Annotated in this window: 43 protein-coding genes (1 of these 43 only partly in view); 29 read left to right on the forward strand and 14 right to left on the reverse strand. The window is 71.9% G+C overall.

Annotation, left to right across the window (positions count from 1 at the left end; genetic code table 11):
* Positions 1-117 precede the first annotated feature (117 nt).
* A complete protein-coding gene (locus tag ACGF4C_RS03470; RefSeq protein ID WP_393562919.1) occupies positions 118-1,305 on the reverse strand; it encodes a trypsin-like serine peptidase in 1,188 nt (395 codons plus the stop codon).
* 278 nt (positions 1,306-1,583) lie between these two features.
* On the opposite strand from ACGF4C_RS03470, the gene ACGF4C_RS03475 reads away from it, so the two are divergent.
* From ACGF4C_RS03475 to ACGF4C_RS03495, 5 genes are all read left to right on the forward strand, one after another.
* A complete protein-coding gene (locus ACGF4C_RS03475) occupies positions 1,584-2,963 on the forward strand; it encodes a diaminobutyrate--2-oxoglutarate transaminase family protein (RefSeq protein ID WP_393563433.1) in 1,380 nt (459 codons plus the stop codon).
* 11 nt (positions 2,964-2,974) lie between these two features.
* Entirely contained in the window at positions 2,975-4,999 is a 2,025-nt protein-coding gene (locus ACGF4C_RS03480) for an IucA/IucC family protein (protein ID WP_393562921.1), read from the forward strand.
* Positions 5,000-5,104: 105 nt separating this feature from the next.
* Positions 5,105-5,794: a GNAT family N-acetyltransferase gene (locus tag ACGF4C_RS03485; RefSeq protein ID WP_393562922.1), complete on the forward strand. Its 690-nt coding sequence runs from the start codon at positions 5,105-5,107 to the stop codon at positions 5,792-5,794.
* Between the two features lie 105 nt (positions 5,795-5,899).
* Positions 5,900-7,666 (forward strand): IucA/IucC family protein, encoded by a 1,767-nt coding sequence (locus tag ACGF4C_RS03490; protein ID WP_393562923.1) that lies wholly within the window; start codon positions 5,900-5,902, stop codon positions 7,664-7,666.
* A gap of 41 nt (positions 7,667-7,707) precedes the next feature.
* Positions 7,708-9,690, forward strand: a complete 1,983-nt coding sequence (locus tag ACGF4C_RS03495) for an ATP-dependent DNA helicase (protein WP_393562924.1) — start codon at positions 7,708-7,710, stop codon at positions 9,688-9,690.
* A gap of 147 nt (positions 9,691-9,837) precedes the next feature.
* Here ACGF4C_RS03495 and lexA read toward each other — a convergent pair whose 3' ends face one another.
* A complete protein-coding gene (gene lexA / locus ACGF4C_RS03500) occupies positions 9,838-10,641 on the reverse strand; it encodes a transcriptional repressor LexA (RefSeq protein ID WP_265360798.1) in 804 nt (267 codons plus the stop codon).
* A gap of 481 nt (positions 10,642-11,122) precedes the next feature.
* Between lexA and nrdR the strand changes: the two genes are divergently transcribed.
* Positions 11,123-11,650: a transcriptional regulator NrdR gene (nrdR, locus tag ACGF4C_RS03505; RefSeq protein WP_030798830.1), complete on the forward strand. Its 528-nt coding sequence runs from the start codon at positions 11,123-11,125 to the stop codon at positions 11,648-11,650.
* Between the two features lie 123 nt (positions 11,651-11,773).
* The gene (locus tag ACGF4C_RS03510) at positions 11,774-14,653 is read left to right on the forward strand and encodes a vitamin B12-dependent ribonucleotide reductase (RefSeq protein WP_393562925.1); all 2,880 of its coding nucleotides are present in this window, start codon (positions 11,774-11,776) and stop codon (positions 14,651-14,653) included.
* 71 nt (positions 14,654-14,724) lie between these two features.
* Here the strand turns inward: ACGF4C_RS03510 and ACGF4C_RS03515 are convergent, their stop codons facing one another.
* Complete coding sequence (locus ACGF4C_RS03515; RefSeq protein ID WP_393562926.1) at positions 14,725-15,993, reverse strand: MFS transporter; 1,269 nt, start codon at positions 15,991-15,993, stop codon at positions 14,725-14,727.
* A 187-nt stretch (positions 15,994-16,180) separates the two neighbouring features.
* Here ACGF4C_RS03515 and ACGF4C_RS03520 point away from each other — a divergent pair, with 187 nt between their 5' ends.
* Positions 16,181-16,696: a CGNR zinc finger domain-containing protein gene (locus ACGF4C_RS03520; RefSeq protein ID WP_393563435.1), complete on the forward strand. Its 516-nt coding sequence runs from the start codon at positions 16,181-16,183 to the stop codon at positions 16,694-16,696.
* A 67-nt stretch (positions 16,697-16,763) separates the two neighbouring features.
* On the opposite strand, the gene ACGF4C_RS03525 is transcribed toward ACGF4C_RS03520, so the two are convergent.
* Together ACGF4C_RS03525 and ACGF4C_RS03530 are read right to left on the reverse strand one after the other, a co-directional pair.
* Entirely contained in the window at positions 16,764-17,372 is a 609-nt protein-coding gene (locus ACGF4C_RS03525) for a TerD family protein (protein WP_393562927.1), read from the reverse strand.
* A gap of 121 nt (positions 17,373-17,493) precedes the next feature.
* Complete coding sequence (locus ACGF4C_RS03530; RefSeq protein WP_393562929.1) at positions 17,494-18,081, reverse strand: TetR/AcrR family transcriptional regulator; 588 nt, start codon at positions 18,079-18,081, stop codon at positions 17,494-17,496.
* 142 nt (positions 18,082-18,223) lie between these two features.
* Here ACGF4C_RS03530 and ACGF4C_RS03535 point away from each other — a divergent pair, with 142 nt between their 5' ends.
* Together ACGF4C_RS03535 and ACGF4C_RS03540 are read left to right on the forward strand one after the other, a co-directional pair.
* The gene (locus ACGF4C_RS03535; RefSeq protein WP_393562930.1) at positions 18,224-19,636 is read left to right on the forward strand and encodes an amidase; all 1,413 of its coding nucleotides are present in this window, start codon (positions 18,224-18,226) and stop codon (positions 19,634-19,636) included.
* Positions 19,637-19,696: 60 nt separating this feature from the next.
* Positions 19,697-20,302, forward strand: coding sequence for a YdbC family protein (locus ACGF4C_RS03540; protein WP_385857037.1), 606 nt, complete (start codon positions 19,697-19,699; stop codon positions 20,300-20,302).
* Between the two features lie 31 nt (positions 20,303-20,333).
* On the opposite strand, the gene ACGF4C_RS03545 is transcribed toward ACGF4C_RS03540, so the two are convergent.
* Entirely contained in the window at positions 20,334-21,014 is a 681-nt protein-coding gene (locus tag ACGF4C_RS03545) for a TetR-like C-terminal domain-containing protein (RefSeq protein ID WP_393562932.1), read from the reverse strand.
* Positions 21,015-21,097: 83 nt separating this feature from the next.
* Between ACGF4C_RS03545 and ACGF4C_RS03550 the strand changes: the two genes are divergently transcribed.
* The 5 genes from ACGF4C_RS03550 to ACGF4C_RS03570 all read left to right on the forward strand — a co-directional run bounded on the left by ACGF4C_RS03550 (position 21,098) and on the right by ACGF4C_RS03570 (position 26,414).
* The gene (locus tag ACGF4C_RS03550) at positions 21,098-22,717 is read left to right on the forward strand and encodes an ABC-F family ATP-binding cassette domain-containing protein (protein ID WP_393562933.1); all 1,620 of its coding nucleotides are present in this window, start codon (positions 21,098-21,100) and stop codon (positions 22,715-22,717) included.
* Between the two features lie 369 nt (positions 22,718-23,086).
* The gene (locus ACGF4C_RS03555; protein WP_393562935.1) at positions 23,087-23,746 is read left to right on the forward strand and encodes a histidine phosphatase family protein; all 660 of its coding nucleotides are present in this window, start codon (positions 23,087-23,089) and stop codon (positions 23,744-23,746) included.
* A gap of 11 nt (positions 23,747-23,757) precedes the next feature.
* Entirely contained in the window at positions 23,758-24,666 is a 909-nt protein-coding gene (locus ACGF4C_RS03560) for an ADP-ribosylglycohydrolase family protein (RefSeq protein WP_393562937.1), read from the forward strand.
* Between the two features lie 332 nt (positions 24,667-24,998).
* Complete coding sequence (locus ACGF4C_RS03565) at positions 24,999-25,700, forward strand: ribonuclease HII (protein ID WP_393562939.1); 702 nt, start codon at positions 24,999-25,001, stop codon at positions 25,698-25,700.
* Between the two features lie 66 nt (positions 25,701-25,766).
* Entirely contained in the window at positions 25,767-26,414 is a 648-nt protein-coding gene (locus ACGF4C_RS03570; RefSeq protein ID WP_393562941.1) for a hypothetical protein, read from the forward strand.
* Between the two features lie 193 nt (positions 26,415-26,607).
* On the opposite strand, the gene ACGF4C_RS03575 is transcribed toward ACGF4C_RS03570, so the two are convergent.
* Entirely contained in the window at positions 26,608-27,315 is a 708-nt protein-coding gene (locus tag ACGF4C_RS03575) for a hypothetical protein (RefSeq protein ID WP_393562942.1), read from the reverse strand.
* A gap of 289 nt (positions 27,316-27,604) precedes the next feature.
* The gene (locus tag ACGF4C_RS03580; protein WP_393562944.1) at positions 27,605-29,770 is read right to left on the reverse strand and encodes a RecQ family ATP-dependent DNA helicase; all 2,166 of its coding nucleotides are present in this window, start codon (positions 29,768-29,770) and stop codon (positions 27,605-27,607) included.
* Positions 29,771-30,319: 549 nt separating this feature from the next.
* Here ACGF4C_RS03580 and ACGF4C_RS03585 point away from each other — a divergent pair.
* The 6 genes from ACGF4C_RS03585 to ACGF4C_RS03610 all read left to right on the forward strand — a co-directional run bounded on the left by ACGF4C_RS03585 (position 30,320) and on the right by ACGF4C_RS03610 (position 39,223).
* Complete coding sequence (locus ACGF4C_RS03585; protein WP_393562945.1) at positions 30,320-31,543, forward strand: DUF4192 domain-containing protein; 1,224 nt, start codon at positions 30,320-30,322, stop codon at positions 31,541-31,543.
* 215 nt (positions 31,544-31,758) lie between these two features.
* Entirely contained in the window at positions 31,759-33,759 is a 2,001-nt protein-coding gene (locus ACGF4C_RS03590; protein ID WP_393562946.1) for a glycogen debranching N-terminal domain-containing protein, read from the forward strand.
* A 47-nt stretch (positions 33,760-33,806) separates the two neighbouring features.
* Complete coding sequence (locus ACGF4C_RS03595; RefSeq protein WP_030412884.1) at positions 33,807-34,571, forward strand: NUDIX domain-containing protein; 765 nt, start codon at positions 33,807-33,809, stop codon at positions 34,569-34,571.
* Positions 34,572-35,323: 752 nt separating this feature from the next.
* Positions 35,324-36,325 carry a FadR/GntR family transcriptional regulator gene (locus ACGF4C_RS03600; RefSeq protein WP_351530772.1) on the forward strand — a complete coding sequence of 334 codons (1,002 nt, stop codon included), beginning with the start codon at positions 35,324-35,326 and terminating at the stop codon, positions 36,323-36,325.
* 400 nt (positions 36,326-36,725) lie between these two features.
* Positions 36,726-38,273 carry an RNA polymerase sigma factor gene (locus tag ACGF4C_RS03605; protein WP_030412882.1) on the forward strand — a complete coding sequence of 516 codons (1,548 nt, stop codon included), beginning with the start codon at positions 36,726-36,728 and terminating at the stop codon, positions 38,271-38,273.
* A 140-nt stretch (positions 38,274-38,413) separates the two neighbouring features.
* Complete coding sequence (locus ACGF4C_RS03610) at positions 38,414-39,223, forward strand: serine protease (RefSeq protein ID WP_393562947.1); 810 nt, start codon at positions 38,414-38,416, stop codon at positions 39,221-39,223.
* Between the two features lie 126 nt (positions 39,224-39,349).
* Here ACGF4C_RS03610 and ACGF4C_RS03615 read toward each other — a convergent pair whose 3' ends face one another.
* The gene (locus ACGF4C_RS03615; protein ID WP_030412880.1) at positions 39,350-39,580 is read right to left on the reverse strand and encodes a hypothetical protein; all 231 of its coding nucleotides are present in this window, start codon (positions 39,578-39,580) and stop codon (positions 39,350-39,352) included.
* A 444-nt stretch (positions 39,581-40,024) separates the two neighbouring features.
* On the opposite strand from ACGF4C_RS03615, the gene ACGF4C_RS03620 reads away from it, so the two are divergent.
* The 6 genes from ACGF4C_RS03620 (at position 40,025) to ACGF4C_RS03645 (ending at position 46,905) form a co-directional block, all read left to right on the forward strand.
* The gene (locus ACGF4C_RS03620) at positions 40,025-42,145 is read left to right on the forward strand and encodes a type IIA DNA topoisomerase subunit B (protein ID WP_030412879.1); all 2,121 of its coding nucleotides are present in this window, start codon (positions 40,025-40,027) and stop codon (positions 42,143-42,145) included.
* A 156-nt stretch (positions 42,146-42,301) separates the two neighbouring features.
* Positions 42,302-42,790, forward strand: coding sequence for a DUF1453 domain-containing protein (locus tag ACGF4C_RS03625; protein WP_393562949.1), 489 nt, complete (start codon positions 42,302-42,304; stop codon positions 42,788-42,790).
* A 103-nt stretch (positions 42,791-42,893) separates the two neighbouring features.
* On the forward strand, positions 42,894-44,012 hold the full coding sequence (locus ACGF4C_RS03630) for a sensor histidine kinase (RefSeq protein ID WP_393562951.1): 1,119 nt from the start codon (positions 42,894-42,896) through the stop codon (positions 44,010-44,012).
* Positions 44,009-44,683 (forward strand): response regulator, encoded by a 675-nt coding sequence (locus ACGF4C_RS03635; protein WP_393562953.1) that lies wholly within the window; start codon positions 44,009-44,011, stop codon positions 44,681-44,683. The genes ACGF4C_RS03630 and ACGF4C_RS03635 overlap by 4 nt, the downstream gene beginning before the upstream one ends.
* 117 nt (positions 44,684-44,800) lie before the next feature.
* Positions 44,801-45,304 (forward strand): DUF485 domain-containing protein, encoded by a 504-nt coding sequence (locus tag ACGF4C_RS03640; protein WP_393562955.1) that lies wholly within the window; start codon positions 44,801-44,803, stop codon positions 45,302-45,304.
* On the forward strand, positions 45,301-46,905 hold the full coding sequence (locus ACGF4C_RS03645) for a cation acetate symporter (protein WP_393562957.1): 1,605 nt from the start codon (positions 45,301-45,303) through the stop codon (positions 46,903-46,905). The genes ACGF4C_RS03640 and ACGF4C_RS03645 overlap by 4 nt, the downstream gene beginning before the upstream one ends.
* Before the next feature lie 13 nt (positions 46,906-46,918).
* On the opposite strand, the gene ACGF4C_RS03650 is transcribed toward ACGF4C_RS03645, so the two are convergent.
* The 4 genes from ACGF4C_RS03650 to ACGF4C_RS03665 form a co-directional block, all read right to left on the reverse strand.
* Entirely contained in the window at positions 46,919-47,593 is a 675-nt protein-coding gene (locus tag ACGF4C_RS03650) for a response regulator (protein ID WP_393562958.1), read from the reverse strand.
* Positions 47,590-49,197, reverse strand: coding sequence for an ATP-binding protein (locus tag ACGF4C_RS03655; protein WP_393562960.1), 1,608 nt, complete (start codon positions 49,195-49,197; stop codon positions 47,590-47,592). Before ACGF4C_RS03655 ends, ACGF4C_RS03650 begins: the two co-directional genes overlap by 4 nt.
* 482 nt (positions 49,198-49,679) lie before the next feature.
* Positions 49,680-50,624 carry a sucrase ferredoxin gene (locus ACGF4C_RS03660; protein ID WP_393562961.1) on the reverse strand — a complete coding sequence of 315 codons (945 nt, stop codon included), beginning with the start codon at positions 50,622-50,624 and terminating at the stop codon, positions 49,680-49,682.
* A gap of 391 nt (positions 50,625-51,015) precedes the next feature.
* A complete protein-coding gene (locus tag ACGF4C_RS03665) occupies positions 51,016-52,269 on the reverse strand; it encodes a citrate/2-methylcitrate synthase (RefSeq protein ID WP_393562962.1) in 1,254 nt (417 codons plus the stop codon).
* 156 nt (positions 52,270-52,425) lie between these two features.
* Here ACGF4C_RS03665 and ACGF4C_RS03670 point away from each other — a divergent pair, with 156 nt between their 5' ends.
* Both ACGF4C_RS03670 and ACGF4C_RS03675 read left to right on the forward strand, forming a co-directional pair.
* Positions 52,426-53,595: a citrate synthase/methylcitrate synthase gene (locus tag ACGF4C_RS03670; RefSeq protein WP_393562964.1), complete on the forward strand. Its 1,170-nt coding sequence runs from the start codon at positions 52,426-52,428 to the stop codon at positions 53,593-53,595.
* Positions 53,596-54,268: 673 nt separating this feature from the next.
* Entirely contained in the window at positions 54,269-55,489 is a 1,221-nt protein-coding gene (locus ACGF4C_RS03675; RefSeq protein WP_393563437.1) for a CobW family GTP-binding protein, read from the forward strand.
* 174 nt (positions 55,490-55,663) lie between these two features.
* Here ACGF4C_RS03675 and ACGF4C_RS03680 read toward each other — a convergent pair whose 3' ends face one another.
* A protein-coding gene (locus ACGF4C_RS03680; protein ID WP_393562965.1) for a DNA topoisomerase (ATP-hydrolyzing) subunit A crosses the window boundary here: on the reverse strand, positions 55,664-57,671 show its 3' portion. 440 nt of this gene lie beyond the right edge of the window; the window shows 2,008 of its 2,448 coding nt (coding positions 441-2,448); its start codon lies beyond the right edge, outside the window; it ends in the stop codon at positions 55,664-55,666.

Below are 57,671 nucleotides of genomic sequence, written 5' to 3' on the forward strand. Positions count from 1 at the left end.
GGCCCCGCACATACGGCCCGCAGGTACGCAGAAGGCCCGCTCCGGTCTCCCGGAGCGGGCCTTCGCCGTGGTGGCGGTCCGGTGGGACGGTGCCGGGCACCGCCCCACCTCAGCGGACTACTGCTTGCTCGCCCACTTCTTGCTCATGTTGTCGAAGATGGCCTTGGCCTCGGGGCCCAGGTGCGGGCCGGCCGACCAGCGGGCCGGGCGCGGACCCATCGACATGTTGGAGACCAGCACCGGCTTGCCGTCGGCGCCCTTGATGAACCAGGGTCCACCGGAGGAGCCACCGGTCATCGTGCAGCCGATCCGGTACATGGTCGGCTTGTTGGCGTCCATCGACAGCCGGGTCGGCTTGTCGGTGCAGCTCTGCTGCGCGGCACCGTCGAACGGCGCCTCGGCCGGGTAGCCCTGCGCGGTCAGGCTGGGGATCTTGGCCATCGCCGGGGCGTTGAAGTCGACCTGGTAGGCGCCGCCGGCCATCTCCTCCAGCGACTTGCCGCCGGTGCTCTCCTCCGGCTTCACATGCATCAGCGCGAAGTCGTACGGGGCCATCGGCACGCCCGGCACGGCGCCGCCGTCCTTGATCCACTCGCTGGACGTCGCCATGTCGTCCGCCCACCACTTGCCCGAGGGGACGCGCTCCTCGAAGGGCTTGTTCTTCAACTGGCCGGCGCTGCCACCGGTCTTGTTGAAGTTCGGCACGAACATCATGTTGCGGTACCAGCCGCCGTTCTTGCCGGCGTGCACACAGTGCGCCGCGGTCCACACCAGGTTGGACTTACCGGGGTGCGCCGGGTCCTTGACGACGGTGGCGGAGCAGCGCGACTCGCCCTCGGGCGTGCTGAACAGCAGCAGACCCACACCGGGAGCGGTGGTGGTGTACGGGGTCTTGACGGGCTGAGCGGGGACGGCGGCCGGCTCAGGATCCGTCTTGCCCTGGTCCTCCGAGATGTCCTCGGGCTTGCTGGGGTCCTTGGGCGGCTTGACCTTCTCGATCTTGTCAGGGTTCCAGAAGTTCTTGATGATCGGGTTGATGAACTCCCCGGCCTCCCGGAGCCACTTGTCCCGGTCCCAGTTCTTCCACTCGCCGTTCTTCCACTTGTCCAGGTCGATGCCGTGTTCCTTGAGCTTGTCCTGGATGTCCTTGGGGATCTTGATCGCACCCCCACCCGTGGTGTCCGCCGCGGACTGACTGGGCTTGGCGTCCGCGTTGTCGCTGTCCGGCCCGCAGCCGGTGGCGGTGAGCGCCACTACGGCGGTGAGGGCGGCGGCGGCCAGGACGGGCCGTCGTATGGGTCGCATGGGTGTGGATCCCCCTGATGAATCGAACGGTGTGGCTTGAGCGGAGTCGCGCCGGTTTCGGAAGTTGTCATGAACCTCAAGATCCGAGCGCAAGACCCCACTATGCCGGTGACGATGGGGACGGCGGTACTCGGGTCCCCGGTTCCAGCCCGTCAAGGATCTTGTTCCGGGCCGTGATCCGGCGTCGCCGCCGTCGTTGGTACGTACGGGGGACGGCCGGGCTGCCCGCCGGCCCGCTCGGTATGCAGCAGCTCACCAAGCAGGAGGACACAACTGCCGTGGCGTTGACCGAAACCGTGCCGGCGGCCGCGCCGCCGGCCCACGAGGGGATCCTGCGTCGACAGTCCCTGCGTGAGTCCGCAGCCCGTACGTACGCGCGCTCACTGCCCATCGTCCCGGTGCGCGCCCGCGGGCTGACCATCGAGGGCGCCGACGGCCGGCGCTACCTCGACTGCCTCTCCGGCGCCGGCACCCTTGCCCTCGGCCACAACCACCCCGTCGTGCTCGAAGCGATCCGCACGGTCCTCGACTCCGGCGCTCCGCTGCACGTCCTCGACCTGGCCACCCCCGTCAAGGACGCTTTCATCACCGAGCTGTTCGCCACGCTGCCCAGGGAGTTGGCCGAAAAGGGGCGGATCCAGTTCTGCGGCCCGGCCGGTACGGACGCCGTCGAGGCGGCCTTCAAACTCGTCCGCACCGCGACCGGACGGGACGGCCTGATGGCCTTCTCCGGCGCCTACCACGGCATGACCGCCGAGGCGCTCGCTGCCTCCGGGGGCGCCCGGCACACCAGCGTGGCCCGACTGCCCTACCCCTACGACTACCGCTGCCCCTTCGGCACCGGCGGTGAGCGCGGCGCCGAACTCGCCGCCCGCTGGACCCAGAACCTCCTCGACGACCACAAGAGCGGCGTGCCCCGGCCGGCCGGGATGATCCTGGAACCCGTCCAGGGCGAAGGCGGGGTGATCCCCGCCCCGGACGGCTGGCTGCGGCGGATGCGGGAGCTCACCGCGGCCCGGCAGGTCCCGCTGATCGTGGACGAGGTACAGACCGGCGTCGGCCGCACCGGCACCTTCTGGGCGATCGAGCACAGCGGCATCGTCCCCGACGTGCTCGTCCTCTCGAAGGCGATCGGCGGCAGCCTGCCGCTGGCCGTGATCGTCTACCGCGAGGAACTCGACGCCTGGCAACCCGGCGCGCACGCCGGCACCTTCCGCGGCAACCAGCTCGCCATGGCCGCGGGCCGCGCCACCCTCGCACACGTCCGCGCCAACGGCCTCGCCGAACGCGCCGGGGCACTCGGCGCCCGGATGCTCGACCGGCTTCGCGCCCTGGCCGGCGCCCACGACTGCATCGGCGACGTCCGCGGCCGCGGACTGATGCTCGGCCTCGAACTCGTCGACGCGGGCGCCGACCCCGACCCCGGCGGCGCCCGCCCCGCCGCCCCGCACCTCGCCGCCGCCGTCCAGCAGGCCTGCCTGGACCGCGGCCTGATCGTCGAGCTGGGCGGCCGGCACTCCGCCGTCGTCCGGCTGCTGCCACCCCTGACCATCACCGACGAACAGGCGGACGCGATCCTCGACCGCCTCGCCGACGCCATCACGGCGGCGGTCCGCACCGACCCCGGGCCGACGGCCTCGTCCCCCACGACACTGTGAGGCACCACCCCATGAACGAACGCCCCGGCTCCGACGGCACCCCGCCCGGCGAGCGCCTCCCCGACCGGCACCACGGCGCGGGCACGATCGAGTCCGTCCCCCGCCAGCAGCGGCGCGCCCCGGAGGACGCCTGCCACCAGCAGACCCACGAGGGCCCGGACCGGGCCGCCGGCCCGCTCACCGCGCCCGCCGCCTACGACCGCGCGCCCGGCGAGCACGACCCGCTCGACCACCCCGACCCGGCGGTCGCCGCGGACGCCGCGGGCATCGAGCACCTGCTGCGCTGCTGGCTGCGGGAGAACGGCAGCCCCCGGCCGGCCGGCGGCCGGCTCCGCCTCCCGCTGCCGGCCAGCGCCACCGCACTCCACATCCCCGTCCGCTACTGGTCGCCCACCGGCTGGCACCGCCTGGGCGCGCCCGGCCTCGAAGGCGCCCCGGCCGGCGCCGCCCCGCTGGACGCCGTCACCCTCGCCGCGCTGCTGCGCCGCGAGGCCGCGCACGGCGGCGACCGGCGGGCCTCCGACGGCGGCGAGCACCGCGTACCCGACGGCGGGGAACGGACGGTCCCGGAGGGCGAGCCGACACCGGACGGCGACGGCGCCGAACTCCTCGGCAGGGTCGCCGATTCCGTCCGGAACGTGGCCACCTTCCTCGCCGACCGGCGCGCCCGGCCCGCCGACGACCACGGCGCGCTCTTCCTCGAAGCCGAGCAGTCCCTGCTCCTGGGCCATCCGCTGCACCCCACCCCCAAGAGCCGGGAAGGGCTCAGCGACGCCGAGACCCGGGCCTATTCGCCCGAACTGCGCGGCGCCTTCCCGCTGCACTGGATCGCCGTGCACCGCTCCGCCGTCGCCGCCGACTCCGCCTGGACCGAACGCGGCAAGCCCGTCCCGGCGGAACGCCTCACCGCCCGCCTCGCCGGTGATGGCCTCCAACTCCCCGACGACACCGTGCCGTTGCCGCTGCACCCCTGGCAGGCCCGCGAGCTGGCCGGGCGCCCCGACCTCACCGCCCTCCGCGACGCCGGACTGCTGCACGACCTGGGCCCGCACGGCCCGCTCTGGCACCCCACCTCCTCCGTCCGCACCGTCCACCGCCCCGACGCGGAGGCCATGCTCAAGCTCTCCCTCGGGCTGCGCATCACCAACTCCCGCCGGGAGAACCTCCGCAAGGAACTGATCCGTGGTGTCGAGGTGCACCGGCTGCTGCGCACCGGACTCGGCGAGCAGTGGCAGACCGCCCACCCCTGCTTCGACATCGTCCGCGACCCGGCCTACCTCGCCGTCGACGGCCCCGACGGGGAACCCGTCCAGGGCCTGGACGTCGTCATCCGCCACAACCCCTTCACCCGCACCGACGACGCCGTCTGCATCGCCGGTCTCACCTCGCCCCGCCCCTGGCCCGGCCACGCGGGCGTCCGCTCCCGCCTCGAAGACCTCGTCGGCACCCTTGCCGCCCGCACCGGACGCCCCACCGGCGCGGTGGCCACGGAGTGGTTCCTGCGCTACCTCGAAGCGGTCGTCCGGCCCCTGCTGTGGCTGGACGGCACGGCCGGGATCGTCCTGGAGGCCCACCAGCAGAACACCCTCGTGCTGCTGGACCCCGACGGCTGGCCGGCCGGCGGCCGCTACCGCGACAACCAGGGCTACTACTTCCGCACCTCCCGCCGCGCCGGTCTCGAACGGCGGCTGCCTGGCATCGGCGTCGTGAGCGACACCTTCGTCGACGACGACGTGGTCGACGAACGCTTCGCCTACTACCTCGGCATCAACAACGTCCTCGGCCTCATCGGGGCCTTCGGCTCCCAGCGCCTGGTCCGCGAGGAGATCCTGCTCGCCGCCTTCCGCCGGTTCCTCGCCGACGCCGCCGCGGCCCCCGAAGGGCACCGCTCCCCGCTCCCCGAGCAGCTGCTGGCCGCCCGCACCCTGCGCTGCAAGGCCAATCTCGCGACCCGGCTGCACGGCCTGGACGAACTCGTCGGTCCCGTCGAAACCCAGTCCGTCTACGTCACCCTGCCCAACCCCCTCGTTCCCTAGGACGCCGATCCGTCCGACCCCAGACCCCCGCCCCCCGTCCCCGGCGCCGACGCCCCGCGACCCACAAGGCCACGCGGCATCCGGCCACGAGAGGAGAGCGCCGCCGTGCCATCCACCGATTCCGGCATCGACTCCAGCGCCGCCCAGGCCGCCCATCACCCACTCACGGCAGCCCGTACCACCCGGGGCACCGGCGGCCCCGGCCGGCCGCCGTCCCCCGCCGGCCGGCTCCTCGACGACCTGGCGGCCTGGGGAGCGGCCCGCACACCCGCCGGGCCGTTCCAGCTCGTCCCCGTCCAGCCCGCCCGCGACCTGGAGCGGATCACCGCCTGGATGAACGATCCGGCCGTCTCGGCCTTCTGGGAGCTGGCCGGGCCGCCGGAGACCACCGCCGCCCACCTGCGCAGCCAGCTCGACGGGGACGGCCGGAGCGTGCCCTGCCTGGGCGTGCTCGACGGCGTCCCGATGAGCTACTGGGAGATCTACCGCGCCGATCTCGACCCGCTCGCGCGCTCCTACCCGGCGCGCCCCCACGACACCGGGATCCACCTCCTCCTCGGCCGCGCCCACGACCGCGGCCGCGGCCTGGGCAGCGCCCTGCTGCGCGCCACCGCCGACCTCGTGCTCGACCGCCGCCCGGACTGCACCCGGGTCCTCGCCGAGCCCGACCTGCGCAACACCGCGTCCGTCGCGGCCTTCCTGACGGCCGGCTTCCGCTACGCCGACGAGCTCGAACTCCCCGGAAAACGCGCCGCGTTGATGGTCCGCGACCGCGCCCACCGCCACCTGCTCTGACCCCGGGGCCGTCCGTCGACGGCCCCGCTCCGGTCCGTCGTCCACCCCGCCGCTCCGGTTGTCCCCCGTACGAGCCGGGGCGGTCCCGCTTCGAGGAGTCCCGCCTTGCCTCCTGAGCCCCAGCCTTCGCAGCACGCCTGGCAGCACGCCGCCCGCCGGCTCTTCGCCAAGATCCTGGCGGAGTTCGCCTACGAGGAAGTCCTCGCGCCCGAGCCCGACGGCACCGGCCCGGACGGCGTCCCCCGCTACCGCCTGCCGGTCTCCGACGGACCGACCTACCGCTTCCGGGCCCGCCGCGGCGCCTACGGCCACTGGCGCGTCGACCCCGCCTCGATCACCCCCGACGCCGACCCCTTCCACTTCCTCACCCACGCCCACGACACCGTCCTGGGCCTGTCCGGCGACACCACCGGCCACCTCATCCGGGAGCTGACCGCCACCCTGGCCGCCGACACCCGGCTCGACGCCACCGCTCTGAGCGCCGCCGACCTCGCCGACCTGGACTACGCCGCCCTCGAAGGCCACCAGACCGGCCACCCCTGGCTCGTCGCCAACAAGGGCCGGCTCGGCTTCTCGGCCACCGACGCGGCGACCTGGGCCCCCGAAGCACGCACCGCCCGCCGCCTGCCCTGGCTCGCCGCGCACCACGGCATCGCCCACTACCGCGGTATCCCCACCCTGGCCACCCCCGACCGTCTCTACGGCGAGGAACTCACCCCCGCCACCCGTCACACCTTCGCCCGCGCCATCACCGACGAGGGCCGCGACCCCGCCGACTACCTCTTCCTCCCCGTACACCCCTGGCAGTGGGACGAGACCATCGCCCCGCTCTTCGCCCCGCAACTCGCGGACAGATCCATCATCGCGCTGCCCACTGACAACGACCTCCGGCTGCCGCAGCAGTCGATCCGCACCTTCCTCAACATCAGCCGGCCCGAGGCCCGTACGGTCAAACTGCCGCTGTCCATCCTCAACACCCTGGTCTGGCGCGGGCTGCCCACCGAGCGCACCCTCGCCGCGCCCGCGGTCACCCGCTGGGTCCACGGCCTGCGCGACGCCGACCCCTACCTCCGCGACGAGACCCGGGTGATCCTCCTCGGCGAGGTCGCCTCGGTCACCGTCGAGCACCCCCTCTACGACCGGCTGCCCGGCGTCCCTTACCAGTTCAAGGAGCTGCTCGGCTGTATCTGGCGGGAGCCGCTGCACGGCTGCCTCGACCCCGGCGAACGGGGCCGCACGCTGGCCTCGCTGCTGCAGACCGACCCCCAGGGCCGCGCGCTGACCGCCGAGCTGGTGCACCGCTCCGGACTTGCCCCGCGCGTCTGGCTGGCCCGCCTCTTCGCCGCGCTGCTCCCCCCGCTGCTGCACTTCCTCTACCAGTACGGCACGGTCTTCTCCCCGCACGGCGAGAACGCCATCGTGATCTTCGACGAGCACGACGTCCCCACCCGCCTCGCGGTCAAGGACTTCGTCGACGACGTCAACACCAGCGCCCATCCGCTGCCGGAGCACGACTCCATGCCGGAGGACGTGCGCACCGTCCTCCTCACCGAACCGCCCGCGTTCCTCACCCAGTTCATCCACTCCGGCCTGTTCGTCGGCGTCTTCCGCTACCTCGCCCCGTTGTGCGCCGACCAACTCGATGTGCCCGAAGAGGAGTTCTGGTCACTCGTACGGGCGGAGATCCTCCGCCACCACGAGCGCTTCCCCGGCCTGAAGGAGCGGTACGAGACGTTCGACCTGCTCACCCCGCGGATCGAGCGGTTGTGCCTGAACCGCAACCGTCTGCATGTGGACGGCTACCGGGACCGCCGCGATCGCCCGCACGCCGCGGTGCACGGCACCGTCCCCAACCCCCTGCACCATCCGTGACCCGGCACGGTGTCAGTGGTCCCGCGTAGGCTTGCAGCGCTATGACGAAGCCCTCCCTCCCCGATCTGCTCCATGCCGCCGTCACCGCCGTCGGCGGCACCGAGCGCCCCGGCCAGGTGGCGATGGCCGAGGCCGTCGCCGAGGCCGTGGACGACAGCGCCCACCTGCTGGTCCAGGCCGGCACCGGCACCGGAAAGTCCCTCGGCTATCTGGTGCCGGCGCTCGCCCACGGCGAGAGAGTGGTCGTCGCCACGGCCACCCTCGCGCTCCAGCGCCAGCTGGTGGAGCGCGATCTTCCGCGGACCGTCGACGCGCTGCACCCGCTGCTGCGCCGCCGCCCCGAGTTCGCCATGCTCAAGGGCCGCTCGAACTACCTGTGCCTGCACCGCCTCCACGAGGGCGTCCCGCAGGAAGAGGAGGACGGCCTCTTCGACGTCTTCGAGCAGGCCACCCCCACCAGCAAGCTCGGCAAGGACCTGCTGCGGCTGCGGGACTGGGCGGACGAGACCGAGACCGGCGACCGCGACGCCCTCACCCCCGGCGTCTCGGACCGCGCCTGGGGCCAGGTCTCGGTCTCCTCCCGGGAGTGCCTGGGCGCCTCGAAGTGCGCGTACGGCGCGGAGTGCTTCGCCGAGGCCGCCCGGGAGCGCGCCAAGCTGGCCGATGTGGTCGTCACCAACCACGCGCTGCTGGCCATCGACGCGATCGAAGGCGCCCCGGTCCTCCCGCAGCACGAGGTCCTGATCATCGACGAGGCCCATGAGCTGGTCTCCCGGGTCACCGGCGTCGCCACCGGCGAGCTCACCCCCGGCCAGGTCAACCGCGCCGTGCGCCGGGCCGCCAAGCTCGTCAACGAAAAGGCCGCCGACCAGCTGCAGACCGCTTCCGAGACCTTCGAGCGCCTGATGGAGCTGGCCCTGCCGGGCCGCCTGGAGAAGATCCCCGAGGACCTGGGCTACTGCCTCATGGCGCTGCGCGACGCGGCCCGTACGGTCATCTCGGCGCTCGGCTCGACCCGCGACAAATCGGTGCAGGACGAGGACGCCGTCCGCAAACAGGCGCTCGCCTCGTTGGAGAACGTCCACGCGGTCGCCGAGCGCATCGCCAACGGCTCCGAATACGACGTGGTCTGGTACGAACGCCACGACCGCTTCGGCGCGTCCCTGCGGGTAGCGCCGCTGTCCGTCTCGGGGCTGCTGCGCGAGAAGCTCTTCGAGGACCGTTCGGTCGTCCTCACCTCCGCCACGCTCAAGCTGGGCGGTGACTTCAACGGCGTCGCCGCCTCCCTGGGGCTCTCCCCGGAGGGCACCCAGCGCGAGGACGCACCCCCGTGGAAGGGCCTCGACGTCGGCTCGCCCTTCGACTACTCGAAGCAGGGCATCCTCTACGTCGCCAAGCACCTCGCCCAGCCGGGCCGGGAGGGCAGCCGCGGCGACATGCTCGACGAGCTCGCCGAGCTGATCGAGGCCGCCGGCGGGCGCACCCTGGGCCTGTTCTCGTCCATGCGCGCCGCCCAGGCCGCCGCCGAGGAGCTGCGCGGCCGGCTGGACGTGCCGATCCTGCTCCAGGGCGAGGAGACCCTCGGCGAGCTGATCCGGAACTTCGCCGCCGACGCCCGGACCTGCTTGTTCGGCACGCTCTCCCTCTGGCAGGGCGTCGACGTACCGGGGCCGAACTGCCAGCTGGTGGTGATGGACCGGGTGCCGTTCCCGCGTCCGGACGATCCGCTGATGAGCGCCCGGCAGAAGGCCGTCGAGGAGGCTGGCGGCAACGGCTTCATGGCCGTGGCGGCCACCCATGCCGCACTGCTGATGGCCCAGGGCGCCGGCCGCCTGGTGCGCGCCACGGGCGACCGCGGAGTCGTGGCCGTCCTGGACCCACGGGTCGAACGGGCCCGCTACGGCTCGTTCCTGCGCGCCTCGATGCCCGAGTTCTGGTACACCACCGACCGCAACCAGGTCCGCCGCTCCCTGGCGGCCATCGACGCGGCCGCCAAGGCGGGGGACGAGAAGCCGGAGCAGTAGCACGAGCCAGGGGCAGCGGTCGGCGCAGAGGGAGAGCCCTGCTGTGGGTACCGGCACGCACGCCTGGCCCGGCGGGTAGGGCGCGATACGCACAGCAGGGCTCCGGGACCGGCGCAGTGGTCCCGGAGCCCGGTCGTGAGGGGTGGGTCAGACCCGCCGCAGTACGGCCACCACCTTGCCGAGGATGGTCGCCTCGTCACCCGGGATCGGCTGGTACGCGGAGTTGTGCGGCAGCAGCCACACATGGCCGTCCTCGCGCTTGAAGCGCTTCACGGTGGCCTCGCCGTCCAGCATGGCGGCGACGATGTCACCGTTCTCGGCGACCGGCTGGCGGCGGACCGTGACCCAGTCGCCGTCGCAGATCGCGGCTTCGATCATGGAGTCGCCGACGACCTTCAGGACGAACAGTTCACCGTCGCCGACCAGCTGGCGGGGGAGCGGGAAGACGTCCTCGACCGACTCCTCCGCGAGGATCGGGCCACCGGCGGCGATCCGGCCGACCAGCGGGACGTAGGACGCGGCCGGCTTGCCGGCGGTCTCCGTCGCGGCGCTGGTGGCGGTCTGGTCCGAGCCGCGGACCTCGTACGCCCGCGGGCGGTGCGGGTCGCGGCGGAGGAAACCCTTGCGTTCGAGGGCCATGAGCTGGTGGGCGACGGACGAGGTGCTGGACAGCCCGACGGCCTGGCCGATCTCCCGCATGGACGGTGGATAGCCGCGCCGCTGCACCGAATCCCGGATCACCTCGATCACCCTGCGCTGGCGGTCCGTGAGCCCCGAACTGTCCGCGCGGATTCCTGGTGGCCGACCGGGAAGCGATCGGGCGGGCTTCTGCTCTTCGGAGTCCAACGTGGCGTCTTCCATCGGCGGCCGCGGTGCCTTTTGCGGGTGTTCGAACCGGCTCTGGGAGTGGCTTTGTGCGGTGATGGTCGCGCTGTCTGCGGTGGTGGTCACGTCGGCCCCTCTCGAAATGTTCTCCCTAGTTAGCCAACGGTAGTTGCTTTCGAAAGGTTGCGCCAAACACACGTTCGAGTGAAATATTCGCTGATTGGCTGACCCGATCAAGTGGCTGGGTGTATGGCCGAGCGACGAATTTCCGCGCGCAACGGAGGGGCCGTGCGGTCGGCCCGATTGTGTCATCCCCGCCCCGCCGCGCCCCCGGGCGGGTGGCGTCCCGTACTCTCGTGGGCGGCCGTCCGGCCCGCCCCCCCCTCGCGACACGCGGTAGGCGAATGTAAGCGGGCCGACACCATATCTAGTGGTTAGATGCGTTCGGCCGCCCATAAGTTGTGGTGCCTGGTCCTTCGGGGCGCCGGGATCGCCTATGCTTGGGGCTGCTTCGGAGGGCCCCTGGTGGCCGGCCGGGGTTATTCGTCGTGCGCCGGGATCGTTGGCGTACGTACGTCCGTACAGCGAGGGTGAGGAGGGTCGAGCCATGCACTGCCCCTTCTGCAGGCACCCCGACAGCCGGGTGGTCGACAGCCGGACGACGGACGACGGGACGGCGATCCGCCGGCGCCGTCAGTGCCCCGACTGCTCCCGCCGTTTCACGACCGTCGAGACGGCGTCCCTGATGGTGATCAAGCGGAGCGGGGTCACCGAGCCCTTCAGCCGCAACAAGGTCATCGCCGGGGTGCGGAAGGCGTGCCAGGGCCGCCCGGTCACCGAGGACGCACTCGCCAAGCTCGGCCAGCGGGTCGAGGAAGCGGTGCGCGCGACCGGCAGCGCCGAGCTGTCCACCCATGACGTCGGGCTCGCCATACTGGGCCCGCTGCAGGAACTCGACCTCGTCGCGTACCTGCGCTTCGCGTCCGTTTACCGGGCCTTCGATTCGCTCGAGGATTTCGAGGCGGCCATTGCCGAGCTGCGGGAGCAGCGCGAGCAGGGCCCGCCCGGCCCGGGCTGCGGGAGTGACGGGGAGGCCGACGCGGCCGTTCCCGCGCCCGCCACCGCCGCCGACTGAGCTCGGCGCGCATCCAGACCTGTATCGGGGCGAGAGCAGGGCGCCCCGGTAGCAGAAAGACAAACACCGTGCCACGGAATGCGTGCGCACATATGGGCGTTTGCCCGTATACAGGGAGGCGGAATGACAGAGACGACGAGCGGCCCGGCACGAGGCTCCCGCGCCAAGGGCAGCAAGGCGAGCAAGGGTCTGCGTATCGAGCGCATTCACACCACGCCCGGAGTGCATCCGTACGACGAGGTGGAATGGGCGAGCCGTGACGTCGTCATGACCAATTGGCGCGACGGCTCGGTCAATTTCGAGCAGCGTGGCGTCGAGTTCCCCGAGTTCTGGTCGGTGAACGCGGTCAACATCGTCACGAGCAAGTACTTCCGTGGCGCGGTGGGCTCCCCGAGCCGTGAGTCGAGCCTCAAGCAGCTGATCGACCGCGTGGTCAAGACCTACCGCAAGAGCGGCGAGGAGAACGGTTACTTCGCCTCCCCGGCGGACGCCGAGATCTTCGAGCACGAGCTGGCGTACGCCCTGCTGCACCAGGTCTTCAGCTTCAACTCCCCGGTGTGGTTCAACGTCGGCACCAAGCAGCCGCAGCAGGTCAGCGCCTGCTTCATCCTGTCCGTGGACGACTCCATGGAGTCGATCCTGGACTGGTACAAGGAAGAGGGGATGATCTTCAAGGGCGGCTCCGGTGCCGGTCTGAACCTCTCCCGCATCCGCTCCTCCAAGGAACTGCTCTCCTCCGGTGGCAACGCCTCCGGCCCGGTCTCCTTCATGCGCGGCGCCGACGCCTCCGCCGGAACGATCAAGTCCGGTGGCGCCACCCGCCGCGCGGCCAAGATGGTCGTGCTCGACGTCGACCACCCGGACGTCGAGGCCTTCATCGAGACCAAGGTGAAGGAGGAGGAGAAGATCCGCGCGCTGCGCGACGCGGGCTTCGACATGGACCTGGGCGGCGACGACATCACGTCCGTCCAGTACCAGAACGCCAACAACTCGGTGCGCGTGAACGACGAGTTCATGAAGGCCGTCGAGTCCGGCTCGAAGTTCGGCCTGCGCGGCCGCCTGACCGGTGAGGTCATCGAGGAGGTCGACGCCAAGGGCCTGTTCCGCAAGATGGCGGAGGCCGCCTGGGCGTGCGCCGACCCCGGCATCCAGTACGACGACACCATCAACCACTGGCACACCTCGCCGGAGACGGGCCGGATCACCGCCTCCAACCCGTGCAGCGAGTACATGCACCTGGACAACTCCTCGTGCAACCTCGCCTCGCTCAACCTCCTGAAGTTCCTGCGCGACGACGACCTGGGCAACCAGTCCTTCGACGCCGAGCGCTTCGCCAAGGTCGTCGAGCTGGTCATCACCGCGATGGACATCTCCATCTGCTTCGCCGACTTCCCCACCCAGAAGATCGGTGAGACCACCCGCGCCTACCGCCAGCTGGGCATCGGCTACGCCAACCTGGGCGCCCTGCTGATGGCCACCGGTCACGCCTACGACTCCGACGGCGGCCGCGCGCTGGCCGGTGCCATCACCTCCCTGATGACCGGCACCTCCTACCGCCGCTCCGCCGAACTGGCCGCGGTCGTCGGCCCGTACGACGGCTACGCCCGGAACGCCGACGCCCACAAGCGCGTCATGAAGCAGCACTCGGACGCCAATGCCACCGCGGTGCGCATGGACGACCTGGACACCCCGGTCTGGGCCGCGGCCACCGAGGCCTGGCAGGACGTGCTGCGCCTCGGCGAGAAGAACGGCTTCCGCAACGCCCAGGCGTCGGTGCTGGCCCCGACCGGCACGATCGGCCTGATGATGGACTGCGACACCACGGGTGTCGAGCCGGACCTGGCGCTGGTCAAGTTCAAGAAGCTGGTCGGCGGCGGCTCCATGCAGATCGTGAACAACACGGTCCCCAAGGCGCTCAAGCGGCTCGGCTACCAGCCCGAGCAGGTCGAGGCGATCGTCGCGCACATCGCCGACCACGGCAATGTCGTCAACGCCCCGGGCCTCAAGCCGGAGCACTACGAGGTCTTCGACTGCGCCATGGGCGAGCGCTCCATCTCCCCGATGGGTCACGTCCGCATGATGGCCGCCGCCCAGCCGTTCCTCTCCGGCGCGATCTCCAAGACGGTCAACGTCCCGGAGTCGGCCACCGTCGAGGAGATCGAGGACGTCTACTTCCAGGGCTGGAAGCTCGGCCTGAAGGCGCTGGCGATCTACCGCGACAACTGCAAGGTCGGCCAGCCGCTCTCCGCCAAGAAGAAGGAGGAGGAGAAGAAGGCGGTGGCCGAGCCGGTCGCCGAGAAGATCGTCGAGTACCGCCCGGTCCGCAGGCGCCTCCCCAAGGGCCGTCCGGGGATCACCACCTCCTTCACGGTCGGCGGTGCCGAGGGCTACATGACCGCCAACTCCTACCCGGACGACGGTCTTGGCGAGGTCTTCCTGAAGATGTCCAAGCAGGGCTCGACCCTCGCGGGCATGATGGACGCCTTCTCCATCGCGGTGTCCGTCGGCCTCCAGTACGGCGTCCCGTTGGAGACCTACGTCTCGAAGTTCACCAACATGCGCTTCGAGCCGGCCGGTATGACCGACGACCCGGACGTGCGGATGGCGCAGTCGATCGTCGACTACATCTTCCGCCGCCTGGCGCTGGACTTCCTGCCGTTCGAGACCCGCTCGGCGCTCGGCATCCACTCCGTCGAGGAGCGCACGCGCCACCTGGAGACCGGTTCGTACGAGCCGTCCGACGACGAGGTCGACGTCGAGGGCCTGGCCCAGTCGGCGCCGCGCCAGATCGACCCGCCGAAGGAGTCCACCCCGGCGGTGAAGATCGTCGAGGAGGCCGCCGCCCCGGCCCCCAAGCAGGCGCACACCAACGCCGAACTGGTCGAGATGCAGCTGGGCATCAACGCCGACGCCCCGCTGTGCTTCTCCTGCGGCACGAAGATGCAGCGCGCCGGAAGCTGCTACCTGTGCGAGGGCTGCGGGTCGACCAGCGGCTGCAGCTGAGCCGGTGACGGGCCGCGGCCGGAGAGGTCTTCGGCGCGGCCCGTACGGCCCGCTCAGCGGGTCCACAGGGCTCAAGGACGTACGGAGGGGACCGGTCGGGCGCCGGTCCCCTCCGGCGTGTCCGGGACGCCGTTGCGGCCGCCCGTCCGGGGGCGGAGCAGGGAGTTCAGGGCCGCGGCGGCCAGCTGGACACCGGCGATGACGGCCAGGAGGAGCGCCGGCGGCAGCGCGGCCGCCGCGCCGACGAGCGTCGCGCCCACGGCTGCCGCGGTGAACTTCAGTCCCGCCCCCAGGGTGAAGACCTGCGCCCGGGTCCGCGGTGGCGCGTGCGCGGCGCGGATGCGCAGCGTGGCGGTCAGCAACGGGCCGTCGCACACGCCCGCGAGGGCGAAGAGGGCCAGGCCGGCCACCGGGGACGGGACCAGCGCGGCGGCGGCCAGCGCCAGGCCGGTCCCGCACAGCGCGACGGTGGCGAGGCGGTGATCCGGGAGGAGCGGCGGCCGGCGGGTCACCACCAGAGAGCCGATGAGCGCCCCGACGGCGAACGCGGTCATCAGGGCGCCACCTGCCCCCGGGTGTCCCCGGTGGGCGGCGAGCAGCACCGTAGTGGTGGTGAGGCCTCCGAGGCCGCCGAAGGCCAGACAGGTCGCCGCCGTGATGGCGCGCAGCTCACGGGTGCGCCATACGGCCGCGAGCCCGGCCACGAGGTCCGTGCGTAGGGTGGTGGCCGGTGCGGTGCCGGACTCCGGCGGTTCCGCGCGCCGGTACGGCAGTCCGCCGGCCAGTGCCGCCCCGAGGGCCGCCGCGACCCCGAGGAACAGCATGGCCGTGCCCGGCGCGGCCAGTGCGGCCACCGCGCTGACCACGGCGGGCCCGGCCACCGAGGCGGCGTTGTAGACCGTCGCGTCCAGGGCGTAGGCCCGGTCGCGCCGTGCGCCCGCCGGCAGCAGAACGGCGAGCAGGCTGGACAGACCTCCGGAGACGACCGGCCCGCAAGCGCCGCCGGCCAGGGCGACGGCCAGCGTCACCGGTAGCGGGGCCCGCCCGAGGAGCTGCGACAGTACGGCGATGGCCGCGGCGAAACCGCCCAGCGCACCGAGGTAGCACAGCCGCAGGTGACGGACCCGGGGAGCGAGGGCACCCACCAGGGGAGCAGCGATCACATGCGGCGCCATCCAGGCGGTGAGGACGAACGCGCCCTGCGCCGCGCTCCCGGTCCGGTGCACCGCCAGCAGGACGACCGCCACGGCCATCCCTTCATCGGCGAGGCGGGCGAAGAAGGCGGTGGCCAGATAGAGCGGTAATCCAGCGCGTTCCCCCGGGGCGGGCTGTCGCGGCATACGCATCTCCAGGTTTCCGGTGAGCCGATCTCAGCCCCCAGAGGATGCGGGGTAACGGCTTATTGGCACAAGCCGTTACGCTGGAAAGGTGTGAACTGGACCATCGGTGTGCGTCATGAGCGCGGGAAGCAGGGAGTCCGTGACGGCTGAGGTGGCAGGGGCGCGTGGGTTCCGGCCCGCGGACCGGATGAAGGATCTGGTGAATGCGGTACGCGCGGATCCCGGTATCTCCCGGGAGGCGCTGGCCGGGCTGCTCGCGCACCACGAGGAGCGCCCGGAGGACCTCACCGAGCAGGCGTTCACCAGAGAGGACGCCGAGGGGCTGCGGGCGGCCGCGGACCGGCTCGGCGCTCTCCTCGCCGATCCCGATGTCGACCGGGCCGCCCACGCCATCAATGCGCTGCTGGCCGAATGCGGTGCCCGTCCGCACCTCTCGCGGCACGACGGGCACACCTGGCACCTGCACATCGACCGGGGGGACGACGCGAGTTGGGCCGAGTGGTTCACCGCCTCGAGTGCCCTGGCCCTGGCGCAGATCCTCACCGAGTACGGACGGATGCCCTGGGGGGAATGCGCCGCTCCGGGGTGCACCAGGCTCTATCTGGGCACCGGCCCCGGGAGCGCGCGCCGCTACTGCTCGACCGCCTGCGCCTCACGGGCACGGGTCGCGGCGCACCGCCGCCGCAAGAGGGAGGGCGGATAGCGGCGCGCTCCATGGGGGCAGTCATGCGGTGCGGTCCGCCCTCGCGGGTGCCGCGGGACCGTCTGGGTCAGTGCCCCATCAGCCGGGCGAAGTCGGCCGGTTCGGTGTCGAAGCCCCGGAGCGCGGAGTTGAAGCGCCAGTTGCCCGTCTCGTCCCGGATGAACTCGGCGACCGTCGTGGCGGTCGACTGCGCGACCTCGGCGAAGTCGTGTGAGGCCAGGTCGGTGTAGCCCTCGCGGATGCGTACGGCCGCGTTGGCGACATCGCCGAAGGTGATGCGGTCTTCACCCTGCTGGATGGCCACGCCGACGACGACCCGTACGTAGGTCTCGGACAGCCGGTCCAGTTCGAGCGTCATGATCTCGTCCCAGCCGAAACCCTGGCCCGTCCGGCTGTCGCGGTTCAGGTTGATGGTTCCGTCGGGCGACCGGCTGTCGAAGTGCACCAGGTAGGCCGGGTCACCGTGCGGGGCGTCGGCCGGATAGGGCGCCGCGACGATGTCGAGGTCATGGTCCGGCGCGCCCATCGGGCTCGGATCCCATTTGAGCGCTACTTCGACCTTCTCGATCCCTTTGTTGAGCGTGCTCACCGGGCTTCCCTTCCCTCGTCCCCCGGGGGTGCGGTACCGCCGACGTGGTCGCGCGGACGGGCCCCGGGACTTCCCGTTGGCGACCATCGTGCCACGCTCCGTGCCCGAGGGTGCCGGGGAACTTCCCCTGGTCAGCAGTGACTTGATGCCGTTGCTGTTGGCCGGAAAATGCCCTTCGGGCCTCAGGGGTAGGTGTTCCTCCTGTGCCTCAGGACGCCTTCTGGTTCCAGAGATGGTGCAGATGACCATCGAGGACGTCCAGGGCGGCGGCGGGGGAGAGGTGGCCGATCAGGACGTGGGCGGTGAGGCCGTCGGCGAGGGCGAGAAGGGTACGTGCCGCCCGCTCCGGGTCTTCGATGTCGGATGCCTCCGAGACCAGTCGCGTGAACACCGTCTGAAGACCTGTGTAGTTGCTGCGCAGGATTTCGGCCAATGAGGGACTGACGGCGGCCTGCGCCACGAAGGCGAGCCAGACCCGGGCCTCGGCCCGGTGCTCGTCCCGGAGCAGTGAGACCTCGGTTGCGGCGTGGCCCAGCGCCGTGCGTGCCGACTGTGCGGGCGAGGCGGTGAGCCGTGCCGCCACCCGGGCGCCGACCCGCTCGCCGATGTGGCCGAGCGCGAAGACCAGCATCTCCTCCTTGGTGCGGAAGCAGCGCTGGACGGCTCCCATGGACACGTTGGCGCGCGCCGCGACATCGCGGAGCGTCACACCCTCCAGTCCGCTCTCGTCGGCGAGTTGGCACACCGCCTCGGCGATCTGCCGACGTCGGCCCTCGTGGTCCACCTGCTTGGGCATCCCGTGCGCTCCGGTTTATTCGATGCGGGCGTATCGCTGGCAAGGTTACGATGCCGAAGCGATGCAGGTGCATCGGAAAACGGTCGGCCTGGTACCCGAGGCGGAACGTGCGACGTCCGGTCCCGGGCCCGAAAGGGGAGAAATGCACAGCGCGTTGTGGAAACTGACCGCCGCTGCCCAGGCGGCGGCGGTGCGCGACGGAGAGGTGTCGGCGGTCGAGCTGGTCGATGCGCACCTGGCGCGGATCGCCGAGGTCAACCCGGCCGTCAACGCCGTCACTCAACTGCTCGCCGAGAGTGCCCGGACCGAGGCGGCGGCGGTCGACCGCAAGCGCGCCGAGGGGGCGGAGCTGGGGCCGCTGACCGGGGTGCCGTTCACGGTGAAGGAGAGCACCGCCATCGAGGGCGTACCGACGACCTTCGGCGCGGAGCGCTTCCGTGACTTCGTCGCGCGCTCCGACGCGCCCCCGGTGGCAAGGCTGCGCGCGGCGGGCGGCATCCCCCTCGGGCACAGCAACATGCCGACGCTCATCCTGGCCGGTGTCCACACCCGGAGCGAGCTGTTCGGGGACACCGCGAACCCCTGGAGCGGGGCGGTCACCCCGGGTGGCACCAGTGGTGGCGACGGTGCGGCCGTGGCGAGCGGTATGGCTCCGCTCGGCCTCGGCAACGACTCCGGAGGGTCGGTGCGCATCCCGGCGTCCTTCTGTGGTGTGGCCGGACTCAAGCCCACCTACGGGCGGTTCGCCGCCGATCACCGCATCGGGCCCGACGATCCGTCCCTTGCGGCCCAGTTCCTCGTGGTCGACGGGCCGTTGGCCCGTACGGTCGGCGATCTCCGGCTCGCCTACGAGGTGCTGGCCGGAGCCGATCCCCGCGACCCGAGGGCGGTACCGGTGCCCCTGTACGGCGAGCCGCTGGAGCGGCCCGCCAAGGTGGCAATGGTGGCCGACCCGGGTGGCCACGGTGTGCACCCTTCGGTCCACAAGGCGGTGGAGAGTGCCGCGGACGCGCTCCGGGACGCCGGGTACCAGGTGAGCGAGGTGGCCGATGTGCCGCGGCTGGACGAGGCCCTGGAGGCGTACGCCCGTATGACGCGCACCGAGTTCGCCACCACCTGGCCGGTGGTCAAGCCGCTGCTCGGCGAGGGCGGGCACCGCTACATCGAGCGGGGCATGGCGGAGGTCGCTCCGGTGGGGCTGACCGAGTACCTGCGGCTGACCAGCGTGCGGATGGGCATCCAACGGGACTGGGCGCAGTTCTTGGACGAGTATCCGCTGGTCCTGGGCCCGGTGTTCACCGAGCCGCCGTTCGCGCCGGGGGAGGAGGTACGGGACGACGAGGGCTATCGGAGGGTGCAGAACGCCATGCGGCTGTGTACGGCCACCAGCTTCGTGGGGGTGCCCGCGGTCGCCGTGCCCACCGGAGTGGTGGCGGGGCTCCCGTATGGCGTGCAGCTGATCGGCCGCTCCTACCGGGAGGACCTGTGTCTGGCGGCGGCCGAGGAGGTGGAGCGACGGCTGGGCGTACTGACGCCCATCGATCCCCGTCCGTAAGGAAGTTCGGGGTGGTACGCACAGTGATCCGTATCGGCTCCCGGGCCGTACGATGGCGCGGTGCTGGTCAAGTGGATTCGCCTCACCGTAGTGGACCGTCGAGGTTTCGAGCGGGGGCAGCGGAAATGGGCGGGGCTGCTGGGTGAACCGGGGTTTCGTGGACAGGGCGGCGGATGGAGCCGGGGCCGGCCGGACGTGGCGCATCTGGTCGCCTTCTGGGAGAGCCGGGCGTTCTACGACTCCTTCATGGCCCGCTCGCACGACCGGCTCGCGGCCGCCCAGACCGGCACCTACAAGGACGCCCAAGTCCGCCTCTTCGAGCACGAATTCGATGTGAAGGTGGGCTTCCGGCCGGCGTTCGGTGACGTGGACGTGCTGCGGCTGGCGCACTGCCAGGTGCGCCAGGATCGCGTGGACCACTTCATGCTGATGCAGGAGAAGGTCTGGAACCCGGCGATGGCGGGCTCGCCGGGGATGCTCCGGGGGATGCTGGGGCGGGCGCCGGGGGAGGAGTTCCTGGTCCTCTCGATGTGGCAGTCGGCGGCGGAACGCGGGAAATACCGGCCCGAACGGGTGGAACGCCTGGCGCTGCGGGCCCAGATAGCCGCGGACGTCCGGGCCATCGCCGGGGACGTGGTGCAACTCGAACCGTCCTGGACGGTGTGACCGGCCGGCCCGGTCCGCCCAGCCCCCGGCGTCAGGAGGCGGCCGCATCCGGAGCCGCTCCCACGGTGTCGCCACCGGCGAACACCCCCGCCCGTGCCGCGGCCAGCGCGGCCGCCACGGCCTGGTCGGCGAGTGTGCGGTCGATCGGCTCCCGGGTGATGAACAGGCGGAAGAAAAGCGGCGCCGAGACGGACCGGACGAGCGCGCCGGCGTCCAACGGGGCGGCCAACTCCTCGCGTGCGACCGCGCGTTCCACGATCGCCTCGCAGCGCGTGAACCGCTCGGCGTAGTAGGCGCGCAGTGCCTCCGCGGCCCGTTCCGACTGGAAGGCGGCGGCGATCATCGCGGAGCCCGAAGCGGCCACCGCGGGATCGGTGAAGGAGGTGACGACCTCCTGCGCGAGCGCCCGCAGATCGCCTTCCAGCGACCCGGTGTCCGGCGGCGCCCAGCTGTCCTCGCCCGCCAGGTCGAGGGCGTCCGCGACCAGGCCCTCGACGTCCTTCCAGCGGCGGTACAGCGTGGTCTTGTGGACGCCGGAGTGCTCGGCGACATATTCGACCGTCAGGCCGGGGTAGCCGTACTCGGTGAGGCCGGCCAGCACGGCGTCGCGGACCGCGGCGCGGGTGCGGGCGGTCCGGCCGCCGGGGCGGCGGGTGCCAGGGGCGGAGTGCTCGGCGCTGCCGGCCTTGTCGCGCGCGGGTTCTCCAGTCAATTGCAACTCCAGTTGCGTTAGCGGGTGTGCTGTGTCATCATGAGCGTAATGCAACGAGAGTTGCGTTTGACGGGGGAGGTTGCATGCCCACTCAGATCTCATTGCACGACATCACCGCATCCCGTGGCGAGCGCCTGCTGCTCGACGGCGTCTCACTGTCGGTGCAGCCCGGCGAACGCGTCGGGATCGTGGGGGAGAACGGCGCCGGGAAGTCGACGCTGCTGCGCCTGATCGCGGGCGTCGAGCAGCCGGACGAGGGCCAAGTCGTGCTGACCGCCGACGGTGGCATCGGATATCTCGGACAGACCCCCGACCTCCCGCCGGACCGCACCGTCCAGGACGCGATAGACGCGGCACTGGCCGATCTCAGGGACCTCGAGCGCCGGCTCCGCACACTGGAGAGCGGACTCGGCGACGCCACGGTCGCCCGGCTCGACGAGTACGGCGATCTGCTCACGCTGTTCGAGCTGCGCGGCGGCTATGAGGCCGACGCCCGCGTCGAGGCGGCCCTGCACGCCCTCGGGCTGGAAGGACTGGGCCACGACCGACTGCTGGGCAGTCTCTCCGGCGGTGAGCAGGCCCGCCTGGGCCTCGCCTGCCTCATCGCCGCGGCCCCCGAGGTGATGCTCCTCGACGAACCGACCAACCACCTCGACGCCGCCGCGCTCGACTGGCTGGAGGGCGCCCTGCTCGCCCACCGGGGCACGGTCCTCGCCGTCTCGCACGACCGGCTCTTCCTCCAGCGGATCGCCACCGTGATCGTCGAGGTGGACGCCGACCGTCGGGCGCTCGTCCGCTACGGCGACGGCTACGGCACCTTCGTGGCGGCCAAGGCGACCGCCCGCCGGCGCTGGGAGCAGGAGTACGCCGAGTGGTGCGGAGAGGTCGCCCGCCTCACCGACTTCGCAGCCGGCACCGCGCACGGCGTCGCTCCGGGCCGGGCCATCAAGGACGGCAACAAGATGGCGTACGACCGGGCCAAGGGCCGGGTCCAGGCATCGGTGTCCAGCAGGGTGCGCAACGCCCAGGAGCGGCTGCGCAGACTCGGGGACCACCCGGTACCCAAGCCCCCGGAACCGCTCCGCTTCCGGGCGGCACCGGGCCTCGGCGGGACCGAGGGCACCCTCGTCCAGCTCGACGGCATACGGGTCGGGGACCGGCTCGCCGTGGACTCCCTCAGCGTCACGGCCGGGGAGCGGCTGCTCATCCACGGCCCCAACGGCGCCGGCAAGACCACCCTGCTCAGGATCCTGGCCGGTCTCACGGCTCCGGACAGCGGCACGGTGCTGCGCCGGGGAAGGATCGGCTTCCTTGCCCAGGAGATACCGGTCTCCCGCCCGGTCGAGCCGCTGCTGGAGGCCTTCCGCCGGGGCCTGTCCGGCCATCCGGAAGAGCTGGCTGAGCTGCTGCTGTCGTTCGGGCTCTTCCGCGAACGTGATCTCCAGGTGCCCGTCGGGGCGCTCTCGGCCGGTCAGCGGCGCCGCCTCGCACTGGCCCGGCTGCTGGCCCGCCCGGCCGACCTGCTGCTGCTCGACGAACCCACCAACCACCTCGCCCTCGGGCTGGTCGAGGAACTCGAAGCGGCACTGGCGGCCTGGCCCGGCGCCCTGGTCATGGTCACTCACGACCGCCTGCTGCGCCGACGCTTCGGCGGCCGCCCGTACGAGATACGCAACGGCCGCCCGGCCCTGGTCGCTGCCTGAGCCGATTGCCTGCCGAGGTCACCGCCGCGATCGGTGCGGGGCCGAACGGAGAGCGTCGCCGTCCGTTCCCGCGCGGCCACGTTTCCCATCGGTGCGCATGAACGTACGCACGAGCCTTGGCGGGCGTCCACGACGCCCGCCAATCGACGGGACGAGCCGGACCGGCCCGTCGAGGCCGGACACCGCCGCAGGCGTTCACCACCGCCGGGTCCACCACCGCGCCGGCAGCCCTCGCCACCACCGGCGCCGGCGGCCCTCGTCACCGTCGGCGTGGTCATGCCCTCGGTAAGCCGGGCGCCGAACCCGCCCGGACAGCGCAGCGACGGGCCGCGTGCGGCATGTACAGGGCAGGCGTTTTAGGCTGGCCGCATGGCTCGCCCCCGACGCATCGTGCTCCTCCGTCATGGGGAGTCGGAGGGGAACATCGACGACTCCATCTACGAGCGGGAGCCGGACCACGCCCTCTCCCTCACCAAGACGGGGCGGCGGCAGGCGGAGGAGGCCGGTGGCCCGCTCCGCGAGATGTTCGGCGACGAGCGGATCTCCGCCTACGTCTCGCCCTACCGCCGCACCCACCAGACCTTCCGCGAGCTCGCCCTCGACCCGGGCAAGGTCCGGGTGCGCGAGGAGCCGCGGCTGCGCGAGCAGGACTGGGGCAACTGGCAGGACCGCGATGACGTACGGCTGCAGAAGGCGTACCGGGATGCGTACGGCCACTTCTTCTACCGTTTCGCCCAGGGCGAGTCCGGTGCGGACGTCTACGACCGGGTCGGGGCGTTCCTGGAGAGCCTGTGGCGCAGCTTCGAGGACCCGAACCACCCGCCCAACGTCCTGATCGTCACGCACGGTCTCACCATGCGGTTGTTCTGCATGCGCTGGTTCCACTGGACCGTCGCCGAATTCGAGTCGCTGTCCAACCCGGGCAACGCCGAATGGCGCACCCTGCTGCTCGGTCCGGACGGCCGCTACACCCTCGACCGGCCCTTCGAGCGCTGGTGTGAACCCGAGCCTTATGGCGCCACCGGTTAAAGTGCACACCGATGACCCCCGACCACCGTGACGCAGACCGCTGTGCGCGGGCTCTGGCGAGCCTGCGCGGACTGTCCGTGGGCGATGCCCTCGGATCCCAGTTCTTCGTCCCCGCCCACTATCCCGCCCTCAAGCGCCGCGAGCTGCCGCCCACCCCGTGGCAGTGGACCGACGACACGGAAATGGCCTGCTCCATCCTGGCCGTGCTCGTCACGCACGGCCGGATCGACCAGGACGCCCTGGCCGCCTCCTTCGCGGACCACCACGACTTCGACCGCGGCTACGGCCCGGCCGTCAACCGCCTGCTCCGGCTGATCCGCGAGGGCGGCGACTGGCGTGAGCTGTCGTCGGCGCTCTTCAACGGCCAGGGCTCCTGGGGCAACGGCGCCGCCATGCGGATCGCGCCCCTCGGCGCGTGGTACGCCGACGACCCCGAGCAGGCCACGCACCAGGCGGAGATCTCCGCCTACACCACACACCAGCACCGCGAGGCCGTGGTCGGCGCCATGGCCGTGGCCGCGGCGGCCGCCCTGGTCGCCGACCCGAGCCGGCGGACCGGCCCCGAGGAGCTGCTCGACGGGGTACTGGCGCTGATCCCGCGCAGCGCCGTACAGGCCGGACTCCGCCGGGCCCGGGACATGCTCGACTACGCCGACTCCGGCACCGTCGCCGCCGTCCTGGGCTGCGGCCGGCGCACCAGCGCCCATGACACCGTGCCCTTCACCCTGTGGGCGGCGGCCCGCCATCTCGGCAACTACGAGAAGGCCTTCTGGACCACCGTGCGGGCCGGCGGCGACGTCGACACCACCTGCGGCATCGTCGGCGGGATCGTGGCCGCCGACCCCGCCGGCGCGCCCCCTGCGGCATGGCTGGAGGGCACCGAGCCCCTCCCGTCGTGGGCCCCCACCCTCGCAGACTGACCACACACCTGACCTCACGCCCGACCACAAGCTGCCCACGCCTGCGCGCCCCGGCCGCGAGCTGATCCTTCACTCCGCGGTCGGCCGGGCTCGGGACGCGACCGGTGGCGCCAACGCGCTGCGCGAGCCCCCCACTTCGCGCTGCCCGCTCGCGTCCGAGAAGGCGAACGGCAACTGATCCGCGGACCTGGGAAGGCCGCACACCGGCGGCTCGCGTACCCGTCGGTAGGGTCACCCGCCTGGCCCGCCCGCTCCCGCACCGGCACCGTTTGCGGCCAGGTGTGGATCCGATGCGGAACGCTGGGCCGAATAGGCGTAATCTGGCTGGCGCCATGCCGTACGAGCCCCCCACCCATACCGTCGAGCGATCATTGCGCGCCACGACGGGCGCCAAGATCGTTGCAGGGATCGACGAGGTCGGACGCGGAGCCTGGGCCGGACCGGTCAGCGTCTGCGCGGCCATCACCGGACTCCGCCGACCGCCCGACGGACTCACCGATTCCAAGCTGCTGACCCACAAGCGCCGCGCCGAACTGTGCGCAGTGCTCGGCCAGTGGGTCACCGCCTACGCCCTGGGGCACTCCTCGCCGCAGGAGATCGACGAGCTGGGCATGACCGCGGCACTGCGGCTCGCGGCCGTACGCGCCCTGGAGGCGCTGCCGGTCCGTCCGGACGCGGTCATCCTCGACGGTAAGCACAACTACCTGGGCACGCCGTGGCAGGTCCGCACGGTCATCAAGGGGGACCAGTCCTGCATCGCGGTTGCCGCCGCGTCCGTGCTCGCCAAGGTGCAGCGCGACGCGATGATGGCCGAAGTGGGCCTGGAATACGCCGACTTCGACTTCGCGGCCAACGCCGGCTACCCATCGCCGACCCATCGCATCGCCCTGGAGGAGTACGGACCCACGCCGCACCACCGGGTGTCGTGGTCCTACATGGACGCGATGCCCCGGTGGCGGCATCTGAAGAAGGTGCGCATCACCCCCGAAGCAGCCGCTCTGGAAGCCGGCGGCCAACTCGGCTTCGACTTCTGAGCGGTGCGGGCATCAATTCGGTACCCGATGACGTGTCCCGCACTTACGTTTGATAGACATCCCTTTATGCCTCTCATCCCCGAGGAGCCTCAGATTCACGAGAGTGTCCCGGGTCCCCGCGCAACTTCGGCCGCCGGCCGTACCGCGCCGACCCCCCGTCCTGTTCCTGGCCCCGGTCCCCGCCCCGCGCCGCCGCGCGGTGCTCCCGCGGCCAGCGCCCGTCCGGGCAAGCCCGGACCCGCTGCCCCGCCGCGTGGGCCTGTCGCCGCTCCGCCGGCGCAGCGCACCGGCTCCCCGCAGCCCCCGGTCGGCACGACCGGCACGGCCGGAGCGCAGCTCCAGCTGATTCCGGCGCCCGCCGCCGGTGCCATCGACGCCGCCGACGAAGCCGTCGACCTGCTGTTGGACTCGGGGCGTGCCCCGGGTGAAATCCTGGTGCTCACCACGGGCGAGACCCACCCGTGGGCCGCGCACGAGCTGTCCTTCGGTGAGGCGTCCTACTGGGCCCAACACGACGCCGCTGACGACGTGTTCTACGCGGATGCCGGCGCCGAGCGTGCCACCGGCCGCCCCGTCGTGGTCGTCGCCGCCAACGGCGACTCGGACGAGGTCACCGCACGGGCGCTGCCTTCGGCGATGGCCCGCGCCGGAGCGCTGCTGATCGTCTGCGGCGACCCGCAGCGGATCAACACCGTTCTCGGCGCCGGCGTCTGACCGCTCCGGCTCGCAGCAGCCCGTCGGCTCCCGAGGCCGTCGGGCTCGCCTGCGTTCCGGCACCTCCACAGCCCTCCTTCCGCGCACGGCTCCCGCGACGTAGACGGCTCTCGCCTTCTCGTACGGCAGTGTCTCCGCGTACGGCCGGCGTTCTCGTGCGGTCTTGCTGTTCCCGTACGGCGGCGGGAGGTGCTCAGCGTGCCGCCGTGTGCCGATGGGCCTCCGGTGCCCCGCCGCCGGTGCTCCGCGGCGCCGGCCGGCCCTGTGCGACGACGGTGGCGGTACGTGGCGCATCCGGGAGTGGCGTCGTGGTGCGGTGCGCCGCGGCGAAGCCGGCTCCCGGACGGCGGGCTTCCGTGCGCCGCTTGTCCTTGGACGAAGACCTGGGCCGGCGCCCGCCCCGGCCTTCCCCCAATACTTGCCAGCGGTCGGGGGTCAGCGCGATGTACGCACCGCAGCGGAGACCGTGCAGCGTGCAGGCGTCGCGCAGCCCCCACATCCACGCCCCGTCGGTCTCCGTCCAACGGGGTTCCCCGTCACGGCAGTAGAGCAGCACGGCGGTCCGGACCGGGGCCCGCAACCGGAGGTCGTGCGGGATCACCCGGCGCAGATGCGCCAGCAGGGCATTGCGGAACTCCCAGCCGTCGGGGGCGGCAGCGGGCTCGGTGAAGGACGCGCTGGCCGTCACCCGATCCTGCGGGTCGAGCACCGCCACGATGGCCGTCGACGCCCCCGGACGATGCCGCTCGTGCAGGCCGGCGACGACCTCACGGGGGTTGCGCAGCAGGGGTATACCTGCCGAGGCCCACTCGGCGGGCTCCAGCATCCGGCCCAGCCGGGCGGCGGGGTCGGTGGACGAGGGCGGCGAAAGGCGCGGCGGCGGGACGAAGTCGAAGGTCACGGTCCTCCCTTCGTCCACGCGTCAGCGCATCGGGCGGTGCCCCGGTGTCCGAGCACCTGGGCATGACCGAGCGTGACCGCGGAACGGCCGGTACGGGGAAGCACCTCCAATTCTTGCGGTCGTACAGGGATGCGGGCAACGAGCAATTCCCTCAGGAGACTGGAATCGCGCCATGTGTGACGAAAGTTCCCTGCTGTCGCACCCGTGCGTCGGCCCCGGCCCGAGTCGTCGGGATCCCCGATGGCCACGGCGCCACCGGGCGACCGCTGCCCATGCCCGGGACCATCACCTACGCCTGCACGGCGAGGACCAGCGGAAACACCCCCTCAGCTCCGGCCCGGCGCAGCAGGCGGGCGGTCACCGCCAGCGTCCAGCCGGTATCGGCGTAGTCGTCCACCAGGAGCACCGGGCCGCCCGCGGACGCAAGGCTCTGCGCCAGCTGCGGCGGTACGCCGAGTGAGCCGTGCAGCGCGCGCAGCCGCTGGGCGCTGTTGCTGCGCGGAATCCTGGTGTCGGCACCGTCCTCCTCCGAGGTCACCACGCCCAGGAACGGCATCTGGCCGACCGCCGCGATCCGCTCGGCCAGCGAGCGGATCAGCTGCGGCCTGGTACGCGAGGAGAGACAGACCACCCCCACCGGGCGGGCCGGTGCATCCGGCTCCCCGGATGCCCAACCGCCGGGCCCCTTCGCCCAGTCGGCGAGGACCGTGACCACCGCGGAGGCCACATCGTCCGGAATCGGACCGTCCGGTGCCTGCGCCGCGAGCATCGGGCGCAGTCGATTGCCCCAGCCGATGTCGGAGAGCCGGCCCAGCGCCCGCCCGGTCGCGGCCAGCTCGTCCGCCGGAATGCGCCCCTTGAGGTCGAGGCCGACGGCCGGCAACCCGGTCGGCCACATCCGCCGCGGCTCCACCTCCACGCCCGGACGCCCCAGCTCGCCGCGCGCGGCATCCAGCGAAGCGGCCGACACCTCGGTGGTGAACCGTGCCCCGGCGCAGTTGTCGCACCGGCCGCAGGCGGCCGCCGCCTCGTCGTCCAACTGTCGTCGCAGGAATTCCATCCGGCAGCCGGTCGTGGTCGCGTACTCGCGCATCGCCTGCTGCTCGGCCTCGCGCTGCCGCGTCACCCACGCATAGCGCTCCGCGTCGTACGCCCACGGCCGGCCCGTGGAGATCCAGCCGCCCTTGACGCGCTGCACGGCGCCGTCCACGTCGAGCACCTTGAGCATGATCTCCAGGCGCGAGCGGCGCAGTTCGACCCGAGGCTCCAGGGCCGGCAGCGACACCGGCCGGCCGGCGGCGGCCAGCACGTCGAGGGTCTGGCGCACCTGTTCCTCGGGGGGAAACGCCAGTGAGGCGAAGTACTTCCAGATCGCCTCGTCCTCCCGGCCGGGCAGCAGCAGCACCTCGGCGTGCTCGACCCCACGGCCGGCCCGGCCCACCTGCTGGTAGTACGCGATCGGCGAGGACGGCGAGCCCAGATGCACCACGAACCCCAGATCGGGCTTGTCGAAGCCCATGCCCAGTGCGGAGGTGGCCACCAGCGCCTTGACCCGGTTGGCGAGCAGATCGTCCTCGGCCTGCTGGCGGTCGGCGTTCTCGGTCTTGCCCGTGTACGACGCGACCGTGTGCCCGCGGTGACGCAGGAAGGCGGTGACTTCTTCGGCGGCGGCGACGGTGAGGGTGTAGATGATCCCCGAACCCGGAAGCTCGTGCAGATGATCCGCGAGCCACGCCAGCCGGTGCGCGGCGTCCGGCAGCGGCAGCACGCCCAGGCTCAGGCTCTCCCGGTCCAGCGGACCGCGCAGCACCAGCGCCTCGGCCGTGCCCTCACCCGTCCCGAGCTGTTCGGCGACATCAGCGGTCACCCGCGCATTCGCCGTCGCGGTGGTGGCGAGCACGGGCACACCCGGCGGAAGATCGGCGAGCATGGTGCGCAGCCGCCGGTAGTCGGGGCGGAAGTCGTGGCCCCAGTCGGAAATGCAGTGTGCCTCGTCGACCACCAGCAGCCCCGTCGCCGCCGCGAGCTTGGGCAGTACCTGATCACGGAAATCGGGGTTGTTGAGCCGCTCCGGGCTCACCAGCAGGACGTCCACCTCGCCCGCCGCCACCTCGGCCTGGACGGTGTCCCACTCCTCGGTGTTGGCCGAATTGATCGTGCGCGCGCGGATCCCGGCCCGGGCGGCCGCCTCCACCTGATTGCGCATCAGGGCGAGCAGCGGAGAGACGATCACGGTCGGTCCGCTGCCGCGCTCGCGCAGCAGCGCGGTCGCGACGAAATAGACCGCCGACTTGCCCCAGCCCGTGCGCTGCACGACCAGCGCGCGACGACGCTCGGCGACCAGGGCCTCGATCGCCCGCCACTGGTCCTCGCGCAGCCGGGCCGTACCGCTGGGATCGCCGACGAGCCGGGTCAGGACGGCATCGGCTGCGGCACGCAGATCTTCGTTGCTCATGCCCCCATGCAACCCGATGCCACTGACAATGCGCGAACCCCCGCCCGAGCCTGTGGATAACTCGTCACCCAGAGTTATCCACAGGGGTCGCGGCGCAGCGGCCGATCGCGAGATCTTCGAGTCATGAATCCGCAGAGCGAACCGCGCAAGCGCAACACCGACCCCAACTCCCCGGCGTCCCCGGCGACTTCCGAGACACCACCGCCCCCTTCCGACGCACCCACCCCTCCGAACCCTTCAACCTCCTCGACCCCGTCCACCCGTCCCACCCCCGCCACCCCTCCGACGTCCTCGACACGCTCCAACCCGCCGCCCCCTCCTACTTCCTCTGTCCCGGGCCCGCGTCCCTCTCCCGAGCCCTCGCACGCGCCGGTCGATCCCCGGCCCACCGACCCTGCAGACCCCACCGAGACCTCCCGTCACGCCGGCGCAACCGACTCCCCGCACCTTTCCGTACCGACACCTGCCGACGCGCTTCCGGAGCCGGTCGCGGAGTCCCAGGTCACGCTGCGGAGCCCGGCCGAGCTGGCCGACGCGCTGCCGTATTTGATGGGCTTCTATCCGGACGACAGCGTGGTGCTGGTCGCGTTGCACGGTGAGCGCGGACGGTTCGGCGGCCGGGTCCGGCTCGGCATTCCGGCGGACCGGACGCAGTGGTCCGACGTCGCCGACCAACTCGCCGAATGTCTGGTCTCGGCCGGTCAGGAGGGGTCCCCGCGACCCACGGCGATCATCGTCTATCTCTGTCAGGAACCCGCGGAGGGCGAGAACGGCCGGGACGTCAGGGACCGGCTCCAGCCGTTCGCCCAGCGGCTGCGCACGGCCTGCGGAGCGCTCGACGTCCCCGTCCTCGAAGCCCTCTGCCTCTCCAACGGGCGTTTCTGGTCCTACTGCTGCCCCGACTTCCGGTGCTGCCCTGCGGACGGCACCCCGATGGTGATGCCGGGCACGTCCGTGATGGCAGCGGCGGCGGCCTACGCCGGCATGCAGGTGCGCGGTTCGCTCAAGGAGATGGAGGCCAGGCTGCGGCCCCGCACGGGACAGCGGGCCGTCGAACAGGAAAAGGCCCTGGACGCCGCGGCCCGGGCACTGGTGCCCCGGATGCTCCGCCCGGACGGTGCGGCGGTCGTACGGAAGGACACCCTCGATCTGGCCACCGCGATGATCCACCGCTTCCGCCAGGACACCCCCGCGGGCAGCAACCGGGCCCGGGACGCCTGCGACGACGCGCTGATCACCAACGCCGAGGCGGCCGGTCTCATCCTCGGACTCCAGGACCGCGTCACCCGTGACCGGGCGGCCGAGTGGATGGACGGCACGGCCGCCGCCCCCGCCCTCCGTCTGTGGCGGGCCCTCGCCCGGCGCTGCGCCGGAAGCTATGCCGAGCACGCCACGGCACCGCTCACCCTGGCCGGATGGGTCAGCTGGTCCACGGAGGACGGCCCCTCGGCGCGGGTGGCCCTCGGGTGCGCCCTCTCGCTCGACCCCGACTACACCTTCGCCCAGCTCCTGCACCGCGCGATCAACGAGGGGCTCGACCCGGAACCACTGCGCCGTTGCCTGCGCGAGCAACACCAGGAGGCGACGAGCGCCGCTGCCTGCGCGCCCAGCTCCGGTGCGAAGCGCTCCCCGTCCGGCAAGCGCCCGGCGACCGGCCGGACCGCGCCGGCCGGCCGCCCTCGGGGACCCCGCGGCGGCACGGGCCCCGGGGCGCGTACCACCGGGGGACGTGGCGGGCGGCGGAGCGGTCATGACGACCGGAGCCGACGGTGACCGCCCGGTCGTTGTGCGGCCGGCGTGACCTGGGCGCCGGCCGGACCGTTCACCTGTATGGCGCAGGCCGTACGAAGCCCCGACGTCACCAGGGAGTGCAGAGCGTGCCAGGCATCGTCCCCACTACCCAACCGGCCCGCCGGCCGTCCCAAGAGCGGCGTCCGGCGCCGCCCCGGACTCCTCAACCACAGCCCGTCCACGCCTCGCTGGTCTGCGTGGCCCTGCCGGCCCTCGCGGTGTCCCCCGCCTCGGGGCAGCTGACCGGCCAGGGCATGGACGGCTTCTACCGGGACGGCCGGCGGGTCCTGTCCCACTGCGAGTTGCGCGTCGCGGGCGGGGAACCGCTGGTCGTCCAGGGCCGGATGACCGCCGCCGACCGGGCCCGGTTCGTCGGCACGATCCGCAGAACCGGTGAGCGGGGCCCGGACCCGGACATCCGGATGGAGCGGGTACGGACGGCCGACGGCACCGAGCGGATCACCTTCCTCAGCAGCGCGACCCGGCCCGTCAGGCTGCCGGTGGAGATCCGTCTCCAGACCGACCTGGCGGAGCTCGGAGCCGTCGCCGTCGGCCTCCCGGGCCCTGAGCTGCGCGCTGCTGTCCACGGTTCCGGTCTCCGCTGGTCAGCGCCGGGAGCGCACGCGGTGGTAACCGCCGATCCGCCGCCCGAGGACGCCCTGGCCTCGGCCGGGCTGCTGCGCTGGGACCTCGAACTCCCCGCCGGCGGCCGCCGCACCATCGAACTCCGCGTCGCGCTGGAGCAGACCGCCGGGCCGGGCAGCGGCCCCACAGGGCACCGTCGCGCCGGGGACGCCCGCATCCCTGGCCCGCGGAGCGGCACCTTCGCGCCGCGCACCCGCGCAGACCGGCCACCCCGCCCCTGGTCGGACGCCCGGCTGGAGTGCGACGACCCCCGGGCGGACGCCCTCCTGGCGGCCGGTCTGGACGATCTGTACGGACTGGCGATGCGGGACCCGGCCGCGCCCGCCGATGTCTGTCTCGCGGGCGGGTTCCCCTGGCGCTGTGGGCTGGCACCGGCCGAGGCGCTGTGGGCCGCCAGAATGCTGCTGCCCTTGGGCACCCGGCTGGCCGCCGGCACCCTGCGGGCGCTCGCCCGTGGCCAACAGGCCGCACCAGGACCGGATTTCGGCCGAATTCCGGGAGCCCTGCGGGACGCGGGACCGCACGCCCCGCCCAGCTGCACGGGCATCGAGGCGACCCTGCTGTTCCCCGCCGTGCTCGCGGAGGCACGCCGCTGGGGACTGCCGGAGCCGGAGATTGAACGGCTGCTGCCCGCCGCGGAACGGTGTCTGAGATGGCTGCGGATCGTCTCCGACCCGGTGGGCCGCGCCCGCAGCGGCTACATCCCCGACCCGGCGCCCGACGGGCCGTACCGCTGCGAGACCCAGGCCCACGCCCACCGGGCCGCCCTGCTGGGCGCGGACCTCCTCGACGCCTGCGGATCCGCCGACGCCGAGGTGCTGCGGGAGTGGGCCGCGGAACTGCGCGCCCGGTTCCGCAGGGACTTCTGGCTGGAGGACCGGGCCGGCGGCCGCCCCGCCGCGCTGCTCACCGCCGATGGCCGGCCCGTGCCGTATCTGGGTTCCGCCGCTGCCCACCTCCTCGACACCGGACTGCTCGGCGGTGGCGCCCTCGCCCCGGGTCTGCTGGACGCGGCCCAGACGGACCAGCTGGCCAGGCTGCTGAGCGGTCCGGCCATGGACTCCGGGTGGGGGCTGCGCGGACTGGGTGCCAAGGAGAGCGGCTACAACCCGTTCGGTCACCGCAGCGGTGCGGTGCGCGTGCACGAAACGGCGATCGCTGCCGCCGGACTGGCCGCGGCCGGCCACGAGCGGGCCGCCGCGGCTCTGACCAGGGGCGTCCTGGATGCCGCGGAGAGCTTCGGGCACCGCCTCCCGGAGATGTACGCGGGGGAGCAGCGCACGGCCGGCGGAGCCCCCGTGCCACACCCGGCGGCCTGCCGCCCGGCAGCGGTGTCGGCCGCCGGCGCGGTGCACATACTGATCGCCCTCGCCGGCCTGCGCCCCGATGTCCCGGCCGGCACGGTGTCCGTGCGGCCGCTCGGTACGGCCCCGCTCGGCGCGATGCAACTCACCGGGCTGAGCGTCGCCGAGCAGCCGTTCGCCGTCCGGATCAGCAGACTCGGCATGGGCATGGTGGAAGCGGCTGCGGAGGGCCTGCAACTGGGCTCGTGAGGTACAGCGGGCCTGTTTATCGTCAGGCGGACGACTATGATCACGCCATGCCTCCCTACGACCCGTCGGCCTTCCCGCCCTTCGCTGTCACCGTCGACCTGGTCGTGCTCACCGTGCGCCGCCACGCCCTCTGCGCGCTGGCCGTCCGCCGCGGTGAGCCGCCGTTCCAGGGCCGCTGGGCACTGCCCGGTGGATTCGTCCGGGCCGACGAGGACCTCGAGGCAGCGGCCGCCCGGGAGCTCGCCGAGGAGACCGGTCTGCATGCCCAGACCCCGGCCGGGCCGACGCCTGTGTACGGCGCCCATCTGGAACAGCTCGCCACATACGGCGATCCGAAGCGGGATCCCCGGATGCGGGTCGTCAGCGTCGCGCATCTGGTCCTCGCGCCGGACCTGCCGGCTCCCACGGCCGGCGGTGACGCCCATAGTGCCCGCTGGGCGCCGGTCGAGACCCTGCTGGAGCCGGACGACGCCCATGCCCGCGAGGGCGAGCTGGCAGCCCCGCTCGCCTTCGACCATGCCCAGATCCTCGCCGACGGCGTGGAGCGGGCCCGCTCGAAGATCGAGTACTCCTCGCTCGCCACGGCCTTCTGTCCGCCGGAGTTCACGGTGGGGGAGTTGCGCCGGGTCTACGAGGCCGTGTGGGGGGTCGCCCTGGACCCCCGGAACTTCCACCGGAAGGTGACCGGCACCCCCGGATTCCTGGTGCCGACGGGCGGCACCACGACGCGTCAGGGTGGTCGCCCCGCGCAGCTCTTCCGGGCCGGCGGCGCGACGCTGCTCAACCCACCGATGCTGCGCCCCGAGGTCTGATTACGGCCTTCGGCCTGGTCCGCCGCGGATCCGGTGGGGACGGCAACGGGCCGCCGTTCTCTCTTGTGCCCCGCGCACCGCGGAAACCGACACGATTGAACAATTACGAGAAAATAGGACATATTCCGATACCTTGTCCGAGTGGGCCCGCTCGTCCCGCCGATGGCCGACGCCCGGCCGCGCGCCTGTCGACGGCTCGCTTCTCGCGCCGTCGCGGTCCCTGCGGCCGGCGGCTGCCGGTCGCGCCCCGGCCCGCTCCGGCGCCGCTCGCGCCACCCGCATCCTCGGCGTCGCCGCCGGACGCACCTCCCAATGCCGTCGCTCCGAGTGGGCTCCTCAACTCACCTGCCGTGTAACGACGGTGGCGCGGGGAGCCTCGTGAGTCGAGGCGCGGAAGGGGGTGTCATTCGGTGTGACGGAGGCCCGTTGATGCCGCTGTTCCGCGTGTGAAATTCCCTGATTTCAGGGAGTGGTTGTGTGGCGGCCGTCAAGTGGCCGTCCGGAATCGACCGCGCCATATCGGTCGTGAGAAGCGGTTCGGCTCAATCCGCAGGCGCCGAGCCGTCGTTGCAGGCAACCGGCCCTGGCCTGCGGCGATGTCGCCACGGAGCGCTGCGGCTCTCCGTTCCGGTCGAGTAAGGCGCCTGTTTTGACGCCCTGTTGTTGCGCATGCTGTCCATAACTCGCCCTGGGCAGCGCATTTCCTTCCGATAAAGCGTCAATTCAGAGATGGGGGGCGATCACCCTTTCGTGTGCTTTTCACCAAAGACCTCAAGGGTGTTCAGGGTGTCGCCGACAAAGGATGCGTGAGTACCCTTGCGCACACCATGATGACCGCGGCTCGCCCCGGCGACACCGGCCTCGCAGGCCCGGGCGAGCTTGACCGCTACCCCTACGCCAACGCCGCCAACGCCGCGAACACCGGCAACACGGCCGGCCCGGAGCGTGCCGAGCGCGTCCCGCAGGTCTGGGACGGCTCCGAGGCCGAGATCGGCCGGGTCGGCCGGCGCGCGGCCGGCAGTCGCGGCCGCGGCCTGCACGGCCAACTCGTCCAGCAGCTCGGCCAGATGATCGTCTCCGGCGATCTCGGCGCCGACCGTCCGCTCGTCCCCGAGGAGATCGGCCAGCGCTTCGAGGTCTCCCGCACCGTCGTCCGTGAGTCACTGCGCGTCCTCGAGGCCAAGGGGCTCGTGAGCGCGCGCCCCAACGTGGGCACCCGGGTGCGGCCGGTCAGCGACTGGAACCTCCTCGACCCCGACATCATCGAGTGGCGCGCCTACGGGCCGCAGCGTGACGACCAGCGCCGGGAGCTGTGCGAGCTGCGCTGGACGATCGAGCCGCTGGCCGCCCGGCTCGCCGCCGGGCACGGCCGGGAGGACATCCAGCAGCGGCTGGCCGACATGGTCGAGATCATGGGCCACTCCGCGGCCCAGGGCGACACCATGACCTTCGGCCGTGCCGACGCGGAGTTCCACTCCCTGCTGCTCCAGCTCGCCGGCAACCGCATGCTGGAGCACCTCTCCGGCATCGTCTCCGCCGCCCTGCACGTCTCCGGCGGATCCGCCGGCGGCTGTGAGCGGCCGGTCGAGACGTCCGTGGGCCAGCACATGAGGGTGGTCGACGCCATCGGCTCCGGCGACGCCACGGCGGCCGAATCCGCGATGCGCCAGCTTCTCGCCGCCCATGGCGAGGCGGTCGGCCAGGGCTCCGGGACGCCCGTGGACCACGTCGTCCCCGCGCCCCGCGAGCACTGAAGGCCGTACCCGACCGCGTACGGAACGTAGCGCCGCGCGGCCCCGTGCCCCGCGTACCCCTCGGGCTGGGCACGCCGTACGCGGCGGAGGCGCACACGCTCGCCGGATCCGGGGCGTCGACCGGATCCGGCGGCAGATCTCGGGAGGATTGCATGTCATATGACAGGGAATGGGTCGTTATGGGGTGTGACTCGGGCCACGCAGATTGGGCGTAACGCTCTCCCGGGAAGCGCGATGACTTAAGAGGTGATAGCCGAGGAGGGAATACGAGCGGCGTTCGTGACGCTGTTCAACTCCCCGGTTGCCCCTGCGCCGTCGGTCCATCCCCACCGGCGGTCGTCGGCTCCGATCCACACTGGACGGGGTCGGAAGCCGTTTCCATCGTTCCGAGAGGTTGTTCGTGTCGGCCAGCACATCCCGTACGCTCCCGCCGGAGATCGCCGAGTCCGAGTCTGTGATGGCGCTCATCGAGCGGGGAAAGGCAGATGGGCAGATCGCCGGCGATGACGTGCGTCGGGCCTTCGAGGCTGACCAGATTCCGCCAACCCAGTGGAAGAACGTTCTGCGCAGCCTCAACCAGATCCTCGACGAGGAGGGTGTGACGCTGATGGTCAGTGCCGCAGAGGCGCCCAAGCGCACCCGCAAGAGCGTCGCAGCGAAGAGTCCGGCGAAGCGCACCGCCACCAAGACCGTCGCGGCCAAGACCGCCACGGTCAAGAAGACCACGGCCGCCGCCACCGCCCCCGCGGGGGACCCGGCCGGTGAGTCCGAGTCCGCGCCTGCGAAGAAGGCAGCGGCGAAGAAGGCGACCGCCAAGAAGACGGTCGCGAAGAAGACCACGGCCAAGAAGGCCACCGCGAAGAAGACCGCGGCCAAGAAGGACGTCGACGAGCTGCTCGACGACGAGGTGACCGAGGAGACCCCGACGCCCGGCAAGGGCGAGGGCCCCGAGGGCGCCGACACCCCGGAGAACGCCGGCTTCGTCCTCTCCGACGACGACGAGGACGACGCCCCCGCCCAGCAGGTCGCCGCGGCCGGCGCCACCGCCGACCCGGTCAAGGACTACCTCAAGCAGATCGGTAAGGTCCCGCTCCTCAACGCCGAGCAGGAGGTCGAGCTCGCCAAGCGCATCGAGGCGGGCCTGTTCGCCGAGGACAAGCTGGCGAACTCCGACAAGCTCGCGCCGAAGCTCAAGCGTGAGCTGGAAATCATCGCCGAGGACGGCCGCCGGGCGAAGAACCACCTCCTGGAGGCCAACCTCCGTCTGGTGGTCTCCCTGGCCAAGCGCTACACCGGCCGCGGCATGCTCTTCCTGGACCTGATCCAGGAGGGCAACCTCGGTCTGATCCGTGCGGTCGAGAAGTTCGACTACACCAAGGGCTACAAGTTCTCGACCTACGCGACGTGGTGGATCCGTCAGGCCATCACCCGCGCCATGGCCGACCAGGCCCGTACGATCCGCATCCCCGTCCACATGGTCGAGGTCATCAACAAGCTGGCCCGTGTCCAGCGCCAGATGCTCCAGGACCTGGGCCGCGAGCCCACCCCGGAGGAGCTGGCCAAGGAACTCGACATGACCCCCGAGAAGGTCATCGAGGTCCAGAAGTACGGCCGCGAGCCGATCTCGCTGCACACCCCGCTGGGTGAGGACGGCGACAGCGAGTTCGGTGACCTGATCGAGGACTCCGAGGCGGTCGTGCCCGCCGATGCAGTGAGTTTCACGCTCCTGCAGGAGCAGCTGCACTCGGTTCTGGACACACTCTCGGAGCGGGAGGCCGGCGTCGTGTCCATGCGCTTCGGTCTCACCGACGGCCAGCCGAAGACGCTGGACGAGATCGGCAAGGTCTACGGCGTCACGCGTGAGCGGATCCGTCAGATCGAGTCGAAGACGATGTCGAAGCTGCGTCACCCGTCGCGCTCCCAGGTGCTGCGGGACTACCTCGACTAGTCGAACCGCCCGGCCCGTACAGCGCCGTGAGCCCGGTCTCTCCAATGGGGAGGGGCCGGGCTCGCCGCCGTCCGGGTGCGCGGCGCAGCCGTTTGGGTCACTCTGGGTGGGCGACCGCTGTCCCACAGTCAGGAGTCCGTATGCGTCCGACCGCAGGCGCCGCTCTCGGAGCCCTCGCACTGGTCCTCACCCTGCCGGTGCCGGCGGCCGCGGACGAGTCGGTGATCGGTGGGAAGCCCACCCAGCTGTCCCAGAGCCCCTGGGCGGTGGCGCTGGCCTCCCACGAGCGCTTCGGGACCCAGCGCTCCGGGCAGTTCTGCGGTGGTGTGCTGGTGGGGCACTCCACGGTCGTGACGGCCGCGCACTGCCTGAGCAAGGAGGTGCTGGGCGTGCCCTGGCGGCAGGTCCGGGACCTGCGCATCGTGATCGGGCGCGACAACCTCACCGGCGGCGGGGGACAGGAGGTCAAGCCGGCGAAGGTCTGGGTGAACCCCCGCTATGACAGCTGGACCAACGAGGGCGACATGGCCGTCCTCACGCTCCCGAGGCCGGTACCGAACCGGCCCATCCCGATAGCGGGACGGAAGGACCGGGGCTACCGGCCGGGCAGCCGGGCCACGGTCTACGGCTGGGGAGACACCACGGGCGAGGGCAGCTACGCGTCACGGCTGCGCTCGGCGCACGTCAACGTGCTGCGCGACGCGGTCTGCGCGCGGGCCTATCCGGGCACGGCGGACGGAACGTACCGGTCCCGCTCCATGCTGTGCGCGGGGGAGCCGGACGGCGGGCGGGACGCCTGCCAGGGCGACAGCGGCGGACCGCTGGTCGTCCGCGGACGTCTTGTGGGTCTGGTGTCCTGGGGGACCGGCTGTGGCCAGGCGGGGAGCCCAGGGGTCTACACGCGGGCCTCGGCGCTGCTTCCGGCCGTATCGGCGCACGGTGCGGGCTGAGCCGCCGCGGGGAGCCGGCCGGCGAGCGGGTCGCGCGTACGAGTGCGGGCGGCCCCCCGGTGGTGCCGGGGTGACCGCCCGCCGCACGGCGCAAGGCCGCTGCTCGCTCGTCGTGGATGCGAAGTGTCAGCGTTCCTCATCGGACGCGGACGCCGGAGAAGCGTTCAGCCGCTCCGTCTCGTCCTGTATTTCCGCGGCGATCTTCTTGAGTTCTGGCTCGAACTTGCGACCGTGGTGGGCGCAGAAGAGCAGTTCTCCGCCGGACATCAGGACGACGCGCAGGTATGCCTGGGCGCCGCAGCGGTCGCAGCGGTCAGCGGCCGTCAGCGGGCTCGCGGGTGTCAGAACAGTAGTCACGTCGCCTCTTCTCTAGCTCGACGAGCTGTCGTACCAGGGTCAACATCCAACCAGGCCGAAAACGTTCCCGCTCGTGCCTTTTCCTCGAAAAAAATTCTTCGAGGGGGCCGGGTGCTGCCGGGTGGCGGCGAATGAGCCGTATTGCTTGGTGGTCTGATTCACGTTGGGTGCTGGGTCGGTCCCCCCGGCTGGCTTGCCGGTTGTTGATGAGGACGTGCCCGGAGCCTAAATGGTTCATGCCTCGAAGGGAACGTGATGTGCACGTCACTCGGACGTCACCCTAACGAGCGATCGAACGCACGAGCGAAATTCTACTACCATGAGCATGCTTACGGGTGGCGTCACATCGGCTCTACCAGGCCTCGGTACCCTCTGACGGGCGACACCGCCACAACCGAGTCCGCGGAATGCGGACTGCCAGAAATTCAGCGAGGAGCGAACCGCGTGACCGCCGAGATGTCCGTGCCGTCCACCGCAGTGCTGACCGGGGCAGACCGGGACGGTTCCAACTACACCGCGCGGCATCTGCTCGTCCTGGAGGGCCTCGAAGCGGTCCGCAAGCGCCCCGGCATGTACATCGGCTCCACGGACAGCCGCGGTCTGATGCACTGCCTCTGGGAGATCATCGACAACTCCGTCGACGAGGCGCTCGGCGGCTACTGCGACCACATCGAGGTGGTCCTCCACGACGACGGGTCCGTGGAGGTGCGCGACAACGGCCGCGGCATCCCCGTGGACGTCGAGCCCAAGACCGGGCTGAGCGGCGTCGAGGTCGTGATGACCAAGCTGCACGCCGGCGGAAAGTTCGGCGGCGGCTCGTACGCGGCCTCCGGCGGTCTGCACGGCGTCGGCGCCTCGGTCGTCAATGCCCTCTCCGCCCGCCTCGACGTCGAGGTCGACCGCAACAGCAAGACGCACTCGATCAGCTTCCGCCGCGGCGTCCCCGGCATCTTCACCGAATCGGGCCCGGACGCCCCGTTCGACCCGGCCAACGGCCTGCACAAGGGCAAGCGGATCCCCAAGACGAAGACCGGCACCCGGGTCCGTTACTGGGCCGACCGGCAGATCTTCCTCAAGGACGCCAAGCTCTCCCTGGAGACGCTGTACGCCCGCGCCCGCCAGACGGCCTTCCTCGTTCCGGGCCTCACCCTGGTCGTCCGGGACGAGCGTGGCCTCGACGGCGCCGGCAAGACGGAGGAGACCTTCCACTACGACGGCGGCATCAGCGAGTTCTGCGAGTACCTGGCGCAGGACAAGGCGGTGTGCGACGTCCTGCGGCTGACCGGACAGGGCACGTTCAAGGAGACCGTGCCGGTCCTCGACGACCGCGGCCACATGACACCCACCGAAGTCACCCGCGAACTGGGCGTGGACATCGCGCTCCGATGGGGCACCGGCTACGACGCCACCCTCCGGTCGTTCGTCAACATCATCGCCACCCCCAAGGGCGGCACCCACGTCTCCGGTTTCGAGCGCGCGGTCACCAAGACGGTCAACGAGGTCCTGCGGTCGAGCAAGCTGCTCCGCGTCGCCGAGGACGACGTCGTCAAGGACGACGCCATGGAAGGCCTGACCGCGGTCGTGACCGTCCGCCTCGCCGAGCCGCAGTTCGAGGGCCAGACCAAGGAGGTGCTGGGCACCTCCGCGGCCTCCCGGATCGTCGCCCAGGTGGTGAGCCGGGAGCTGAAGGCGTTCCTGACGTCCACGAAGCGGGACGCCAAGCAGCAGGCGCGCGCCGTCCTGGAGAAGGTCGTCGCCGCGGCCCGCACCCGTATCGCCGCGCGCCAGCACAAGGAGGCGCAGCGGCGGAAGACCGCGCTGGAGTCCTCCTCGCTGCCGGCGAAGCTCGCGGACTGCCGCAGCGACGATGTCGACCGCAGCGAGCTGTTCATCGTCGAGGGCGACTCCGCGCTGGGCACCGCCAAGCTGGCCCGGAATTCGGAGTTCCAGGCCCTGCTGCCGATCCGCGGCAAGATCCTGAACGTCCAGAAGTCGTCGGTCTCGGACATGCTCAAGAACGCCGAATGCGGCGCCATCATCCAGGTCATAGGGGCTGGTTCCGGCCGTACCTTCGACATCGACGCGGCCCGCTACGGCAAGGTCATCTTCCTGGCCGACGCCGATGTCGACGGCGCCCACATCCGCATCCTGCTGCTGACCCTCTTCCAGCGGTACATGCGGCCGATGGTCGAGCAGGGCCGGGTCTTCGCCGCCGTGCCGCCGCTGCACCGCATCGAGCTGACCAACCCCAAGAAGGGGCAGGACAAGTACATCTACACCTACTCGGACAACGAGCTGCGCCAGACCCTGCTGGAGCTCCAGCGCAAGAACGTCCGCTACAAGGACAGCATCCAGCGCTACAAGGGCCTCGGTGAGATGGACGCCGACCAGCTCGCCGAGACGACCATGGACCCGCGCCACCGCACCCTGCGCCGGATCAACATCAGCGACCTGGAGGCGGCGGAGAAGACCTTCGACCTCCTGATGGGCAACGAGGTCGCCCCCCGCAAGGAGTTCATCACCAACTCCGCGGCCACTCTGGACCGTTCCCGGATCGACACCTGAGCGCTCCCTGAGCCCGGGCGGGCGTCTCTCCACCCCAGGGTGGAGCGGCGCCCGCCGTGCTTTCCACCCGGTGCCCACCCTGGCGCCGATCCGCACGGCGGCCACTCTCCGTAGCGTCGGGGACGTCGGAAATCCCGTCTCCCGGAGGCTCAGGTCATGAGCGGCCTGCTCAACATCGTGGCGATCGTCGCGGCTGTCGTGTTCGTGTGCATCAAGCAGTTCAGCGCCCAGCGGATCACGTCCGAGGGCAGGAAGTGGTGGCTGATCCCCGCCGTCCTGGCGTTCCTGGCGCTGCGCGAGCCCGGCCTTCTGGACCCCGCGCACCGGACCGTCTCCGCCGTCCTGCTGGCCGTGGGGCTCCTGATAGGGCTGGCCTGCGGCGCGGGCTGGGCCTGGACGACGCGCATCTGGACGGACGCGGACGGGGTGGTCTGGACCAAGGGGAGTTGGGCCGCGGCCGGAGTCTGGCTCTGCGCCATGGTGCTGCGCGGCGGCCTGATGGCCCTCGCCGCGGTCCTGGGCGTCCATCAGGGCAGCCCGGCGATCATGCTCTCGGTCGCCGTGATGCTGCTGGCCCGGAGCGGGGTCACCACCTGGCGGGCCCAGAGCGTCCAGCGGACGTACGGTGTCCCTGTCGCCGGCTGAGGCCCCGGCGCGCCCCGTATCGCCGTCCACCGATCGAGGACCGTACGTGCTGCCCCCTTCCTTGACGAACTGGCCCCTACGGGAGGCGCTGTCGCGTGAAGGCATGAGCGGCGCCCGGTTGTGGATCGGCCGGTCGGTGCGCGTCCTGGTCGTCGCGGGGCTGACGTGGTCCACCGTGGCCGGGCCGCACTTCCGGGGCTGGGCACTGGTGGCGGCGCTCGCGGGGGTCGCCGCCACGCTCCTGGTGTTCCGCGCCTTCTTCCGTGTGACGCGCGAGCGCCTTCTCCTGCCGTCCGTCGGCCTGTTGTTCGTCCTGGAGGCCGCGGCCTTCGGCTTCTCCTTCGCCGGCGCCCGGACGCCGGCGATCGTCCTGTGGTGCGCCTGCGCCATCATCGCGATGGAGCGGCTGCCGTTGGCCGCCGGCGTGCTGTGTTCGTCGGCCGCGCTCGCCGCGTACGCCGTGATGAACACCGACGGCTGGCTGACGACCATCACGACCACCGCGGGCCTGGCCCTCGCCGGCTACGTCGTCCGCCTGGACGCCGAGGCGCGCGGCAATGCCCAGCAGCTGCTGGCCCAGGAACGGGCGGCCCGCAAGGCCGAGGCGGAGTCGGCGGCACTCGCCGAACGGGGGCGGATCGCGCGGGAGATCCACGACGTCCTTGCCCACAGCCTCAGCGCCCAGTTGGTGCATCTGGAGGCGGTGCGGCAGCTGATCCAGCGCAGTCCCGACCTGGAGGCGGACCGCGGACAGCTCCTGGAGCGGGTCGTGGCGTGCCGGGGCATGGCCCGGGAAGGGCTTGACGGCACCCGTGAGGCGCTTTCCGCCCTCCGCGGGGACCTGATCCCGGTCGAGGACTTCCTGCGCCGCCTGACGGCCGCTGAGGGCGCTCGGCTGGACGTGACGGGTGCGCCCCGCGCGCTGCCGGCCGAGGCGGGCCTCGCGGTCCGCCGGGTCGCCCAGGAGGCGCTCACGAACGTCCGCAAGCACGCCCCGGGGGCGCGGGTGAGCGTGCGGCTGGACTACGGGGCGGACGACGTGGGGCTCGAGGTGCGGGACGACGGGGGGCGCGGGCGGGCCCCGGAGCTCTCCGCACTCTCGGCGAGCGGTTCCGGGTACGGTCTGCTCGGGATGCGGGAGCGCGCCGAACTCCTTGGCGGAACGCTGGAGTCCGGCCCTGATGAGGAGGGTTTCGTGGTGCGGTTGCGGGTGCCCGCATGACGGCACGTACGGTGACGCGGGTCGTGGTGGCCGATGACCAGACGGTGGTGCGCGAGGGAATCGTGATGCTGCTGGGGCTGCTGCCGGGCATTGAGGTCGTCGGTTCGGCGGCGGACGGCGAAGAGGCGGTCCAACTGGTCGCCCGGTCCGCCCCGGACGTCGTCCTGATGGACCTGCGCATGCCCCGTTGCGACGGGGTCGAGGCCACCCGCCGGATCCGCGCGGAGCACCCTGGCACCCAGGTCGTGGTGCTCACCACCTACGCCGACGACGACTCGCTCTTCCCCGCCCTGCAGGCCGGCGCCCGCGGCTATTTGACCAAGGACGCGGACGGTGACGAGATCGTGCGCGCCATCGACGACGTGCTCTCCGGAGAGGCCGGACTGGCCCCGAAGATCCAGCGCCGCCTCCTGGAGCGCTTCACCGAGCCCGCACGCACCGTGCCGCAGCCGCCGCCGGAGCCCCCGGACGGGCTGACCGCGCGCGAGGTGGAGGTACTGCGGCTGGTCGCCGAGGGGTTGTCGAACCCGGAGATCGCCCGCACCCTGCATGTCTCCACGGCGACCGTGAAGACCCACATCAACAACCTCTTCGCCAAGGCGGGGCTGCGCGACCGGGCCCAGGCCATCCACTACGCCTACCGCCAGGGGCTCGCACAGCCGCCCGGGTAGTTCCCGGTGGTCCATCACCTGATGGGGTGAAGGGGCGGCAAGCGAGCGTCCGGGATCTTCCTTTCTGTCCACCCTTGGGCGGCACGGACAACCAACCCGTGCACCAAGGAGAGTTCGGTGGACAAGCAGGACGGCCGCTCGGCCGGTGAGCCCGGGGCCGTACGGCTCGACGACCCCTGGTACGACGCCCTCGCCCCCGGCTGGGCAGAACCGGCCGGTGCGGCGGACGCGGCGGCCCATGAAGGGGATGCCAAGGAGCCGCTGACCGGGGGAGGGCCACGGGACAGCGCGATTCCCCCGGACGAGATCTATTTGGCGGTGCACCGGAGTGGGGCGTTCCAGGAGGTGCGCCGTCGCTACCGGAGCTTCGTCGTCCCCGCCACCCTTGCCTTCCTGGTCTGGTACCTCGCCTATGTGGTGGCGGCGATCGCCGCACCGGGTCTCATGGCCCGTCAGCTCGTCGGTGCCTTCAACGTCGCGATGGCCGCCGGGCTCGGCCAGTTCGCCACAACGTTTCTGCTCGCCTGGGCCTACATGCGGCACGCCCGGCTCCGACGGGACCGCGCGGCACTGGAGATCCGCTGGGAAACCCAGGAACTGACCGGGGGGAACGCGCGGTGACCGGCGGCCACGAGACCCTCGGCCTGACTCTGGTCAGCGCCTTCATCGCGCTCACTCTGGCGATCACCCTCTGGGCGGGACGCCGCAGGCGTGGCTCCGCGGAGGAGTTCTACGCCGGCGGGAGGCTCTTCTCGCCCATGGAGAATGGTTTCGCCATCGCGGGGGACTACATGTCCGCCGCGTCCTTCCTCGGCATCACCGGGCTGATCGCCCTCTTCGGCTACGACGGTCTGCTGTACTCGGTCGGCTTCCTCGTCGCCTGGCTGCTCGTGCTCTTCCTGGTGGCCGAACTCGTACGGAACTGCGGGCGGTTCACCCTCGCCGACGTCGTCGCCGCGCGGATGCGGGAACGCCCCGTGCGGATCGCGGTCGGCGCGGCGTCCGTCACCGTGTCCGTGCTCTATCTGGTGGCGCAGATGGTCGGTGCCGGCAGCCTGGTGGCCCTGCTGCTCGGTGGCGCCGGACCGCAGGCCCGTACCTGGATGGTGATCGGCGTGGGCGCCCTGATGGTGGTCTACGTCGCCTTCGGCGGCATGCGGGCCACCACCTGGATCCAGGTGGTCAAAGCGGTGCTCCTCCTGGGCGGTGCCGTGGCGCTGACCGTCCTGGTGGTGATCCGCTTTCACGGGGACCTCGGTGCGCTGCTGAACACCGCCGCCGAACGCAGCGGCCACGGACGGGCGTTCCTCGCACCGGGTCTCAAATACGGCGGTGGCTGGACCGCGCGGCTGGACTTCCTCAGCCTCGGACTGGCACTCGTCCTGGGGACGGCGGGGCTGCCGCACATCCTGTCGCGGTTCTACACCGTGCCCACGGCGCGGGCCGCCCGTCGTTCCGTCGGCTGGTCCATCGGGCTGATCGGCGGCTTCTACCTGATGACCGTCGTGCTCGGCTTCGGAGCCGCCGCCGTGGTGGGCAGCGATGCGGTCCGGGCCTCCAACCCGGCGGGCAACACCGCCGTTCCGCTGCTCGCCGTCGACCTGGGAGGCGGGGCGGGCTCCACCGGAGGAACGGTGCTCTTCGCCGTGGTGGCCGCGGTCGCCTTCGCCACCATCCTGGCCGTGGTCGCCGGCATCACCCTCGCCTCGTCGGCCTCCGTGGCCCACGACCTGTATGCCTCGCTGCGCCGCCCGCGCGGCACGGTACGGGACGCACAGCGCCGCGAGGTGGCCGTGGCACGCCTCGCCGCGGTCGCGGTCGGAGCCGTCGCCATCGCACTGGCGCTGCTCGCCCAGGACCTGAACATCGCCTTCCTGGTGGGCCTGGCCTTCGCGGTCGCCGCCTCGGCCAATGTGCCGGCCCTGCTCTACGCCCTGTTCTGGCGCCGCTTCACGACGCGGGGTGCGGTCTGGTCCGTCTATGGCGGGCTGGTCCCCGCGCTCACCCTGGTGGTGCTCTCACCCGTGGTCTCCGGAGGCCCGGAATCTCTCTTCCCCCACCTGGACTTCGCCGTCTTCCCGCTGTCCAACCCGGGGGCGGTCTCGATCCCGTTGGGCTTCCTGATGGGCTGGCTGGGAACGCTGCTCTCCCCGGAGGCCGCCGATCCGGCCCGGCACGCGGAGGCGGAGGTGCGGGCGCTCACGGGTGCGGGCGCGGTCTAGCTTCGGCCGCGGGTCAGACCCACTCGTAGCGGTGTTCCGGGCGGCCCGTCTCGCCGTACCGGAGGGTGAGGCGGACCCGGCCGGCGCGTTCCAGGAGCTTCAGATAGCGCTGGGCGGTCTGCCGGCTCAGTCCGGCCCGCTGGGCGACGTCCTGGGCCGAGAGCGGGGCGTCCGCGGAGCGCAGCACCGAGCGCACACGGTCGGCGGTGGCGGTGGAGTGCCCCTTGGGCAGCTCGGCGGGGCCGGCGTTGGCGGCGCCCAACGCGCCGAAGAGCCGGTCCACTTCGGACTGCTCGGCCTGTCCGCCGCCGGCGAAGGTGCGGTGCAGTGCCGCGTAGCCCTCCAGCTTGGAGCGCAGGCCCGCGAAGGTGAACGGCTTGACCAGGTACTGGAGCGCGCCGTGCCGCATCGCGGCCTGTACGGTCGCGATGTCGCGGGCCGCCGTCACCATGATTACGTCGGTGAACAGGCCGCGGCGCCGTAGTTCGCCGACCAGTTGGAGGCCGGTCCGGTCGGGCAGGTAATGGTCCAGCAGGATCAGCTCCACGGGGTGCGTCTCCAGGGCGGCCAGGGCCTCCGCCGCCGTATGTGCGACGCAACTGACCCGGAAACCCTGCACCTTGGCGACATAGGCGGCGTTGATCCGTGCGACCTGCGCATCGTCGTCCACGACCAGTACGTCGATCATCGGCCGGCCTCCGTGGCGTCCGCGGCGCGGTGCGCGCCCTGGGGGGCGCCGGCTGCCCCGGCCGGCTCCTCGGAGAGCGCGTCGGGGACCGTGACGGTGAACACGGCGCCGCCTCCTGGGCGTTCCTCCACCACGGCGCCACCCCCGTAGCGCTCGGCGAGCCGGCGGACCAGCGCGAGTCCGATGCCGCGCTGACCGTGGGCGGGCGGCTCCTTGGTGCTCCAGCCCTCGGTGAAGATCTCGGTCCGCCGCTCCTCGGGGACGCCCGGCCCGTTGTCGGCGACACGCACGACGGCGGTCCGTCCCTCGGCCCGCACCTCCACCTCCACCTGGGCGTCCGGCGCACCGGCAGTGGCGTCCAGGGCGTTGTCGACGAGGTTGCCGAGGACGGTGACCAGGCTGTGCGGGTCGATCAGGCGGTCGGGCAGCCGGGTGCCGGACGCGATGCGCAGGGACACGCCCCGTTCGGTGGCGACGGTGGCCTTGCCCACCAGGAGGGCTGCCAGCAGCGGATCGTGGATGCGCTCGGTGACCTGCTCCGCGGTGGCCCGGTGGACACCCACGGCGCGGGTCACGAACTCCACGGCCTCCTCGTGCAGCCCCAGTTCGAGCAGGCCGAGGAGGGTGTGCAGCCGGTTGGCGTGCTCGTGGTCCTGGGCCCGGAGGGCGTCGATGAGACCGCGGGTGCCGTCGAGTTCGCGGCCCAGCCGCTCCAGCTCCGTGCGGTCGCGCAGGGTGACCACCGCCCCGCCGTCGTCGGTCGGCATACGGTTCGCCACCAGCACCCGGTGCCCGCTGACCGCCAGCAGGTCGGCGCCCGAGACGCGGCCGGCCAGCACATCGGTGGTCCGGCCCGGGGGAAGGGCGGCGTCCAGGGGGTGGCCGGTGTGCTCGGCACGCAGATCGAGGAGGCGCTGCGCCTCGTCGTTCATCAGGCGGATCCGACCCTGTCCGTCGAGCGCGAGGAAGCCTTCCCGGATGCCGTGCAGCATCGCCTCTCGCTCGGCGAGCAGTGCGGAGATGTCGGAGAAGGCCAGGTCATGAGTGCGGCGCTGGAGACGGCGGGAGACCAGATAGGCGGCCAGCGCGCCGACCGCGAGCGCGCCGCCCGCGTACGCGAGCAGTTGGGGCACGGTGGACAGCAGCCGCTCGCGCACGCTCTCGTACGCGATGCCGACCGAGACCGCGCCGACGACCTTGCCGTTCTCGTCCCGCAGCGGGACCTTGCCGCGCGCGGAGCGGCCGAGGGTGCCCTCGTCGATCTGCATGACCTCACGGCCGGAGAGCGCGGCGCTGGGATCGGTGGAGACGTGGCGCCCGATCTCGTCCGGATCGGTGTGGGACCAGCGCACCCCGCGCTTGTCCATGATCACGACGTATTCGGCTCCGGTGGCCGCGCGGATGCGTTCCGCCTCGTTCTGGACCGGACCGTGGCGGCTCGGGCGGGACGCCTCCAGCGCGTCGTCGAGGCGCGGTTCGGCGGCGGTGGTCTGCGCGATCGCGAGCGCCCGGCGCATCGCCTGATCGTCCAGCTGGGCGCTGAGCGGGGCGAGGAACAGGCCGGTCGCCAGGCCGGTGACCCCCGTGGCGATGGCCAGCTGCATCAGCAGTACCTGGGAGAAGACACGCCGGGGCCAGCCCAGCCGGGGGCGCGTCAGGCGCGGTCCGGTCGTGGTGCGTGCCGAGGCCGTGCCGCTCGGGCCGGTCGCTTTGCGCGGGATGGCGGGGCCGGCGGGAAAAGGTGCGGGACCCGAGGGCTCTGCGGCGCTCGGGCGCGGAACCGACGCTTCCTTCTCGCCCATACGCACGAACAGTAAGCGGGCCGACCGCCGGGCCGGTAATCCCTGCGGCAAGGAATTCGGAGGGTGTCCGGTTGGCCACGCGCGGCGCGCCGGCCGGGCCGCGACGGGAGCGGCGGAACGGCCTGTGGACGGGGAGGGGCGGGTTCTGAGGAGTTATCCACAGGCCTTTCGGTCGCGGAGCCTGAGCGCTTACTCTCGCAGAGTCGTCACAGAGCGTGACGTGGCGGTGGTCAGTGTCGCCACGGCCCATGTCGAGTCAGTGAGGCCGTGAAGCCGTGAAGGAGTCACGCCAGATCTGCGGCGGTGAGCGAGGTGACCACCATCCGCGCCGGAGGAAGGAGGGGTGCGCCGCAGCTGGCGGGCGCGGGAGCGCCGTCGGTGCGCTGTTCGACGGTCACCTGCCAGGCCCGGCCGTCCGTGTGCGCGACCGTGACGGCCCAGGCCGGCCCCGCACTGCCGGCAGACGTGGTGGCGGGTACGGACGGAAGGGCCTCGACCCGTGCGACGTCGAGGGCGTCCGCGCGGTCCTCACGGATCCGGGCACGGACCGCGAGGTCGGCCGCCTGGGCGGGGCGGTCCCAGGCCGAACGGCCACGGCAGTGGTCCAAGGAGATCCGTCCGCTGCGCGCCGCCTCCACGGCGGACTTGACCAGATGCGCCGAGGCACGGCCGTAGGCGTAACCGTGAGGAAGGAGAAAAAGGGTGGGGGAGAAGCGATGGCCGCCCAGGTGGGTGACCTCCCAGGTATCGATTCCCTCGGCGGCGAGTTCCGCGGCCAGCGGTCGTCCGAGAAGGGCGCAGCAACGGTCCCGCTTGCCGTTGGTGCAGACGAGGGCCAGCGGGTCGCCGGAATGCGGTTCCCAGATGCCTTGGTGTTCGCCCGCGCCGAGGGCGGCGAAGTCCAGCTCGAGGGCGGCGCCGGGATCGGTGACGGTGGTCGTGCGGAGCCAGGAGCGCCCCGGCGCGGTGTGCGCGAGGAAGAGCCGGCGGCGGGAGACGCCGTGGCGGTCGGCGTGGCGGCCCGGCCGCCGGATCAGGGCGATGCGTACGCCGGTCCCGTCCGCCGCGGCGTTCAGGGCCCGGCCGAGTCCTGGGTCGAGGTGGCTGTCCGTGAGCGCCTTGGCTCCCCAGGGGCCGGTCTGCTCGATGAGCAGCCAGGTGCGGGCGGTGGCCGAGGTCCCGGCGAGCGGTTCGGCCGCGTTGTGGGAGGCGGTGGCGCAGGTACTCACGAAGGCGAGCCTAACCTCATGGTGCAGACGCCAGGCACGCCGGACCGCTCGCTCGCCCGCGCGGGAGGACCGGGGGAGGCGAAAGGGCTTCGCGCCATGGCGGCAACGCGGGTCCGTTCATGGATCGCCGGCGGGGGCAAGGCCGGCCACTCGCTCCCCGTCGCGGGAGGAACGCCCGGTCGCCCAGGACCGCTCAGGGCGGATGAGTGAGGTGGCTCGGGGTCGCTCAAGGTGGATGAGTGAGGTGGCTTCGTGGCGCTCGGGGTGGATGAGTGAGGTGACTCGGCGGCGCCCACGGCGGACGCGCAAGATGGCTCAGGTCTGCTTACGACTGGTGCGCACGACCGCTGGTGCCGGTTCATGGTGGACGCGCAAGGTGGCTTGGGCCCGGTCACGGAAGCGGCAGTGGCTGCGGAGGTCGTGGGCCGTGGTACTGGCCGCTGGGGCGCATGCGCAGGGGGCGCTCGTCGAATTCTTCCAGGGCGTGCGCGATCCAGCCGGCTGTGCGTGCGAGGGCGAAGACCGTTTCGCCCGCCTCGGGCGGCATGCCCGCCGCGACGGTCAGCACGGCGAGTGCCAGGTCGACGTTGGCGTGCAGCTCCGTGTGGCGGGCGGTGGTGGTGACGACCTCGCGGGCGGCCTGGAGGGCGGGGGCGGCCTGCGGTACGTCCGCCAGCAGCCGGAAGAGGACGCCGGCGCGCGGGTCCTCACCCGGGTAGAGGCGGTGGCCCAGGCCCGGCACCCGGCGTCCGGCCCGCAGGTGATCGGCCACCACGGCGGCCGCGCTGCCCCGGTCCAGGACCTCCAGCAGCGTCCGGTGCGCCAGCCCGCTCGCGGCGCCGTGCAGCGGACCGTCCAGCGCCCCCAGGCCCGCCGAGACGATCGCGTACGGATGGGCGCGGGCGGAGGCCGCGACCCGGACCGCGAGCGTGGAGGCGGCCAGGTCGTGGTCGATGAGCAGGACCAGCGCGGCGTCCAGGACGCGCAGCGATGCGGGGTCGGCAGGCTCCGCGGTCAGCCGGGACCAGAGCCGGGGTGCGAGCGGTCCGGTGGCGGAGGGTTCTTCGCCGAGGGCCGGGAGGGCGTCGACGAGGGTCGGGATGAGGCTCCGGGCGGTGCCGAGGACGGCGTCCTCGGAGAGGTCGAACCGCAGCGGGTCGGCGGCCGCGGCGGCGATCACCGCGACCCGCAGCTGGTCCATGGGCCCGCTGTGCGGCGGCAGCGCCCGTACGGCGCGGCGGGCCGCGGTCCGGGCGTCCTGCGGGGCGGTGAAGCGGATGCCGCGGCGCAGTACGCCGGTCCACAGCCACTCCGCGACCTCCTCGTAGCTGTAGTGGGCGGCGAGCTCCGCGGTGTCCACGCCACGGAAGTAGCAGTGGTCGTGGTCGATCAGGGTGATGCCGGTGCGGATCCCCAACTCGGCGCCGGCGGCGGACGGTTCGCGGCGGCCGCTGCGGCGGGCCAGCGCGTCGACCTCCTTCGGGTCGAAGGTGCTGCCGCGGCTGCCCGGTTCCCGGTGGCTGGTCAGCTGACCGCGGCTGACGTACGCATAGACCGTCTCCGGCTTCACGCCGAGCCGGTCGGCCGCCTCCCGTGTGCTCAGCCGTCGCTCGCCGGTGTCCTGCGCCGTGTCGTGATCCGCCATGGGATCACCGTATCCAGCCAGTCCGTACCCGGACTCATCCATGTCCAGGACCCTCCCGCATTGACGGTTACATTGATTCAATCAATATTGACGAGTATTGAGTCAAGCATAGATAGTCGAATCAATATTTGGGGAGGAAGAGCGAGGAGAGCTATCATGCCGATCGCCGAGGCGAACGCACCCATCGAGGTACCCCGCGGACTCGCGGGCGTCATCGTCACCGAGACCCAACTCGGCGACGTCCGAGGGCGCGAGGGCTTTTACCACTACCGCCAGTACTCCGCCGTCGAGCTGGCTCGGACCCGCACGTTCGAGGACGTCTGGTACCTGATGTTCCACGGCGCGCTGCCCGACGCGGCCCAACTGGCGGCCTTCAGGGCCGAGACTGCCGCACTGCGCCCGCTGCCCGCGGCGGTACGCGACGCACTGCCCGCCCTGGCCCGCGCCGGTGCGCTCGCGGGCCCGCTCGCCGGGCTGCGCACCGCGCTCTCGCTGCTCGGCGCGAGCGCCGGTTTCCGGCCGCTGTACGACATCGACGCGGACCGCCGGCGGGCCGACGCACTCGCCACCGTCGCCGCCGTACCGACCCTGCTCACGGCGTTGCACCGGCTCGGCCAGGGGCAACAGCCCGTGGAGCCGCGACCGGATCTGGGGCACGCCGCCAACTACCTCTACATGCTCACCGGCGAGGAACCGGATCCCCGCCGGGTCCGGGCGATAGAGGCCTATCTGATCTCCACGATCGACCACGGCTTCAACGCCTCGACGTTCACCGCCCGGGTCATCACCTCCACCGGGGCCGACCTCGCGGCCTGCCTCGTCGGAGCCATCGGCGCGCTCTCCGGCCCGCTGCACGGCGGGGCGCCCAGCCGGGCACTGGACACGCTCGACGCGATCGGCACGCCGGACCGGATCGACTCGTGGATCCGCGAACGGGTCCTGCGCGGCGAACGGATCATGGGGTTCGGCCATCCCGTCTACCGCACGGAGGACCCGCGCTCACGGATGCTGCGGGGGATCGCCGAGGAGTTCGGCGGGCCGCTGGTGGAGTTCGCCGTCCAGGTGGAGTCACGCGTTGAGGCACTCCTGGCCGAGCTCAAGCCGGGCCGGGAGCTGCACATCAACGTGGAGTTCTACGCGGGCGTCGTCATGGAGCTGTGCGGACTGCCGCGCGAGATGTTCACGCCCACCTTCTGCGCGGCCCGGGTCGTCGGCTGGAGCGCCAACGTTTTGGAGCAGGCGGAGGATTCGAAGATCATCCGGCCGGCTGCCCGGTACGTCGGCCCGCCCCCGCCGCAGCCGCTGCCGGAGGTGGTGCTCAGCTAGTCAGCACCACGAGTAGTCAGCATCACGAGGTTCTGGGCGGCGGTGGGAGGTCGGCGGCATGAGGTCGATGTTGCAGGCCGAGGCCGGCACGGGGCGGGCGGTGCCGGACATTGGCACCGGGCCCGCACTGCGCCTCGGCGCCGGCCCCCGACACCCTGCCTCGGCACCGGCACCGGCACCGGCACCCGACACCCTGCCTCGGCGCGGGTCCCGGCATGGAGCTCGGTCTCGGACCCGGCACCGATCCTCGGCAAGGTGCCTCGGTACCGGGCCGAGGTGGCCGGCCGAGGTGCCGGGCTGAGGTGGCGGGACGAGGTGCTGCGCCACGGCGCCGCGACCCGGCGCCGGAACAGGGCGCCAGCCTGGTGCCGGACCGTAGCGCCCAACCAGGCCAACGAGCCTGACCAGGCCAGCGAGCTTGACCGAGACAACGAGCCTGACCGGGCCAATGACCTTGACCAAGCGATGAGCCTGAGCGGGCCCATGACCTTGTTCAAGCCGATGCGCCTGACCAGGTCCCGGCCGGGCGTCGGCCGGTTGGCCCCGCCCTGCCCCCTGCCCCCTGCACCGGACGAGGCGCTCGGGCCGAGCGGCGTATGGCAGTTCCGTTAGGATCGACGGCTCGTCCGCCGCCGGGCCGTGCCGCCCGCCACCCGCACCATGGAGGCGCCTTCTGGCCACGCAACAGATCCCGGTCGTCGTGCTCGCGGGGTTCCTCGGTTCGGGCAAGACGACACTGCTCAATCATCTGCTCCGGGCCGGCGACGGGACCCGTATCGGAGCGATCGTCAATGACTTCGGCAGCATCGAGATCGACGCCATGACCGTCGCCGGGCAGGTGGACTCGATGGTCTCGCTCGGCAACGGCTGTCTGTGCTGTGCGGTCGACACCAGCGAACTGGACACGTATCTGGAGCGGCTGGCCCGTCCCTCCGCCCGTATCGACGTGATCGTCATCGAGGCGAGCGGGCTGGCCGAGCCGCAGGAACTCATCCGGATGATCCTCGCCAGCGACAACGACCGGATCGTCTACGGGGGACTGATCGAGGTCGTGGACGCCGCTGAGTTCGAGTCCACGCGGGCCCGCCATCCCGAGCTGGACCGGCACGTCGGCATCGCCGACATCGTGGTGCTCAACAAGGCCGACCGGATCGACGATGCGGCGCGCCGGGAGCTCCGGGACACCCTCGCGGACCTGGCGCCCGGGCGGCCGGTGATCTGTACGGCGTACGGACGGGTCGACCCCGAGCTGTTCTTCGACCGCGGGGTGGGCGAGGACCACGACGCGGCCGTGCGCCAGTTGTCCTTCGAGGACCTGCTGCGCGAGGCCGCGGCCAACGACGCCCGCCCTCAGAACCTCCGTGAGCCCGGCCACCACGGCCCCAACGTCCGCTCGGAGAACGGCCGTTGCGATCACGACGACCAAGACGACCGCGACCACGACGACGGCCACCACGACCCCGACAGCCTCTGCGGCCACGACGGCTGTGGAGCGCACAGTGCCCACGACCACTCCGGCCACCTCCATGCCGCCTACCAGAGCGTGGAGTTCAGCTCGGCGGAGCCGATGCACCCGCGTCGGCTCATGGACTTCCTCGACAGCCGGCCGGCCGGGCTCTACCGCATCAAGGGCTTCGTCCACTTCGACGTTCCCGAGAACCGGCAGAAGTTCACCGTGCATGCCGTTGGTGACTTCCTGCGCTTCTATCCGGAGCCCTGGCCGAGGGGTGAGGAGCGGAGCACTCAGCTGGTCCTGATCGGCAGTGGCGTCGACGCCCCGGCGCTCCGCAAGGAGCTGGAAAACTGCCGGGAGACCGGGCCGTCAGAGGCCGATGTGAACAGCATGTGGGGCGTGCTGCGGTACGTGGCCTCCCGCGAGGGAGATGAGTCGTAAGTCGCGTTCCCCGACACGTCAGAAGTCGCGTTCCCCGACACGTCAGGGGACGAATGGACGAGCAGGGGAAACAGGGGAAACAGGGGAAACAGGGGAAACAGGGGAAATACGTAACGCCGTCGGGCCGGCTACGCACCGGCCCGACGGCGTCCACTTCCTCTCGGCCAACGGCGCCTACACCGGTCCCGCCAGTGCCGCCACCGGCTTCGTCAGGCCCACTCCCGAGCCGTCGCGGCGCGGGTCCGGTTCCGGCAGGGGCACCGGCGCGCCCTTGGCGTCCGCGGCTCGCACCGGCGCCGGTCCGGCCCATGCCTGGATCAGGCAGTCCTCGCCCTTCAGGAACCGCTGGCAGCGCACCCCACCGGTCGCCCGGCCCTTGCGCGGGTACTGGTCGAACGGTGTGATCTTGGCCGTGGCGACCGAGTCGTCCAGGGTGCCGTGCGAGCCGGCGACGGTGAAGACCATGGCGTCGGCCGCCGGGTCGACCGCCGAGAACGAGAGCACCTTCGCGCCCTCGCCCAGCTTGACCCCGGCCATACCGCCCGCGGGCCGGCCCTGCGGCCGTACCTGCGACGCCGGGTAGCGCAGCAACTGCGCCTCGGTGGTGATGAAGACCAGGTCCTCCTCACCGGTGCGCAGCTCGGCCGCGCCCACGATGCGGTCGCCCTCCTTGAGGGTGATGACCTCCAACTCCTCCTTGTGGGCCGGGTAGTCGGGCACCACCCGCTTGACCACGCCCTGTTCCGTACCGAGAGCCAGGCCCGGCGAGGACTCGTCCAGGGTGGTGAGGCAGACCAGGTCCTCGCCGTCCTGGAGGGTCAGGAACTCCGAGAGCGGTGCACCGCCTGCGAGGCTCGGCGCCGCCGCGGTCTCCGGGAGCTGCGGCAGATCGATCACCGAGAGCCGCAGCAGCCGGCCCAGGGACGTCACCACGCCCACCTCGCCGCGGGTCGTCGCCGGCACCGCCGAGACGATCACGTCGTGCTTGACCCGCTTGGCGTCCACGTCGAACGGCACCTCGCCGGTGACCGTACGCGCCAGCAGGCCCGTCGAGGACAGCAGCACCCGGCACGGGTCGTCGGCGACCTCCAGCGGCACCGCGCCGACCGTGGTGCCCGCCGACTCCAGCAGGACCGTGCGCCGGTCCGTGCCGTACTTCTTGGCGACCGCGGCCAGCTCGCCGGAGACCAGCTTGCGCAGCTCGGCGTCCGACTCCAGGATCCGGGTCAGCTTCTCGATCTCCTCCTGCAGCCGGTCCCGCTCCGACTCCAGCTCGATCCGGTCGAACTTGGTCAGCCGGCGCAGCGGGGTGTCGAGGATGTACTGGGTCTGGACGTCGCTCAGCGAGAAGCGCTCGATCAGCCGCTCCTTGGCCTGCGCGCTGTTCTCGCTGGAGCGGATCAGGCGGATCACCTCGTCGATGTCCACCAGGGCCGTCAGCAGGCCCTCGACCAGGTGCAGCCGGTCGCGGCGCTTGCTGCGGCGGAACTCGCTGCGGCGGCGCACGACCTCGAAGCGGTGGTCGACGTAGACCTCCAGCAGTTCCTTCAGGCCCAGCGTCAGCGGCTGGCCGTCCACCAGCGCGACGTTGTTGATGCCGAAGGACTCCTCCATCGGCGTCAGCTTGTAGAGCTGCTCCAGGACGGCTTCGGGGTTGAAGCCGTTCTTGACCTCGATCACCAGACGGAGGCCGTGCTCACGGTCGGTGAGGTCCTTGACGTCCGCGATGCCCTGGAGCTTCTTCGAGCCGACCAGGTCCTTGATCTTGGAGATGACCTTTTCCGGGCCGACGGTGAAGGGGAGTTCGGTGACGACCAGGCCCTTGCGGCGCGCGGTGACGTTCTCCACCGTGACCGTGGCACGGATCTTGAACGTGCCGCGGCCCTTCTCGTAGGCGTCCCGGACGCCGCTCAGACCCACGATCCGGCCGCCGGTCGGCAGGTCCGGGCCCGGCACGAAGCGCATCAGGGTGTCGAGGTCGGCGTTCGGGTGCTTGATCAGATGGCGGGCCGCGGCGATGACCTCGCCGAGGTTGTGCGGCGGCATGTTCGTCGCCATACCGACGGCGATGCCGGAGGTGCCGTTGACGAGGAGGTTCGGATACGCGGCGGGGAGGGCGACCGGCTCCTGCTCCTGGCCGTCGTAGTTGGGCGAGAAGTCGACGGTGTCCTCGTCGATCGAC

Origin of the sequence: Streptomyces sp. NPDC048197 (assembly GCF_043202395.1) — a bacterium.
In the GTDB taxonomy this organism is placed as follows: domain Bacteria; phylum Actinomycetota; class Actinomycetes; order Streptomycetales; family Streptomycetaceae; genus Streptomyces; species Streptomyces siderophoricus.

What these genes read in the sequence shown, in the direction of transcription:
- ACGF4C_RS03635 (WP_393562953.1), top strand. Translation starts at nt 44,009, where the DNA reads ATGACGGCACGTACGGTGACGCGGGTCGTGGTGGCCGATGACCAGACG.
- ACGF4C_RS03595 (WP_030412884.1), top strand. Translation starts at nt 33,807, where the DNA reads ATGCCTCCCTACGACCCGTCGGCCTTCCCGCCCTTCGCTGTCACCGTC.
- ACGF4C_RS03530 (WP_393562929.1), bottom strand. Translation starts at nt 18,081, where the DNA reads ATGCCCAAGCAGGTGGACCACGAGGGCCGACGTCGGCAGATCGCCGAG.
- ACGF4C_RS03550 (WP_393562933.1), top strand. Translation starts at nt 21,098, where the DNA reads ATGCCCACTCAGATCTCATTGCACGACATCACCGCATCCCGTGGCGAG.
- ACGF4C_RS03560 (WP_393562937.1), top strand. Translation starts at nt 23,758, where the DNA reads ATGACCCCCGACCACCGTGACGCAGACCGCTGTGCGCGGGCTCTGGCG.
- ACGF4C_RS03610 (WP_393562947.1), top strand. Translation starts at nt 38,414, where the DNA reads ATGCGTCCGACCGCAGGCGCCGCTCTCGGAGCCCTCGCACTGGTCCTC.
- ACGF4C_RS03525 (WP_393562927.1), bottom strand. Translation starts at nt 17,372, where the DNA reads ATGGTCGCCAACGGGAAGTCCCGGGGCCCGTCCGCGCGACCACGTCGG.
- ACGF4C_RS03520 (WP_393563435.1), top strand. Translation starts at nt 16,181, where the DNA reads ATGAAGGATCTGGTGAATGCGGTACGCGCGGATCCCGGTATCTCCCGG.
- ACGF4C_RS03510 (WP_393562925.1), top strand. Translation starts at nt 11,774, where the DNA reads ATGACAGAGACGACGAGCGGCCCGGCACGAGGCTCCCGCGCCAAGGGC.
- ACGF4C_RS03580 (WP_393562944.1), bottom strand. Translation starts at nt 29,770, where the DNA reads ATGAGCAACGAAGATCTGCGTGCCGCAGCCGATGCCGTCCTGACCCGG.
- ACGF4C_RS03535 (WP_393562930.1), top strand. Translation starts at nt 18,224, where the DNA reads ATGCACAGCGCGTTGTGGAAACTGACCGCCGCTGCCCAGGCGGCGGCG.
- ACGF4C_RS03670 (WP_393562964.1), top strand. Translation starts at nt 52,426, where the DNA reads ATGCCGATCGCCGAGGCGAACGCACCCATCGAGGTACCCCGCGGACTC.
- ACGF4C_RS03650 (WP_393562958.1), bottom strand. Translation starts at nt 47,593, where the DNA reads ATGATCGACGTACTGGTCGTGGACGACGATGCGCAGGTCGCACGGATC.
- ACGF4C_RS03515 (WP_393562926.1), bottom strand. Translation starts at nt 15,993, where the DNA reads ATGCCGCGACAGCCCGCCCCGGGGGAACGCGCTGGATTACCGCTCTAT.
- ACGF4C_RS03625 (WP_393562949.1), top strand. Translation starts at nt 42,302, where the DNA reads ATGAGCGGCCTGCTCAACATCGTGGCGATCGTCGCGGCTGTCGTGTTC.
- ACGF4C_RS03585 (WP_393562945.1), top strand. Translation starts at nt 30,320, where the DNA reads ATGGGCTTCTATCCGGACGACAGCGTGGTGCTGGTCGCGTTGCACGGT.
- ACGF4C_RS03565 (WP_393562939.1), top strand. Translation starts at nt 24,999, where the DNA reads ATGCCGTACGAGCCCCCCACCCATACCGTCGAGCGATCATTGCGCGCC.
- ACGF4C_RS03630 (WP_393562951.1), top strand. Translation starts at nt 42,894, where the DNA reads ATGAGCGGCGCCCGGTTGTGGATCGGCCGGTCGGTGCGCGTCCTGGTC.
- ACGF4C_RS03665 (WP_393562962.1), bottom strand. Translation starts at nt 52,269, where the DNA reads ATGGCGGATCACGACACGGCGCAGGACACCGGCGAGCGACGGCTGAGC.
- ACGF4C_RS03570 (WP_393562941.1), top strand. Translation starts at nt 25,767, where the DNA reads ATGCCTCTCATCCCCGAGGAGCCTCAGATTCACGAGAGTGTCCCGGGT.
- ACGF4C_RS03555 (WP_393562935.1), top strand. Translation starts at nt 23,087, where the DNA reads ATGGCTCGCCCCCGACGCATCGTGCTCCTCCGTCATGGGGAGTCGGAG.
- ACGF4C_RS03480 (WP_393562921.1), top strand. Translation starts at nt 2,975, where the DNA reads ATGAACGAACGCCCCGGCTCCGACGGCACCCCGCCCGGCGAGCGCCTC.
- ACGF4C_RS03470 (WP_393562919.1), bottom strand. Translation starts at nt 1,305, where the DNA reads ATGCGACCCATACGACGGCCCGTCCTGGCCGCCGCCGCCCTCACCGCC.
- ACGF4C_RS03655 (WP_393562960.1), bottom strand. Translation starts at nt 49,197, where the DNA reads ATGCAGCTGGCCATCGCCACGGGGGTCACCGGCCTGGCGACCGGCCTG.
- nrdR (WP_030798830.1), top strand. Translation starts at nt 11,123, where the DNA reads ATGCACTGCCCCTTCTGCAGGCACCCCGACAGCCGGGTGGTCGACAGC.
- ACGF4C_RS03495 (WP_393562924.1), top strand. Translation starts at nt 7,708, where the DNA reads ATGACGAAGCCCTCCCTCCCCGATCTGCTCCATGCCGCCGTCACCGCC.